The 57,671-nt window shown below is 33.1% G+C and carries 54 protein-coding genes, 1 tRNA gene and 1 pseudogene (1 of these 56 running past the window's edge); 28 read left to right on the forward strand and 28 right to left on the reverse strand.

All coding sequences use genetic code 11. The features are described from left to right. The 3 genes from HNP25_RS16105 to HNP25_RS16115 all read right to left on the reverse strand — a co-directional run. Positions 1-203, reverse strand: a 203-nt coding sequence (locus HNP25_RS16105) for a hypothetical protein (protein ID WP_184135760.1), incomplete at its 3' end; no start/stop codon positions are given. 196 nt (positions 204-399) lie between these two features. Next, positions 400-1,419, reverse strand: coding sequence for a DNA polymerase III subunit delta (holA, locus tag HNP25_RS16110; protein ID WP_184135762.1), 1,020 nt, complete (start codon positions 1,417-1,419; stop codon positions 400-402). Continuing rightward, on the reverse strand, positions 1,406-2,017 hold the full coding sequence (locus HNP25_RS16115; RefSeq protein WP_184135764.1) for an acyl carrier protein phosphodiesterase: 612 nt from the start codon (positions 2,015-2,017) through the stop codon (positions 1,406-1,408). The genes holA and HNP25_RS16115 overlap by 14 nt, the downstream gene beginning before the upstream one ends. Before the next feature lie 108 nt (positions 2,018-2,125). On the opposite strand from HNP25_RS16115, the gene HNP25_RS16120 reads away from it, so the two are divergent. After that, entirely contained in the window at positions 2,126-2,638 is a 513-nt protein-coding gene (locus HNP25_RS16120) for an FKBP-type peptidyl-prolyl cis-trans isomerase (RefSeq protein WP_184135765.1), read from the forward strand. 102 nt (positions 2,639-2,740) lie between these two features. After that, complete coding sequence (locus HNP25_RS16125; RefSeq protein ID WP_184135767.1) at positions 2,741-3,199, forward strand: deoxycytidylate deaminase; 459 nt, start codon at positions 2,741-2,743, stop codon at positions 3,197-3,199. A gap of 149 nt (positions 3,200-3,348) precedes the next feature. On the opposite strand, the gene HNP25_RS16130 is transcribed toward HNP25_RS16125, so the two are convergent. The 5 genes from HNP25_RS16130 to HNP25_RS16150 all read right to left on the reverse strand — a co-directional run bounded on the left by HNP25_RS16130 (position 3,349) and on the right by HNP25_RS16150 (position 9,056). Further along, positions 3,349-4,212: a sigma-70 family RNA polymerase sigma factor gene (locus tag HNP25_RS16130; RefSeq protein WP_109744482.1), complete on the reverse strand. Its 864-nt coding sequence runs from the start codon at positions 4,210-4,212 to the stop codon at positions 3,349-3,351. Between the two features lie 150 nt (positions 4,213-4,362). Continuing rightward, positions 4,363-6,492, reverse strand: coding sequence for a polyribonucleotide nucleotidyltransferase (gene pnp / locus HNP25_RS16135; RefSeq protein ID WP_184135769.1), 2,130 nt, complete (start codon positions 6,490-6,492; stop codon positions 4,363-4,365). A 220-nt stretch (positions 6,493-6,712) separates the two neighbouring features. After that, positions 6,713-6,988 carry a 30S ribosomal protein S15 gene (rpsO, locus tag HNP25_RS16140; protein ID WP_184135770.1) on the reverse strand — a complete coding sequence of 92 codons (276 nt, stop codon included), beginning with the start codon at positions 6,986-6,988 and terminating at the stop codon, positions 6,713-6,715. An 80-nt stretch (positions 6,989-7,068) separates the two neighbouring features. Next, complete coding sequence (locus HNP25_RS16145) at positions 7,069-8,550, reverse strand: LptF/LptG family permease (RefSeq protein WP_221432492.1); 1,482 nt, start codon at positions 8,548-8,550, stop codon at positions 7,069-7,071. A gap of 113 nt (positions 8,551-8,663) precedes the next feature. Next, entirely contained in the window at positions 8,664-9,056 is a 393-nt protein-coding gene (locus HNP25_RS16150) for an START-like domain-containing protein (protein WP_184135772.1), read from the reverse strand. A gap of 329 nt (positions 9,057-9,385) precedes the next feature. Here HNP25_RS16150 and HNP25_RS16155 point away from each other — a divergent pair. Next, a tRNA-Met gene (locus HNP25_RS16155) sits at positions 9,386-9,459 on the forward strand. Between the two features lie 89 nt (positions 9,460-9,548). After that, complete coding sequence (menD, locus tag HNP25_RS16160) at positions 9,549-11,267, forward strand: 2-succinyl-5-enolpyruvyl-6-hydroxy-3-cyclohexene-1-carboxylic-acid synthase (protein ID WP_184135774.1); 1,719 nt, start codon at positions 9,549-9,551, stop codon at positions 11,265-11,267. Between the two features lie 44 nt (positions 11,268-11,311). Here the strand turns inward: menD and HNP25_RS22005 are convergent, their stop codons facing one another. Then, the gene (locus HNP25_RS22005) at positions 11,312-12,214 is read right to left on the reverse strand and encodes a tetratricopeptide repeat protein (RefSeq protein WP_184135775.1); all 903 of its coding nucleotides are present in this window, start codon (positions 12,212-12,214) and stop codon (positions 11,312-11,314) included. Between the two features lie 235 nt (positions 12,215-12,449). Between HNP25_RS22005 and HNP25_RS16170 the strand changes: the two genes are divergently transcribed. Next, on the forward strand, positions 12,450-12,896 hold the full coding sequence (locus HNP25_RS16170; RefSeq protein ID WP_184135777.1) for a peptidylprolyl isomerase: 447 nt from the start codon (positions 12,450-12,452) through the stop codon (positions 12,894-12,896). Between the two features lie 25 nt (positions 12,897-12,921). After that, positions 12,922-13,164, forward strand: a complete 243-nt coding sequence (locus HNP25_RS16175; protein WP_184135779.1) for a hypothetical protein — start codon at positions 12,922-12,924, stop codon at positions 13,162-13,164. Positions 13,165-13,424: 260 nt separating this feature from the next. Here HNP25_RS16175 and HNP25_RS16180 read toward each other — a convergent pair whose 3' ends face one another. Beyond that, on the reverse strand, positions 13,425-13,841 hold the full coding sequence (locus HNP25_RS16180; RefSeq protein ID WP_184135780.1) for a hypothetical protein: 417 nt from the start codon (positions 13,839-13,841) through the stop codon (positions 13,425-13,427). Between the two features lie 105 nt (positions 13,842-13,946). Continuing rightward, entirely contained in the window at positions 13,947-15,758 is a 1,812-nt protein-coding gene (locus HNP25_RS16185) for a M61 family metallopeptidase (RefSeq protein ID WP_262887508.1), read from the reverse strand. Positions 15,759-15,983: 225 nt separating this feature from the next. On the opposite strand from HNP25_RS16185, the gene HNP25_RS16190 reads away from it, so the two are divergent. The 6 genes from HNP25_RS16190 (at position 15,984) to trmB (ending at position 24,999) form a co-directional block, all read left to right on the forward strand. Further along, positions 15,984-19,007, forward strand: a complete 3,024-nt coding sequence (locus tag HNP25_RS16190; protein ID WP_184135783.1) for a tetratricopeptide repeat protein — start codon at positions 15,984-15,986, stop codon at positions 19,005-19,007. Positions 19,008-19,059: 52 nt separating this feature from the next. Beyond that, the gene (locus HNP25_RS16195) at positions 19,060-20,751 is read left to right on the forward strand and encodes a TonB-dependent receptor (protein WP_184135785.1); all 1,692 of its coding nucleotides are present in this window, start codon (positions 19,060-19,062) and stop codon (positions 20,749-20,751) included. A 47-nt stretch (positions 20,752-20,798) separates the two neighbouring features. Further along, positions 20,799-21,860, forward strand: coding sequence for an HU domain-containing protein (locus HNP25_RS16200; protein WP_184135786.1), 1,062 nt, complete (start codon positions 20,799-20,801; stop codon positions 21,858-21,860). 30 nt (positions 21,861-21,890) lie between these two features. Further along, positions 21,891-22,865, forward strand: a complete 975-nt coding sequence (locus tag HNP25_RS16205) for an energy transducer TonB (protein WP_184135788.1) — start codon at positions 21,891-21,893, stop codon at positions 22,863-22,865. 150 nt (positions 22,866-23,015) lie between these two features. Continuing rightward, positions 23,016-24,308 (forward strand): bifunctional folylpolyglutamate synthase/dihydrofolate synthase, encoded by a 1,293-nt coding sequence (locus HNP25_RS16210; RefSeq protein ID WP_184135790.1) that lies wholly within the window; start codon positions 23,016-23,018, stop codon positions 24,306-24,308. Positions 24,309-24,342: 34 nt separating this feature from the next. Continuing rightward, positions 24,343-24,999: a tRNA (guanosine(46)-N7)-methyltransferase TrmB gene (gene trmB, locus HNP25_RS16215; RefSeq protein WP_184135791.1), complete on the forward strand. Its 657-nt coding sequence runs from the start codon at positions 24,343-24,345 to the stop codon at positions 24,997-24,999. An 80-nt stretch (positions 25,000-25,079) separates the two neighbouring features. Here trmB and gap read toward each other — a convergent pair whose 3' ends face one another. Further along, entirely contained in the window at positions 25,080-26,090 is a 1,011-nt protein-coding gene (gene gap / locus HNP25_RS16220; RefSeq protein ID WP_184135793.1) for a type I glyceraldehyde-3-phosphate dehydrogenase, read from the reverse strand. Positions 26,091-26,858: 768 nt separating this feature from the next. On the opposite strand from gap, the gene HNP25_RS16225 reads away from it, so the two are divergent. The 4 genes from HNP25_RS16225 to HNP25_RS16240 all read left to right on the forward strand — a co-directional run bounded on the left by HNP25_RS16225 (position 26,859) and on the right by HNP25_RS16240 (position 30,315). After that, the gene (locus HNP25_RS16225) at positions 26,859-27,677 is read left to right on the forward strand and encodes a 2,3,4,5-tetrahydropyridine-2,6-dicarboxylate N-succinyltransferase (RefSeq protein WP_184135795.1); all 819 of its coding nucleotides are present in this window, start codon (positions 26,859-26,861) and stop codon (positions 27,675-27,677) included. Positions 27,678-27,853: 176 nt separating this feature from the next. Continuing rightward, entirely contained in the window at positions 27,854-28,711 is an 858-nt protein-coding gene (locus HNP25_RS16230; protein WP_184135797.1) for a CvfB family protein, read from the forward strand. A gap of 87 nt (positions 28,712-28,798) precedes the next feature. Next, positions 28,799-29,266, forward strand: a complete 468-nt coding sequence (locus tag HNP25_RS16235) for a helix-turn-helix domain-containing protein (RefSeq protein WP_184135798.1) — start codon at positions 28,799-28,801, stop codon at positions 29,264-29,266. Positions 29,267-29,844: 578 nt separating this feature from the next. Further along, complete coding sequence (locus HNP25_RS16240; protein WP_184135800.1) at positions 29,845-30,315, forward strand: pyrophosphohydrolase domain-containing protein; 471 nt, start codon at positions 29,845-29,847, stop codon at positions 30,313-30,315. Positions 30,316-30,697: 382 nt separating this feature from the next. Here HNP25_RS16240 and HNP25_RS16245 read toward each other — a convergent pair whose 3' ends face one another. Together HNP25_RS16245 and gyrA are read right to left on the reverse strand one after the other, a co-directional pair. Further along, positions 30,698-32,170, reverse strand: a complete 1,473-nt coding sequence (locus tag HNP25_RS16245; protein WP_184135802.1) for a tetratricopeptide repeat protein — start codon at positions 32,168-32,170, stop codon at positions 30,698-30,700. 94 nt (positions 32,171-32,264) lie between these two features. Next, positions 32,265-34,808, reverse strand: a complete 2,544-nt coding sequence (gyrA, locus tag HNP25_RS16250; RefSeq protein ID WP_184135803.1) for a DNA gyrase subunit A — start codon at positions 34,806-34,808, stop codon at positions 32,265-32,267. A gap of 334 nt (positions 34,809-35,142) precedes the next feature. On the opposite strand from gyrA, the gene HNP25_RS16255 reads away from it, so the two are divergent. The 3 genes from HNP25_RS16255 to HNP25_RS16265 are packed head-to-tail and all read left to right on the forward strand — an operon-like array spanning position 35,143 to position 36,461. Beyond that, the gene (locus HNP25_RS16255) at positions 35,143-35,601 is read left to right on the forward strand and encodes a guanyl-specific ribonuclease (protein WP_184135805.1); all 459 of its coding nucleotides are present in this window, start codon (positions 35,143-35,145) and stop codon (positions 35,599-35,601) included. A gap of 4 nt (positions 35,602-35,605) precedes the next feature. Further along, a complete protein-coding gene (locus HNP25_RS16260; RefSeq protein WP_184135807.1) occupies positions 35,606-36,016 on the forward strand; it encodes a barstar family protein in 411 nt (136 codons plus the stop codon). Positions 36,017-36,044: 28 nt separating this feature from the next. After that, positions 36,045-36,461 carry an OsmC family peroxiredoxin gene (locus HNP25_RS16265; RefSeq protein ID WP_184135809.1) on the forward strand — a complete coding sequence of 139 codons (417 nt, stop codon included), beginning with the start codon at positions 36,045-36,047 and terminating at the stop codon, positions 36,459-36,461. A 55-nt stretch (positions 36,462-36,516) separates the two neighbouring features. Here HNP25_RS16265 and HNP25_RS16270 read toward each other — a convergent pair whose 3' ends face one another. The 4 genes from HNP25_RS16270 to HNP25_RS16285 are packed head-to-tail and all read right to left on the reverse strand — an operon-like array spanning position 36,517 to position 39,883. Further along, a complete protein-coding gene (locus HNP25_RS16270) occupies positions 36,517-37,539 on the reverse strand; it encodes a LacI family DNA-binding transcriptional regulator (RefSeq protein ID WP_184135811.1) in 1,023 nt (340 codons plus the stop codon). Between the two features lie 8 nt (positions 37,540-37,547). Continuing rightward, positions 37,548-37,898 carry a dihydroneopterin aldolase gene (gene folB / locus HNP25_RS16275; protein WP_184135812.1) on the reverse strand — a complete coding sequence of 117 codons (351 nt, stop codon included), beginning with the start codon at positions 37,896-37,898 and terminating at the stop codon, positions 37,548-37,550. A gap of 49 nt (positions 37,899-37,947) precedes the next feature. Then, on the reverse strand, positions 37,948-38,925 hold the full coding sequence (locus HNP25_RS16280) for a DivIVA domain-containing protein (RefSeq protein ID WP_184135814.1): 978 nt from the start codon (positions 38,923-38,925) through the stop codon (positions 37,948-37,950). A 55-nt stretch (positions 38,926-38,980) separates the two neighbouring features. Next, a complete protein-coding gene (locus tag HNP25_RS16285) occupies positions 38,981-39,883 on the reverse strand; it encodes a WD40 repeat domain-containing protein (protein ID WP_184135815.1) in 903 nt (300 codons plus the stop codon). A 125-nt stretch (positions 39,884-40,008) separates the two neighbouring features. Here HNP25_RS16285 and HNP25_RS16290 point away from each other — a divergent pair, with 125 nt between their 5' ends. Beyond that, positions 40,009-40,644: a 4'-phosphopantetheinyl transferase family protein gene (locus HNP25_RS16290; protein ID WP_184135817.1), complete on the forward strand. Its 636-nt coding sequence runs from the start codon at positions 40,009-40,011 to the stop codon at positions 40,642-40,644. Positions 40,645-40,705: 61 nt separating this feature from the next. Here the strand turns inward: HNP25_RS16290 and HNP25_RS16295 are convergent, their stop codons facing one another. Beyond that, positions 40,706-41,542, reverse strand: a complete 837-nt coding sequence (locus tag HNP25_RS16295) for a transglutaminase-like domain-containing protein (RefSeq protein WP_184135819.1) — start codon at positions 41,540-41,542, stop codon at positions 40,706-40,708. Positions 41,543-41,784: 242 nt separating this feature from the next. On the opposite strand from HNP25_RS16295, the gene galE reads away from it, so the two are divergent. From galE to rfbA, 5 genes are read left to right on the forward strand one after another with little or no spacing between them, the layout of a single operon-like run. Further along, positions 41,785-42,801 carry a UDP-glucose 4-epimerase GalE gene (galE, locus tag HNP25_RS16300; protein ID WP_184135820.1) on the forward strand — a complete coding sequence of 339 codons (1,017 nt, stop codon included), beginning with the start codon at positions 41,785-41,787 and terminating at the stop codon, positions 42,799-42,801. 33 nt (positions 42,802-42,834) lie between these two features. Further along, the gene (gene rfbB, locus HNP25_RS16305; protein ID WP_184135822.1) at positions 42,835-43,893 is read left to right on the forward strand and encodes a dTDP-glucose 4,6-dehydratase; all 1,059 of its coding nucleotides are present in this window, start codon (positions 42,835-42,837) and stop codon (positions 43,891-43,893) included. Between the two features lie 2 nt (positions 43,894-43,895). Next, entirely contained in the window at positions 43,896-44,963 is a 1,068-nt protein-coding gene (locus HNP25_RS16310) for an AAA family ATPase (RefSeq protein ID WP_184135824.1), read from the forward strand. Continuing rightward, a complete protein-coding gene (locus HNP25_RS16315) occupies positions 44,960-45,682 on the forward strand; it encodes a DUF4276 family protein (protein WP_184135825.1) in 723 nt (240 codons plus the stop codon). Before HNP25_RS16310 ends, HNP25_RS16315 begins: the two co-directional genes overlap by 4 nt. Positions 45,683-45,689: 7 nt before the next feature. After that, positions 45,690-46,550, forward strand: a complete 861-nt coding sequence (gene rfbA, locus HNP25_RS16320; protein WP_184135827.1) for a glucose-1-phosphate thymidylyltransferase RfbA — start codon at positions 45,690-45,692, stop codon at positions 46,548-46,550. Between the two features lie 46 nt (positions 46,551-46,596). Here rfbA and chrA read toward each other — a convergent pair whose 3' ends face one another. The 6 genes from chrA to HNP25_RS16350 form a co-directional block, all read right to left on the reverse strand. Continuing rightward, entirely contained in the window at positions 46,597-47,763 is a 1,167-nt protein-coding gene (gene chrA / locus HNP25_RS16325) for a chromate efflux transporter (protein ID WP_184135829.1), read from the reverse strand. An 84-nt stretch (positions 47,764-47,847) separates the two neighbouring features. After that, positions 47,848-48,825: an isopenicillin N synthase family dioxygenase gene (locus HNP25_RS16330; RefSeq protein WP_184135832.1), complete on the reverse strand. Its 978-nt coding sequence runs from the start codon at positions 48,823-48,825 to the stop codon at positions 47,848-47,850. A 107-nt stretch (positions 48,826-48,932) separates the two neighbouring features. Continuing rightward, positions 48,933-49,682 (reverse strand): superoxide dismutase, encoded by a 750-nt coding sequence (locus tag HNP25_RS16335; protein ID WP_184135834.1) that lies wholly within the window; start codon positions 49,680-49,682, stop codon positions 48,933-48,935. Positions 49,683-49,712: 30 nt separating this feature from the next. Then, on the reverse strand, positions 49,713-50,090 hold the full coding sequence (locus tag HNP25_RS16340) for a hypothetical protein (RefSeq protein ID WP_184135836.1): 378 nt from the start codon (positions 50,088-50,090) through the stop codon (positions 49,713-49,715). Between the two features lie 34 nt (positions 50,091-50,124). Next, complete coding sequence (gene recR, locus HNP25_RS16345) at positions 50,125-50,742, reverse strand: recombination mediator RecR (RefSeq protein ID WP_184135837.1); 618 nt, start codon at positions 50,740-50,742, stop codon at positions 50,125-50,127. Positions 50,743-50,798: 56 nt separating this feature from the next. After that, positions 50,799-51,080, reverse strand: a complete 282-nt coding sequence (locus HNP25_RS16350) for an ATP-dependent Clp protease adaptor ClpS (protein WP_184135839.1) — start codon at positions 51,078-51,080, stop codon at positions 50,799-50,801. Between the two features lie 87 nt (positions 51,081-51,167). On the opposite strand from HNP25_RS16350, the gene HNP25_RS16355 reads away from it, so the two are divergent. Then, positions 51,168-52,610, forward strand: a complete 1,443-nt coding sequence (locus HNP25_RS16355) for a sodium:solute symporter (protein WP_184135841.1) — start codon at positions 51,168-51,170, stop codon at positions 52,608-52,610. 54 nt (positions 52,611-52,664) lie between these two features. Here the strand turns inward: HNP25_RS16355 and HNP25_RS16360 are convergent, their stop codons facing one another. Further along, positions 52,665-53,492: a septal ring lytic transglycosylase RlpA family protein gene (locus tag HNP25_RS16360; protein WP_184135843.1), complete on the reverse strand. Its 828-nt coding sequence runs from the start codon at positions 53,490-53,492 to the stop codon at positions 52,665-52,667. Positions 53,493-53,747: 255 nt separating this feature from the next. On the opposite strand from HNP25_RS16360, the gene HNP25_RS16365 reads away from it, so the two are divergent. Next, a complete protein-coding gene (locus HNP25_RS16365) occupies positions 53,748-55,706 on the forward strand; it encodes an alpha-1,4-glucan--maltose-1-phosphate maltosyltransferase (RefSeq protein ID WP_184135844.1) in 1,959 nt (652 codons plus the stop codon). 57 nt (positions 55,707-55,763) lie between these two features. Beyond that, on the forward strand, positions 55,764-56,213 hold the full coding sequence (locus HNP25_RS16370) for a DinB family protein (RefSeq protein WP_184135846.1): 450 nt from the start codon (positions 55,764-55,766) through the stop codon (positions 56,211-56,213). A 2-nt stretch (positions 56,214-56,215) separates the two neighbouring features. On the opposite strand, the pseudogene HNP25_RS16375 reads toward HNP25_RS16370, so the two are convergent. Continuing rightward, positions 56,216-57,289 (reverse strand): annotated as a pseudogene (locus HNP25_RS16375) (4Fe-4S binding protein); the annotation flags it as partial. Positions 57,290-57,294: 5 nt separating this feature from the next. After that, on the reverse strand, positions 57,295-57,671 hold the 3' end of the coding sequence (locus tag HNP25_RS16380) for an NAD(P)/FAD-dependent oxidoreductase (RefSeq protein ID WP_184135850.1). The gene runs 964 nt beyond the window's last position; only the last 377 of its 1,341 coding nucleotides appear in the window; its start codon lies off the right edge, out of view; it ends in the stop codon at positions 57,295-57,297.

Here is a 57,671-nt window from a genome sequence, read left to right on the forward strand (position 1 = left end):
CGCCATTTATGAATTAAGGTATAACCATTATTAGGATGGAAATTGAAACGTTCGATCGCTTGAGCAGGCGTTAATCGCTGCTCCTCTATTTCTCGGACTAACCAGCGGCGAAAAGCCACTTCATAAGTGAAATCTTCATCCTTTTGCTCGAAAGACGAAGAAACTAAAGTTGTATTAAAAGAAGATTCGGTCGATAAGGACATCGCTGTAAAAGTTAACTAAAACTGTCAAGCTTTTTTAGGATGTGACACCGAGTAGTGATATTTCTTTTCCGAGTAGTGATATTTCTTTAACCCAAAGGAGTGTTTAAATTAAACCTATAAGGATTTTGATGATTACCAGTTGATGAAATCTTTTAAATGAAATCCTTATAGGCTTTACTATCAACTAATTAACTTCTTAATGCAAAATTCTAAAAGTCATTTCTCTTAAAGCTTCACCATCGCTCAAAGAACCACTTTCAACGCCTTTTGATTTTAAATCTAATTTCTTAATCTCATTAATAATCTGGATAACCTTTGAAAGATTGTAGTTTCTTACAGCTAAGGTATAATCTTTTGTAAAAAAAGGATTTACACCCAATACTGATGCTAGATTTTTCTCTGTTTTATCGGCTGTAACATGCGTTAATAATACTTTCGTAAAAAAGTTGAACAGCATCATCACGATAGGAGCAAGTGGATTATCCTTCGGATTCGAAGCAAAGAAATTGACAATTTGGTTGGCTTTCAGCACATCACGGTTAATCAATGCTTTCTGGAATTCAAAATAATTATATTCCTTACTAATACCCACAAATTTTTCAACCACATGTGCATTGATTTCTTCATCCACTCGTAGGTTCAACACAATTTTATTGATTTCAGAAGCCAAACGTTTCAAATCGTTTCCTACGTTTTCAATCAACATTTCAATAGCTTTCCTACTGATTTTCAAGCCTTGTTCATGGCAATACTCCAATATCCAATCTGGAATTTTATTATCATAAAGCTTTTTAGAAGGCATCAAAACGCCAGATTTATCAAAAGCTTTCACCCATGCTTTGCGTTCATCGACAGCATCTTTAAACATCAGTACCAAAATCGTGGAGGAAAGTGGATTTTTAGCATAGTTTTCAAGGGCTGTTTGCATATCTTTTTGCTCTAATCCTTGAATTCCATGTGCTTCTTTCACCAAAATAAGCTGTCTGTCGGACATCATTGGGAAGCTTTTAGCATAAGATAGCAAAGAAGGAACGCTCAAATCTTTGCCAAATAAAATATATTGGTTAAAGCTTTTATCGCCTGTACCTAAAGCATGTTCTTCTAAATAATCAGCTACTTTTTCGGTATAATAAGGCTCGTCACCATGCAATAAATACAGTGGTGCATATTGTTTTTTCTTTAATTCTTTTAAAACTTCAATACTAGATTTTGGCATTTTGTTGTTTTGCTAAAATGTCTTGGCAATAGGAAATGAGTTCAGGAAAGAAAATCCTAAATTCTTCCAAATATAAATCATAATCTCTTTTTAAATCTTCTGTGGCGTTTTCTATGCCCGATACAAAGCGTAATCTTTGTGAAATTCCTTTTAAAGACCATTCAATTCCTTGGGATGTAGCATAACCATTGAACCAATCACGGGTTACCATCGAATGAATGAGTCTTTCTATATTAACGGGCATCTCATTTTTTCGTTCTTGAATCAAACGATAAAAGCTTTGACTGTAAACAGGCAAGGAAATGAGAGAGTAATCAGAGAAATTTTTGGCAAGGAGATGGTCATAAAATACATCAACAATGATTCCTGCACATTTATGATACTTAGGTTGAAGTCGATGAATACTTTTTCGGACAACTGGGTGCATATCTGTGAAAGAATCTATCGCTCTGTGTAAAATAATCCCATTTATGATGCCTTTATTTATCAAAGAATTTTGTTCGTTATCAAGATTTCCTTTGATAAAATCACCCATCAAATTCCCGATTTTTATGTCATCATCATCGCCAGAAAGAAAAGTATGTGCTAAAAAATTCAACTTTTATGGTTTTTTTATTGTTCTGAGACCATAAAGTTAAGGAAAAACCCTTACGTTTGTGGCAAATACGGTTTCCTCAACGAAAACACTATCAAAAAACTTAGTACAATGCAAATTTCAAATGAAAAGGTTGTTACCTTAACATACGAGCTAACAGTAACGGATGCTGATGGCGTAAAAGATTTAATTGAAACCGTAGAACAAGAAGACCCGATGGTTTTTATTCAAGGTTTAAGTGGTTTACCAGAAGCTTTTGAAGAAAAAATTCAAGGACTTTCAGCAGGTGATACTTTTGAGTTTTCAATTCCTGCTGAAGAAGGTTACGGCGAATACGACCCATCGGCTGTGGTTGAATTACCCAAAGAAATTTTTAAAGTTGATGGCGAATATGTAGAGGAGATGTTAGAAGTTGGAAACTTTTTACCAATGACTGATGATGCTGGAAATCGTTTAAACGGAAAAATTATTGCTGTAGAAGATACCTTAGTGAGAATGGATTTTAATCACCCATTGGTTGATAAAGAAATGTTTTTCAAAGGAACTATCGTTGCGGTTAGAGAAGCTACGCAATCTGAATTAGACCACGGTCACGTTCATGGCGACGGCGGAGTACATCATTAATAGTTTATGAGTTTAAAGTGTATGAGTTTATGAGTAAAAAAACTACTCATAAACACATCAACTCATAAACTCATCAACTTTAAACTCATAAACTCAAAAAGAATGCAGAAACCTGCTTTTGATGATATTTTTATGGATTTGGCTGTTAATCTTGCCAAACGTTCACACTGTGTGAAAGCTCAAGTAGGAGCGGTACTTACAAAAGATACTAGGATTATTTCGATTGGTTATAACGGTCCACCCGCTGAAACACATAACTGTGATGTAGAATTTCCGGTTGAAGGCTGTGAGAGAGACTCAAAAGGAAGTTGTTCTTTAGCATTGCATGCAGAGCAAAATGCTATACTTTATGCAGTAAAAAATGGTTCAAGTATTGAAGGTTCAACTATTTATGTAACCCTTTCTCCTTGCATTGCTTGTGCAAGAGTAATTTTTACCATGAAAGTTGCCAAAGTTGTTTACCTAAATTCTTATGCTGAATACAAAGGAATTCCAAAAGACGAAGGAGTGGAGTTTCTAAAGAAATTTGGGGTTGAGGTGGTTAGGTATAAAAAAGACTAAAGGACTTAAAGACTGTAGGACTTGAAGATTGGAGGACTTAGTGACTTTAAGACTTGAAAAGACTTAAAAAACTAAAAGGACTTAATAACTCAAAGAATAAAATCTTAAAGTCATTAAGTCCTCCAGTCCTAAATCCAAAAGTGTAAAAACTACCCAAGATAAGTTTTCAACGCTTTACTTCTTGAAGTATGTCTCAAACGACGAATCGCTTTTTCTTTGATTTGACGAACACGTTCACGAGTCAAATTGAATTTTTCTCCAATTTCTTCTAATGTCATAGCGTGTTCTCCGTTCAATCCGAAATATAAAGTAACCACATCTGCTTCACGTTGTGTTAAAGTAGATAAAGCTCTTTGTACTTCACGACGAAGTGAATCATTAATTAATCCTGAATCTGGTTTGTCCTCACCGTCATTTTCCAAAACGTCCAACAATGAATTTTCTTCACCTTGTACGAATGGTGCATCCATCGAAACGTGACGACCCGAAATTTTTAATGTATCAACAACTTCACCAGTAGAGATTTCTAATACTTCTGCTAATTCTTCAGGAGTTGGCTCACGCTCGAACTTCTGCTCTAATTCAGAAAAAGTTTTAGAAATTTTATTTAATGAACCCACACGGTTCAAAGGTAAACGTACAATACGAGATTGCTCAGCTAAAGCTTGCAAAATAGATTGACGAATCCACCAAACAGCGTAAGAGATAAATTTAAAACCACGAGTTTCATCAAAACGTTGAGCAGCTTTAATCAAACCTAAATTACCTTCGTTAATTAAGTCGCCTAAGCTAAGCCCTTGATTTTGATATTGTTTTGCTACGGATACCACAAAACGAAGGTTTGCCTTCGTTAGTCTTTCTAATGAAAGTTGATCCCCGTCACGAATTTTCTGAGCTAAAATAACCTCCTCCTCTGGTGTCAATAAATCCACCTTACCAATCTCTTGTAAATATTTATCAAGTGATTGACTCTCTCTGTTAGTAATTTGCTTACTAATTTTTAGCTGTCTCATATTATACTTGTTATATTTTTAAAATGGTTAACAAATCCAAATGGTAAAAACCAAACAATTATATAAAGACGAAATCTTCAAAATATAATCGTTTGGTAAAATATATTTTTAATGCGTTATCAAGAGAACGTAATAAAATTCGGATTTGTTCTAATTCTTTTCTGGTTTTGGTAAAAGAGCTTTACGTGATAAACGGAACTTTCCAGTTTTCTTATCCACTTCAATCAATTTTACTTTTACTTGTTCGCCAATTTGTAATACACCTTCTACTGTTTCTAAACGTTCCCATTTAATTTCAGAGATGTGTAATAAACCATCTTTGCCAGGTAAGAATTCAACAAATGCACCAAATGGCATAATTGATTTTACAATACCATCGTAAACTTCTCCTTCTTCTGGAATCATTACAATTCCTTTAACCATTGCAACAGCTTTATCCATTGACTCTTTGTTGGCAGAGAAAATAGAAACATAACCACCGTCTGGTTTTTCTTCAATTGTAACAGTTGCTCCAGATTGTTTTTGAATATCTTGAACGATTTTACCTCCTGGCCCGATTACAGAACCAATTTGGTCTTTCAAGATTTTAATAACCATTGCTCTTGGAGTATGTGGTTTCATTTCAGCTCTCGTAGTTTCGATAGCTTCTTTCATTTTACCCAAAATGTGTAAACGACCACGTTTTGCTTGATCCAAAGCTTCTGCCAATACTTCATAAGAAAGTCCGTCAACTTTAATATCCATTTGACAAGCTGTGATACCATTTTCAGTACCAGTTACTTTGAAGTCCATATCTCCTAAATGATCTTCATCACCTAAAATATCAGAAAGGACTGCATATTTACCAGTTTTAGGGTCAGAAATCAAACCCATTGCAATACCAGAAACAGGTGCTTTGATTTTCACACCAGCATCCATCAAGGCTAAAGTGCCAGCACAAACAGTAGCCATTGACGAAGAACCATTTGATTCTAAAATATCAGAAACTACACGAATTGTATATGGATTATCAACATCAGCAGGTAAAACTTTTTTGATAGCACGCATCGCTAAGTTACCATGACCGATTTCACGACGACCTGGGCCTCTGTTTGGTCTAACTTCACCTGTAGAGAAACCTGGGAAGTTGTAGTGTAACATAAAACGGTTATACCCAGACGTCATCGCTTGATCAACGATTTGTTCATCTAATTTCGTTCCTAATGTTACTGTTGTAAGTGATTGAGTTTCACCACGAGTAAATACTGCTGAACCGTGTGGAGAAGGTAAATAGTCAACTTCGCAAGTAATTTGACGAATTTCGTCTAATTTACGACCATCTAAACGATAACGTTCGTTCAATACTAATTGACGAGCCGCCTCTTTTTCGATGTCGTGGAAATACCATTTTGCTAAAGTTTTATTAACAGTATTATCTTCTGGCAATGAAGTGAAATATTCTTCTTCAATTGCTTTGAATGATTCTTTTCTGCCATTTTTACTTGGGTTCGCTAATTTTACTGCATCATAAAATTTAGTAAAATAAGTATCCCAAAGGAATTTCTTCAATTCTTCATCATGTGTTTCGTGATTGTAAACACGCTTTTCTGTTTTACCAGTTTCAGCAGTTAATTCAATCAAAGCAGCACATTGAATTCTAATAGCATCATGGGCAATTTTCAAAGCCGCAAGCATATCAGTTTCAGAAATTTCATTTCCTTCACCTTCTACCATCAAAATATCGTTTACGTTTGCTGCAACTAATAATTCTAATTCAGCATTGGCGATTTGTGATGAAAGAGGGTTAACAATGAATTCTCCGTTGATTTTCGCTACACGTACTTCTGAAATTGGACCATTGAATGGAATATCTGATACTGCTAAACAAGCTGCTGCCGCCAAACCTGCAAAAGCATCAGGAGTGATTTCTGAATCAGCAGAAATCATCGTAATCATTACTTGTGTATCAGCGTGATAATCTGAAGGGAAAGTAGGGCGTAAAGCTCTATCTACTAAACGACTCACTAAAATTTCATAATCAGAAAGTCTAGATTCACGGCGTAAAAAACCTCCAGGGATTTTTCCAGCAGAGGCGAATTTTTCTTGGTAATCAACTGATAATGGTAAAAAATCAGTTCCTTCTTTGGCTGTTGGGCTTGATACCACAGTTGCCAAAAGCATCATGTTTCCGCTTCTCACGACCACAGACCCATCTGCCTGTTTTGCGAGTTTACCTGTTTCGATGGTAATTTCTTTGCCATCGGGCATTATTATTTTCTTCGTAATTACGTTAAAAGACATATATTTTGATTAATTACCTTGTTGGATTAACAGTTTAACGTATCGAACAAGGTTTTTGTTGGATGTTGATTCGCAAATTCTCTGTTCGTCAATGTTCAATTTATCGTTAAATTGTCTAGAGAAAATACTTTACTGACGAACCACAAAAAATTGACGAGTACCCAAAGAGAGGAAATGTAAGCAGGGAATCTTTGTTAAGATTCCCTGCTTTGAAAGAAAATTACTTTCTAATGCCTAGTTCAGCAATGATAGCACGGTAACGAGTAATATCTGTTTTGATTAAGTAATCTAACAAGCTTCTACGTTTACCAACCAACTTCAAAAGACCCATACGAGTAGAGTGATCCTTTTTGTTTTTCTTTAAGTGTTCTGTCAAATGAGAGATTCTGAAAGTAAACAAAGCGATTTGCGACTCTGCAGAACCAGTATCAATTTTTGACTTCTCATGTCCACGAGATTCGAAAATCCCCTGCTTTACTTCTGAAGTTAAATACATCTTCAACCAGTTTTAAATTGTTATATAATATGAAAACGTGCAAAATTAACGTTTTTTTTAGCTAATAGCAAATCTAAACCTTAATTATTAAAGAATCTCTTTGAAAACTTTAGTTTTTTGAAGCTTTCTTTGGCTTGATTGAAGTAAACAATGTAAGCATCGCTCTCAAAAAGGCGAGAATCGTTTTTAGCTTTGTTAAGAAAGTATAAACCTATAAGAAACAGTACCGTATTTGAAAGCCAAGCACCAATTTGTACAATTACTCTACTTTCTTTAGCTGCTTTATCTCCTTGCTGTGTCATTACATACATTAAAATAAAGAATACAATAGCAATAACTACAGGTAAACCGAAACCACCTTTTTTAATAATTCCGCCCAATGGAGCACCAATTAAAAACATCACAAAAACTGCAATAGCATTGGTGAATTTATGATGCCATTCAAGATTAGTCTTTCTGAGATCTTCATCTTTTGACTTTAAGGAAGAGACGTTACTTTCAGCAAAACTTAATACATTATTAGTTTGGGAAATCGCAAAATCTAGTACTTGATATGGATTGGCAGTTCTATTATCTCTTTTTTTAATAAGTGAATCCAAACTACTCATCTTCATTTTTTTCAGTTTCTTTTGCTCAGGCGTTAGTGGAAGTGGTAATTTATTCATTTCAAAAAGATAATATGAACGAGCATTATCATAGAAATTATCTTTGATTCTATTATAATCTCTTTTGAGTGAATCAGCATCTTTGGCTAATTCATCATAACTCCTCATCATTTGGTAATGCTTAAATTGTTCTTCCTCGGTTTTGTGCATGTCAAAGGCAGCTAAACTCATCACAACTTTACTTTTTGTAAAAGCATGAGCTACCATATCCGTCTGGTCAGTATTACTCGTTTTGTCTGCATCTTCTACATAATCATTACCATTAAAAAGTTCGAAAATTAAGTATTGTTTATCCATGATGGTGTACATCAATGCAGAATCTGCCAAGGTTAGATGTTTGTTGCCATCATTTTTCGTGTGGTCGAAGATGACAATATTTTTTAAGGTTTTATTATCAGCATATTTTTTTGAAACTTTAATACTGTATCCAGGCAAATCATTATAAAAAATACCTTCTTTGATATTTAATGTAGTTTTTGTGGTTTTGATGTCATAGAGTAATCTGTAACCTTTTAGATTTGCCCAAGGTAAAGCCACATTATTAAACCAAAATGCAAAAAGGCTAATGAATACAGCAATGACAAACATGGGTTGCATGGCACGAGTAATGGAAATGCCAGCACTTTTGATTGCTGTTAGTTCAAAAAATTCACCAAGTTTTCCATAAGTCATCAATGTAGAAAGCAGCATTGCCAAGGGTAAAGCGATGGGAATTGTGATGAGACTAAAGTAGAAAAAAAGCTCGAAATATACCTCAACACCTAAATCTTTACCGAAAAGGTCAGCGAAATACACTAAGATAAGCCTCATCAAAAAAATGAAAATGACAACAGCTAATGTTAAAATAAAAGGTTGCCAGAAGGCTTTTATAATAAGTTTATCAAGTTTCTTAATCATATTCTATAATTAAAACGCTCGTATTTCATCAAATGAAACACGAGCGTTGTGTGCGTCTGTTCAAAGAAACGCAAAATTAAATATTTTTGAGTTGAAACGCTTGTTAAATAAGCTTAATTGCCAACAATTTCTTTGAGCTTATAGATTAAATCTTCCCATAACTCAGTTAATTCATTCTCATCAAAATTGTCAGAGTAATCAACAATTTTTAAGTAAGTAGAGCCTGTTAAATCACTTACATCCATCTTGAATTCGATATAATTATGGTCTTTGTCTTCAGGACTGCTAGGTAAAAAATCAAATTTTGCTGATTTATTTAACCTCAGTTGCGAAAGCTTTGCAATATGGCTATCTCCATCCCAAGAGAAATCGAAAGTTGAACTGTCTTTCAATGTGACTTTCTCTGCAAACCACTGTTGTAAGCCAGATGCCGAGCTGATGTAAGGAAAAAGTACCTTAGGAGAGGCTCTCAATTCAAATTCTACAATAAATTTATGTTTGCTCATAATCCTAACATTTAAAGGTATTGAAATCACTAAATTACTCGTCTCCATAATTTAAGGAGATAGGGGTCGAGTAATTGACTACCGAAACTCTGTTTTGGCAAAGGTATAAATGTTAGAGAAATACGCAAGCTTTTTTTTTAATTTCAAAAAATTTACTTTTTTTTTGTTTAAAATAGCGTTTGCTTTCCTTATTGATATTCAATTATTTATAATGAATATTGATTGATAAATGATTAAAAGAAAAAAATATTTTCAATAAAAAATGAAAGTATTTGTCAAATCACTTTGCATTTGAATACAAAAGTGCTAATTTTGCACCACAATACGACAGCGGGATAGCTCAGATGGTTAGAGCGTAGGATTCATAACCCTAAGGTCGGCAGTTCGATCCTGCTTCCCGCTACATATTTAAAGCGTAATTAATTGAAATTCAATTGGTTACGCTTTTTTCTTTTTTTGTCTTTTTGAGTGTTTACCAATCTGTAAATATCTATGCTTTTACAACCCATAGTAAATCTTGTAGAAATTCTTTCGAGAAAAGGTGTTAATCATGCCATCATTTCACCCGGTTCACGAAATGCTCCGTTGACGATTGCTTTTGTTCGTCATCCAGATATTAAAACACTATCAATTTCTGACGAACGTTCGGCCGCTTTCATTGCCATGGGAATGGCACAAAACCTTAAAAAGCCTGTTTCAATTTGTTGTACTTCTGGTTCGGCAGCTTATAATTATGCTCCAGCCGTTGCAGAAGCTTTTTTCCAAGAAATCCCACTAATTATTCTTACTGCGGATAGACCCAAAGAGTGGATTCATCAACATGATGGACAAACGATTTATCAAACAGATATTTTTGGAAAACATGTAAAACAAAGTTTTGAATTAGGAGCTGACTATAGTCATCCTGATGCAATTTGGCATATTGAACGTACTGTAAATCATGCTATTAATTTGGCGGATACTTTCCCGAAAGGTCCAGTTCATATTAATATTCCGCTCAGAGAACCTTTTTATCCTGCTGAAAATGAGCAAATTAATTTTGATAAAAACGTCAGAGTTATTGAAAGATTAAATACAGAAAATACGCTTTCAAAAGAAATTTGGGCTACTCTTTTACAAAATATTGAACAATACGAAAAAGTACTAATTGCTGGAGGACAACATGAATATGACCCAGCTTTAACAGCCGTTTTACAGAAACTACAAGAGGAATTTAATTTCCCCGTACTAGGTGATGCAATCGCTAATTTAAAGTTTGATTCAATTTCTCATCACGATATTTTTCTCAATCAAGATATTGAAAACTTAAAACCAGAACTCTTAATTACTTTTGGGAAATCCTTTATTTCAAAAAGCTTCAAAACATTTTTGAGGAAAAATAAAGCTATTGAGCATTGGCATTTAAGTCTTGATAATCACTTGATTGATACTTTTCAATCTTTGACGAAAGTAATTCCTGTGCAGCCTCAGTACTTTTTTGAAAAATTACTTGAGGATGTAGATTTTGAACAATTTAGAAACGGAGATGATGAGGAAAGAGATGGGAGCTATTTAGAGGAATGGAAAAAGAATAATATGAAAGCTAAAAGTTATCTTGAACATTTCTTTTTAGCTGATTTTCATAAAAAGCAACTCAATGAGTTTTATGCGATTAAGAAATTATTTGATGCCTTGCCAGCCGATAGTCAATTGCATTTAGCGAACTCTATGTCGGTACGTTATGCAAATTATATTGGAACAGATTATAATAAAAAGATAGAAGTATTTGCTAATAGAGGAACAAGTGGAATAGATGGTTGTGTAAGTACTGCTTTGGGTGCTGCTTTGAGTACAGATAAATTAGTTTATTTATTAATTGGAGACTTAGCTTTCTTTTACGACAGAAATGCTCTTTGGAATCGTTATGTTCCTAATAATCTGCGTATTATTTTAATCAACAATCATGGTGGTGGAATTTTTAGAATGATAGATGGACCAAGTAAACAAGCTGAATTAGCTGATTATTTTGAAACGGTTCAATCTTATAATGCTGAAAAAACTGCTATTGAAGCTGACATAGATTATTTTAATGCAAAAACAGTAGATGAATTTCATACCTTTTCAACAGTTTTTCTTGAACCTAACGGTAAAGCGAAAATTTTTGAGATTGAAACCAATAGCGTTTACAACACAGAAATATTCAAACAATTTAAGGCTGGTTTTTCTGATTAATGTATAACAAAAAAGACTTTACGCACATCATAAAGTCTTTTTTGTTATTTAATTTCTATACTGTTGTCAAGCTTTTTGGCTTCGGAGAATTTGGCTTGAGCTTCGGTTTCTTTCCCAATTTTTCTAAAATAATATCCTAAATTCCTCAGTGTATAAGCGTTTTCGGGGTTAATCCTCAACGAGCGTTCCAAGGTTTCTTTTGCTTGTTCTAATTTCCCTAGTTGTAATAAAATATTGCCATAGTTATTCAAATAAATGGCATCTGTTGGTTTTTGGGCAATAGCTTGTTCTGAATAAACCTTTGCTTCTTGAAACTTTTGTTCTTCAGAAAGTATAAAAGCAAGATTATTTAAAGCAAAATCTTGTTTTGGATTAATTGCGATTGCCTGTTGAAAATCTTTCTTCGCTAAATCATACTGCTTATTTTCAAAGTAAATAAAACCATGATTTGAATATGCTTCAGCATTTTTAGGATTGATTCTTAATGCTTTCTCATAATCTGCTGTTGCACCTGATGAGTTGTTTAGTTGTACTTTTACGTTTCCTAAACTCACAAAGTAAAAAGAGGAATCTTTAAAGGGAACAGCTATTTTCTCTAAATCTACCAAGCTGTTTTGAAAATCGCCTTTCTGAAAAAATATTTCTGAACGATTATAATAAGCTTCCCAGTACTTTTTATCAAGTTCAATGGCTTTATCTAAATCTGCCAAAGCTTCGTCTAGTTTATCTAATTTCTGATAAGCCAAAGCTCTGTTATTAAAAGCATCTGCAAAATCTGGATTTTGAATAATGGCTTCATCGAACCAATGAATGGCTTCTTGATACTCTTTATCTTTTAATTTATAATTCCCTCTTTGAAAGAATTTGATGGCTTCTTCTTTTTTATCAGCTCCGCAAGATAAAAAAATCACGCAAGAGAGTATGAATAGGATTATTTTATTTTTCACTAATATTTATGTGTTTGTTTTGACAAGAGTATATTTAATTGTTGAATTGCATTTTTTACATTCAATTTCGGTTTCAAAATTACTACAAATTGTTGAGAACGACTCATGCTAATTATTTTCAATTGTTTTTTGAAAAATTTGGAAGACTGATTTTGAAACTATGACTTTAACGCTTTTGTTTCTAATTTTGTGGGGGCAGTTCTCTGCCTTTATTTTAACTTAAAAAAATATTACAATGATTAAAGCTGAAATGCTAACCGACAAAGGTTTAATGGTGATAGAATTTTACGAGCAAGATGCTCCAATTCATGTTAAAAACTTTGTTGATTTATCAAAAAGTGGATTTTACGATGGCGTAACATTTCATAGAGTTTTACCTGATTTCGTTATTCAAGGTGGAGACCCAACTGGTACTGGTGGCGGTGGCCCTGGTTATACTATTCCTTGTGAATTAACTGGAAATAATCAATACCATGACCGTGGCATTTTATCGATGGCTCACCGTGGAAGAAATACTGGTGGTTCTCAGTTTTTTATCTGCCATAGCCGTAAAAATACTGCTCACCTAGACCGTAATCATACTTGTTTTGGTAAAGTAGTTGAAGGTTTAGACGTAATAGATTCAATTCGTCAAGGTGATACAATTCAAAAAATTACAATTATTGAAGACGTAGTAGCTTAATTCACACAATTTAAATTTATCTGATATGTACTTTATTGGCGAGTTGAAAGGTTCTAGTCCTGATTTGAAAATTTCATTATACAAATGGAATTCAAAGTTTTTTGTAAAATTTGAAACTCCAGATTTGGAACAAGTCTATAAAATTTCAGAAATGGATGTTTCAGAAGACGAAATTCGGGAAATGGTGAACGAAGAATTTATCGAAAAAATAATTACTCGTTTTAAAGAAATGTATCAAGATTTAGGTGAATTGATGGGTGATTACTGAGAAATTCTCAGGATAGCGAAATAGATTTTTATTGCCAAACATGAGTCATTCCTAATTTTAAAATCACAAAAAAGCGGTCAAAAAACTAATTTCGACCGCTTTTTTATGATTGATGGGCAACGAATTCCTACTGTTTGAGCGAAGCGAGTTTAGGAATTCTTGAATTTCTTTTGTTACTTTTCTTGTTTCAAGACAAGAAAAGTAAGGATTGTACAATAATAAATAAAAAAACCTCTAAAATCGTCCTAAACCTCACTATTCTAAGAAAAAATTCGGGATGACTCATGTTTTGATTTTAACGGAGAGATATTTAGTGATTCCGAAGAGATATAAATTGTCATCGGAGACATAATTTGTGATTCGGAAGAGATAAAAAGTGTCATCGGAGACATAATTTGTGATTCGGAAGAGATAAAAAGTGTCATCGAAGACATAATTTGTGATTCGGAAGAGATATAAAGTGTCATCGAAGACCTATTTTGTGATTCTGAAGAGATAAAAAGTGTCATCGAAGACCTATTTTGTGATTCTGAAGAGATAAAAAGTGTCATCGAAGACATAATTTGTGATTCCGAAGAGATGAAAAGTGTCATCGAAGACATAATTTGTGATTCGGAAGAGATGTAAAGTGTCATCGAAGACCTATTTTGTGATTCTGAAGAGATAAAAAGTGTCATCAATGACATATTTTGTGATTCGGGAATCTCAAATGATTTTTCCACAAAAAAGGCTTCCTGTTTTGAACAAGAAGCCTTTTTTTGTGGAAATACTATTAAATTATCTTATAAAAATAACCATTTTTTATAAAGTGCTTGTTGGGCTGGGCTTTGATTTGCCAAAGGTTCAATCACGAAATTTTTGTTAGGATTTCTCAGAATGGTAATCGGATATGTTTTTTCTAAACCATCACGTTTTACTTTAACGGTCAATACTTCTCCAATTTTTTTGTTACTCACTGCTTTCAAAACATCCTCATTTTTAGTAACAGCTTGTCCGTCGATTTGAAGAATGTCATCACCCACGTTCAATCCATTGATATAAGCTGGAGAATCTTTGATTACACCTGTAATTTTTAAATTGGCAGTTCTGCTAAATTCTGCACCTAGAAAAGGCTCGTTTTTATCAGTGTTTTTATCCACTAAATTCATTCCAACTGCTTCTAAGTAAGTATTATATGGAATTGTTTCCGTTCCGAAAATATATTTTTGAAAGAAATCATTCATACTTTTTCCAGCAATTGTTTCAACTGTTTTCTGGAATTCTTCATCAGTAAAACCTCTACCTTGTTTTTTGTAATATTCATTGTACAAAGCTCTCATTACATCATCAAGATTTTTGGCACCTTTAGTCGATTGTAAAATAATAAGGTTCAATACTCCGCCCAATACAGCACCTTTGTCATAATATGAAACAGTACTGTTTTTTGAATTTTCGTTCGGGCGATAATATTTTATCCAAGCATCCCAACTAGATTCTGTTACAGATTGTACTTTGTTGCCAGGCTGATTTTCAATCGTGTTAATTTCAGCCGCATAAGTATTAATATAATCTTCTACACTTTGAATATTCGCTCTACGCAAAATATAACTTTGGTAGAAACTTGTACAACCTTCCGAGAACCACAACATGTGTGTATAGTTCTCGTTCTCGTAGTCGAATGGACCAAGTGCTTTTGGACGAATACGTTTTACATTCCATAAGTGGAAATATTCATGAGCTACCAAACTCAATAAACTTTGGTAACGTTTTGGGTCAGCATAACTACTTCTTGAAGTTTGGCAAGTGGTTGAGTTTAAGTGTTCTAATCCACCGCCACCTGCAGTTAAATTGTGAATCAAGAAAGTATAATCTTTACATGGATGTTCGCCTACTACTGACAAAGCAGCCTCGCATACTTTTTTGAAATCAGCAGTTACTTTGGCATCATCAAATTTAGCTTCACCATACATTGCAATTTTATGAGGAACTCCATTCAAATCAAATGAAAGTACTTTTTGTGTTCCAATTTCGATAGGAGAATCAATCAAAATATCAAGATTTTCAGCTTGATAAGTAAAAGTACCAATGTTTTTTAAGCCAGTAGAAACGGTATTCCAGCCTTGAAAAGGCTTAATTATGAGCGTTGAAGGAACTTGTTTCCAAGCATTAACGTATAAGAATACACTTGCAGGGTTCAAATAACCATGAGTATCATCTAAGAAAGATGTTCTAACTGATAACTCATAAGCATATACTTTATAGGAAATATTTACCTCATTAGTGTTTTTATCGATTTGAACTCGCCAAGTATTTTTATTGATTTTATCTAATTTTAAAGCATTCGTTTTGTTAGAAGCTTTTACAGTTTCTACGTTTTTGGCATACTCACGAACAAGGTATGAACCGGGTGTCCAAACAGCCATTTTGAAATCAATATAACCTTGAGTTTTTGTTTTGATGTCAAGATTAGACACTTTCAGGTTTACATCAAAGTAATGCGTTTGAGGTTGTTCCATGGAAAGTGTGTACTCAATTTTAGGCTGACTTATGGGGTTCTGAGCCCTCAGAAATTGGCAAATGAGTAGAAATACGGCTAATATTGATTTTTTTTTCATAATTTAATGTTTGTTATGAACGTTTTAAAATTAAATAATACTTTGCTGTGAAAAATGCTTGGTGACTTTCTAAATTTGCTTTCCAATTCAGTATAAGCAAGCATTAAAGACTTTTCACAAATGTCAAAAGTAATAATCCATAGCTTGTTTAACAAATTATTTTCTATCTAAAAATAATCACATTTACATTTTCTGATAGATTAAACACCCTAAAAATCATCTCTAATGAAAAGATTAACTTCGTTAGTAATCTCAACACTTCTTACTTCAACAATTGCTTTCCAGACAACAACTTTGGCACAAAGCACTTTAAGCTATTCAGATATTTCTGTACATTTTAGAAATGGACGAGAACATTTTGAATCGAAGAATTATGAAGCCTGTAGAGCAGAACTAGCACAATACCTTGAAGCAGACAGAACCTTTTTGGAAAAAGAAGATGCCAACAAAGTGTGGGCAGAATATTATTTAGTGAAATGCAGTTTGTATTTGAATTATTCGGATACTGAATTATTAGCCAGCAGATTTGTTAGAAATTACCCTGAACATCCTATTGCGGCAACGCTTTTTACCGAGATTGGAAATTACTTTTATGACCAAGGCGATTATGCACGTGCAGTAGATTACTTATCGAAAAGTCCGAGATCAAACGAAGAAGCTCAGTATCGTTTAGGAATTTCACATTTTACGCTTCAAAATTACAGAGAAGCATTAAATATTTTTAGTGCCATCAAAGGCGGACAAGGTGCTTATGCTTCCTCAGCTTCTTATTATTCAGGAATTATCAATTTCCGTGATAAAAAATATGAAGAAGCCATTTTTGATTTTAAACAAGCAGAACTTTCTACGGCGTACTTCTCAGAAATTCCAAGTTGGTTGGCTCATAGTTATTACCGCCAAGGAAAATATACAGAAATGTTGGCTTATACTGAGCCTTTGTTAAGAGAGAAAAATTCAGGAAAGAAATTAGACGATGTAGCTTTATTAAGTGCAGAAGTATATTTTCAACAAGCTAACTACGTAAAAGCTGAAAATTATTATACCATTTATAAAAACTATAAGTCGCAAGGAATGCCTCCAACCATTGCCTATCGTTATGGTTATAGTTTATATAAAACAGACCAATTTGCACTCGCCAGTGAACAATTAAAAAATGTAGCAGCCAAAGGAGATACGCTAGGACAGTACGCCGCTTATATTTTAGGAATTAGTTATTTGAAAGCCAATAATCCAAATTATGCTTTAGGGGCATTCGATCAAGCTAGAAAAACAAGTTTCAATAAAACCGTTACCGAAGATGCAGATTTCAATTATGCCAAAGTGTTATTGGATTTGCAAAGAGGAGCGGAGTCTATCAAAGCTTTTGAAGGTTTTCTTGCAAAGTATCCCAATTCAAAATATGAAGATGAAGCCAATGAATTGGTGAGCGAAGCGTATTTATATTCTAATAATTATCAAGCAGCGTTAGCTTACATTGAAGGTTTAAGAAAACGTACGCCAAGAACCAATGGTGCTTATCAAAGAATTTCGTTTAACCAAGCAGTGAAATTCTATAACGATGAGCGTTACATTGATGCTCTTCCTTACTTTGAGAAATCTTTATTAACCCCAGAAAGTGCTGAAACTAAATACGCTGCTATTTTCTGGAAAGCAGAAGCTTTATCAGCAGAGAAACGTTATGCAGAAGCAATTCCTTTGTATCAATTGCTCATTGGAACTTCAGACCCATCTGTAAGTACTTTGGCTGAACTGCAAGGAAAAAGCAGATATTCTTTAGCGTATTGCTATTACAATAATAAGGAATACGATAAAGCGAATCGAATTTTCAAAGAGTATGCAGATTTGACGAAATCTTCTGGAGATTCTCAAGCATTTCAAGATGCTTTGGTTCGTTTAGGAGATACTTATTTTGCATCTAAAAATTACGACCAAGCGATTTCTTATTACGACCAAGCCATTGCTGGCAATCGTTCTGACCGTGATTATGCTACTTTCCAAAAAGGTTTGGTTTTAGCATTGAAAGGAAATGAAGCTGGTGCAAAAGCAGCTTTCCAAAAAGTACAATCAGATTTTCCACAATCATTATATTTTGAAAATGCACTTTATCAAGAAGCAAATCTTGAATTTGTAGCTGGTAGATACATTCCCGCTATTACAAGATTTACACAGTTGATTAACAATAAACCGCAAAGTAGATTGATTCCTAATGCTTTATTGAAAAGAGCTGCGGCTTTCTCGAATACTGCGAATCATGAAGCGGCCATTTTAGATTATAAAAATATATTGAAGAACTTCCCAACGCTTCCGCAAAGTAAAGATGCTTTGACTGGCGTTCAAGAAGCATTGAACGAAGTTAATCGTCCAGATGATTTTTCAATGATTTTAATGGAGTATCAAAGAACGAACCCAACTGATAACTCAGTCGTTGGGTTGGAATATGAAACGGCTAAACGTCTTTTCTATGCAGATAGGTTTGATAGAGCCATTCCTGCTTTAACAGAATACATTCGTAAAAATCCAACAAGTGTCGAATCGTATGAAGCGAAATACTTGATTGCAGAATCTTACAATAAGTTGAATGATAGAAATCAAGCATTGAATTATTATTATCAAGTAATTGCTGATAATAAATATAAATCAGTCAATAAAGCCTTGGTAAAAGCTGCTGAGATTGAATTTAATGCCAACAATTTCAATAGAGCGATTACGAATTACAGAAGCATTTTAAGATTAGTAGCTGATAAAAAAGACCAACAATCAGCATTAATAGGTTTGATGGAATCTTATTATAAAATATCAAGAACAGATTCTACCATTTATTATGCCAATGAAGTAGCCAATACTCCTGATTTAGTATTAGGGGCAAAAAGTAAAGCTAAACTTTACACTGGTAAAATTTATTTGGATAGAAATGATTTTGTAAAAGCTACCGATTTCTTTAACCAAACCATTGCGATTGCCAAAGATAATTATGGAGCAGAAGCACAGTATTTAATTGCGAAAATGCTATATACTCAGAGAAAATATAAAGAGTCCTCTGATATGATTATCAGTAAATTTAGATCAGATTTTGTAGATGCGGCTGATTCAATTGTTGGAAAAGCTTATTTATTGCTGTCTGATGATTTTCTAGGGATGGATAATATCGTTCAAGCTCGTGCTACACTAAACTCTATTATTGAAAATCTTCCAGATCAAGAAATTGTCGCTGAAGCAAAAGCAAAATTAAAGGCTATCGAAAGAAGATAGTATTGTATCAAACAGACAGAAAATTGATTAGGTCATTAAAACCTTTCTTAAAATGCAAAATAGCTCATTCAATACCATATATACCAGAATTCCTCTTTTAATCATCGTACTTGGTTTTTCACTAAAAATGAATGCCCAGAAAAAAGAAGGAGAAGTAAAAACAGATGAAATTGAAGTTTGGAAAGAAGCAAAAGTAAATTTGCCGCAAGCCAACAGAATTTTTGAAAAGATTTCAACGGCAAAAATTGATAATAGTAAAAAGCCAATTCGATATGAATTTACCGAAAGAAGGTTACCTGTAGAAACACCAGAATTCAGTCCAGTTGTTACCATGCCCGATAAAGGAAGTACCAAAGAAGATGAAAATGCTGAAAGATATAATAATATCATTAGAGCAGGTATTGGTAATTATGGACATACTTTTTTAGAAGGGCACGCTGGGATTTCTACAGGTGAAGATAATTATCATGGAATTTATCTAAAACATAATGCCTTCAGACTTGGGCCGATTGGGGCAAATTACTCTGGTCAATCTCAAAATTTAATCAAAGTACATAGCCGTACTTCATTGAGTGCACTAAAATTAGCAGGTTCGTTAGGTTGGGAAAGAAGAGGTTTTGATTTTTACGCTTACAATAGTCAAGTAAACTTCAATTTTCCAGAATCTCAAATTTTTAATTCATGGAATAAATTTAATTTCACAGGAGCAATCAGTAATAATAAAAAAGATGCAAAAGTAGATTATGTATTTAATTCAAATCTCTCTTATTTATTCACTCATCTGAAAGCCAATGAATTAGTTTGGAACGCAAGTATGAAAGGTGTTTATCCATTAACAGAAGAATTGTCCGCTTTAATGGAGGGAAATGTTGTAATAGCTCAACGACAAGATTCACTTACTTTATACCGTAATCTTTACAAGCTAAAACCTACTTTTCAATACAAAAATGATTTATTTTCAATTTCAGCAGGTTTAAATATTATCAATGACCGTGAAAAAAATACTTTCAATCGCAGTTATTTGTATCCAGTTATCAAGCTTGATGTTCAGCCCTTGGAAGGTATAAAAGTATTTGCAGGTTATGAAGGAGATGTTTATGCCAATAATCTATCTTCTTTATTGACAGAAAATCAATGGCTAGGTCGATTTACTCAATTGAGAAATACAAGAAAAACGGCTGATTACTTCGTTGGAGGAAAAGCTACTTTATCTAATGGACTTTCGGTAGAAGCCAAAGTAAGTTATGCTCGTTATAAAGATTTCTATGTATTTAATAGTAATTCTACAGATAGTTCACGTTTTGAGGTAATGTATTCAAATGATACAACTACTGTAAAAGTAACTACTTTTTCGGGTCAGGTAGGTTACCAAATTCAAGATATTTGGCAATCAAATTTTAAATTTGATGTAAATGTTTACAGTGGTTTAGGTAATCTTGAAGGTGCATGGCATCGTCCAGCTTTCAATGCAATTTGGACGAATACCTTTACTGTTAAAGACAAGTTATTATTAGCTTCTGATTTTTATATGATGACTGGATTGAAAGGTAAAAATTACGTTACAGACCGTGAAGTAAAGCTTAAATCAATCATTGACTTAAATTTCAAAGCTACTTATTTACTTTCTGATCATTTGAATTTGTTTATTTCAGTAAATAATATTTTGAATAAAAGCTATCAACGTTACTTATATTATCCAACACAAGGGGTAAATTTTCTTGGTGGTCTGTCATATTCTTTCTAAATTCGTAAACAGAACATAAAACAATTATTTGAATTATTTTAAAATTTATGACAACGGTACAAAATCATATTAGAGAATTACTCTTTGAACAAGATTGTGTTGTAATCCCAGATTTCGGTGGATTCGTTACCAATTTTGATTGTGCTAAGGTTGATAAAGCTGAAGAATATATCAAGCCTGCTCAAAAATGGTTGGCCTTCAATGGTTTACTTAAAAATGATGATGGTTTGTTGAGTAACTATATTGCCAAGAACGAAGGAGTTAGTAGAGATGTAGCTAATCTCAAAATCAAATTATTTGTAGAAACTGCCAAAAAAGGAATTCGTTTCGATCAACGATTTGATATTGCTGGGGTTGGTACTTTTACTGAAAATGAAGAAGGTAAGATACAATTTAATCCTTCTGAAAACAGTAATTTTCTTGGTGAAAGCTTCGGATTGGAAAAAATAGTAATTAAGAAATCTACTTTTATTCAACCAATTATTCAAGTAGAATCAATTAATACTAAGGTTTCTCAGAAAACTATACAGCAAGTTTTTGCAAGTAATGATCGTGAAACTTCAGCACAAGAGATTAAGGTCGTTGGTACACATAAAGTAAGTCTTAGAAAAAATAGAAAAGGAACTGTTGTGTTGAAATTTTTATTAGGAATGTTTTCAGCGGTTCTATTTGTTTCAGCAATCTATTTATACGATAACGAGAAAAACAGTTTAAGCTCATTTAATCCTTTTCATTTTTCACAAAAACAAGTTAAGGAAGCCTACGCAGAGCCAGTAGAAAAAGTAATTCCAAAAGTTGAACCAGCTAAATTAACTCCTGTATTAATTGATAAAGATACCTTAGTGAAGGTTTCAACGCCTATAATAAATGATACGGAAAATCGTTTCTTTGTAATAACAGGCAGTTTTGGAGAAACAGAAAATGCAGAGAATCAATTGAACGTTTTAAAAAGTAAAGGTTTTTCCAAAGCTTCTATTTTAAAGCCTGGTAAAAAAGGTAGATTAATCAAAGTTTCTGCTGGAGGTTTTACAGACGAAGAAAGTGCAAATGAAGAAGCTGTTAAAGTTGCTAAAGCAATCAATCAAAATGCTTGGATTTTTAAGAAATAATTTGCGTGAATCTATAAATACTTTATTAATATGAACTCCTATCATCTCGAACAAGAAGAAAGTAAGAATAGGCAAAGAGCACTAATTATTACTGTTATCCTCAATGCAATCATGTTCTACTTGTTTTGGTACATTACAGTATGGACAGGCGAGGAGAATAAAAAAGAAGAGTTAGCTGGTGGTGGTGGTTTTGTACTAAATTTTGGAACGGATAAATCAGGAAGTGGTAATGTTTATACTAGAAATAAAGCCAGTGATTTGAAAGAAGCAAATGAATCCAAACCTGCTCCAGAAGAAAAGAAAGTAGAAAAGGTAATTACTAAGCCAGCTCTAGTTGCTCCAGAAGTAGAAAAAATAAAAAAAGTTGTAAAATCACCGAAGGAAGCACCATTAGTAAGTAGTAAACTTAGCAGTCCAGTTAAAGTAAAAGAGAGTTTAGTTACTAAAGTTGACAAAAAGGTTTTATCAGCCAAACCAGCAGAAGTAAAACCAACACCAACTCCTGCCAAACCCGTTGAGAAAATCAATAACTCAGCTTTGTTACCAACAAAAAAAGGAAGTTCATCTTCAAATGGAACTACAGGTTCTGATTCAAGAGCTGGTGGTGCGTCAGATGGAAATACTAGTGGGAAAGGTAATCAAGGTCAGCCAAACGGACAATTAGTTCAAGGAGGAGAATATTCTAAAAAGCCACTCGGAGATGGCGGTGGTGGAACAGGAGGGAATACTGGTAGTGGAAGTTCATTAAGCTTAACAGGTTGGACATGGTTTAGCAAACCCGTTGTAGATGATGATTCAAACGATACAGGTATCATTCGCTTTAAAATCAAAGTTGATTCTGATGGAGATGTTGTTGATATAAGTGTTTTAGAAAGTACTGTTAGCCCAACGGTGATGCAGAAGTACAAAAGAACAGTTCAAAGAACTAAATTTAGACCAACAAGTGATGGCGATAAGCCAGAGTACTCATCTGGAACAGTAACATTCAAATTGAGTCCACGATAATTATAAAGTATGATTTTTAGAAAGTGTAAGTCGAAAGATTTACACTTTTTTTCTTTTAAGGAAGTTCATCAATTATCTTTGTTCATCATTCAATAAAGATAAATAATCGGGATTATTCTCCAGTATGGTTTACTTCCGATTTTTGAAAAAATGACTTACCAAGAAACAATCAATTATTTATATCAGCAATTACCAGTATTTCATCGAATAGGTAAAAAAGCTTTCAAGGCAAATCTTGATAATACACTTACTATTTGTAATCATTTAGGAAATCCGCAGGAAAAATTTAAGTCTATCCATATTGCTGGAACGAATGGAAAAGGAAGTACTTCTCATTTTTTGGCAGCAATTCTACAATCTGCGGGATACAAAACGGGTTTATATACTTCCCCACATTTAAAATCCTTTACTGAACGGATTCGTATTAACGGACAGCCAATTCCTGAAGAAGAGGTTATTTCTTATGTTGCTGATAATCAAGTTTTTTTAGAAGATTTAAAGCCTTCATTTTTTGAAATGAGTGTAGGTATGGCTTTTGAATACTTTGCCAAACAGCAAGTAGATATTGCCGTAATTGAAGTTGGTTTGGGTGGACGCTTAGACTCTACCAATGTCATTAATCCTGAATTATCAGTTATTACTAATATTAGTTTTGATCATACCGATATTTTGGGCGATACTCTTCCACAAATTGCGGGTGAAAAAGCTGGAATTATTAAAAAAAATACGCCTGTTGTCATCAGCGAGTTTCAAGAAGAAACAAAAGATGTCTTTATACGAAAAGCTCAAGAAGAAAAAGCAAAGATTTATTTTGCAGAAGATGATTTTGAAATCAAATCGTATAAGAATAAAGGGACTTTTTTAGAATTAGAAATTTCAAATAGAAAAACTGATTCAATAAAATCATTTGTCTCTCAACTAACTGGAAGCTATCAATTAAAAAATATTCTTGGTGTATTAAAATCTGTAGAAATATTAAATGAACAAGGCTTTAATATTTCAGAAGAAGCTGTTTATCAAGGAATTGAAAAAGTTGTATCAATTACTGGCTTAAAAGGTCGTTGGCAAGTGTTATCAGAAAAACCTTTGATGATTTGCGATACAGCTCATAATTTAAGTGGAATTACTGAAATCCTATCAAGTATTACTAAGGTTAAATATAAGCAGCTTTGGATGATTCTCGGATTTGTTTCTGATAAGGATATTGATGGAATTCTAGCATTGCTTCCCAAAGAAGCAAATTATGTTTTTTGCCAAGCCAATGTTCCTCGTGCCCTAGAAGCCAAATTATTACAAGAAAAAGGAGAAAGCCATGCTTTAAAAGGAGAAGTTATTGAGGAAGTGAATAAAGCAATTGCATTTGTAAAAGCTAAATGTTCAGAAGACGATTTGATTTATGTTGGCGGAAGTACTTTTGTTGTGGCAGATATTGATGAATTATAGTTTTTAGATTGATAAGTAAAATAATGAATATTAAATGGGAAGACAAAAAGCAATAAGATTTGAAAGTAATATTACTCAAGAAAATGTTATACAAGAAGGTAAGCCACTTTTTGAAAAAGTAAAAGGAGAGTGGAATAAAGAAGTTTTTAAAAATCCTAATCCAATTGTACTTGAATTAGGTTGTGGAAAAGGAGAATATACAGTGGGACTTGCTAAATTATTCCCAGACAAAAATTTTATTGGAATAGATATTAAAGGCGATAGGATAGCAGTGGGAAGTATAAAGGCTACAGAAGCGAATTTGAACAATGTTGCTTTTCTTAGAACGAAAGTACATGAATTAGAATCATTTTTTAATGAAAACGAAGTCGCTGAGATTTGGATAACTTTTCCTGACCCGCAAGTATTACAGAGTGGCGAAAGGAGAAGGCTTACAAATCCTCGTTTTTTGGAGATTTATGCTAAGATTTTAGCCTCTGGAGGCTGTTTACATTTAAAAACTGACTCTGAATCGTTCTTTAAATACTCTGTATCAACGCTTCAAAACTTTGGAGTAAATGAATTAACCAAAACCGAAGACCTTTATAATTCAGATTTGAATGTAAAACATTACAATATTAAAACGAGATTTGAGGAGATTTTTACGGCTAAAGGATTCAATATTAACTATTTGTATTGTTATTTCTCGTAAAATAATTTAGTAAACAAAGCAAATAAAAAAGGTGACTCTATGGATAGAATCACCTTTTTTATTTTACAAAACTGATTAAATTATTTAATCAATTGAGCGAAATAGTTTACAGTACGTACTAATTGAGAAACGTAAGACATTTCGTTATCGTACCAAGATACAGTTCTAACAATTTGAGAATCACCTACGTTTTGTACTTTAGTTTGAGTTGCATCAAATAATGAACCGAAAGAAGTACCAATTACATCGCTACTTACAATTTCATCTTCTGTGTAACCAAAGCTTTCGTTTGATGCCGCTTTCATTGCTTCATTGATTTCGCTTGCTGTAACTTTTTTAGCTAAAATTACAGTAAGTTCAGTTAATGAGCCAGTGATAGTTGGAACTCTTTGTGCGGAACCATCCAATTTACCTTTCAAAGAAGGAAGTACTAAACCTATTGCTTTAGCAGCTCCAGTAGAGTTTGGAACGATGTTTTCAGCAGCAGCTCTTGCTCTTCTTAAATCACCTTTTGGATGTGGAGCATCTAAAGTATTTTGGTCATTTGTATAAGCATGAACTGTAGTCATCAAGCCATTTACAATACCAAATTGTTCTTCTAACACTTTTGCCATTGGAGCTAAACAGTTAGTTGTACATGAAGCACCACTAATTACTGTTTCAGAACCATCTAAAATATCGTGATTTACGTTGAATACGATTGTTTTTGCATCACCAGTAGCAGGAGCAGAGATTACTACTTTCTTAGCACCAGCAGTGATATGAGCAGAAGCTTTTTCTTTGTCAGTAAAGAATCCTGTACATTCTAATACAACATCAACTTCGTGTTTACCCCAAGGAATAAGTGCTGGATCTCTCTGTGCATAAATCGTTACTTCTTCACCATTTACAGTTATTGTATTTTCGGTAGAAGTAACTTCTGCATTGAAACGTCCTTGAGCTGAGTCATATTTCAATAAATGAGCTAATACTTTAGGACTAGTTAGGTCATTGATTGCTACAATATCAATACCTTCCATGTTATAAATTTGACGATAGACTAAGCGTCCTATGCGTCCAAAACCGTTGATTGCAACTTTTACCTTTGCCATTTTAAATAAGGGATAATGATTAAATCTACAGTACAAAAGTAGAGTTTTAAGAAGAATAATACAAGTGTTTTCTTTTAGATAAACAAAGTAACATGTTTAGTATTCAATAGTAATAAAATTAGTAATTACACTAAAAATATAGTAGATTACTAAAATTAATAGTTATTGAATCTAGTTTTACTAATCACTACACTCACTCCCTATAGCTTCTTACTTAAGAGACTTCTTACAAAATACCCTTGAAAAATATAGCTTTAGACAGCGATTATAAAAGCTACACAAGGCAATCAATCGAAATAAAAGGGTAGGAGAAGGCTCTCTCTTTAATAACCATTAGCAGTCAAGTAATAGGAAGAAACTCTTTATTGATATTAATTTCAATTCTATAACCGAGACAAAAGTGATGTAGCTCAAGTACTATTTCGAACAAATAATAAATAAGTTCATCTATCACTAATAATGAACATGATTTCAATTCTATGACAGTTTGTCACATAATTGAACAACAATCTTACCAAATATTATTTTGACAATCACATTTAAGTAAGAAATTATAATATATAAAAGGCTCAAAATCATATATTTATATACAGCTATGTAAAGTATAAAATAAGATTAAATATAAAGATTTTAGTCTTACGAATTCACTCAATGATTAAATATTCTATCTAAAATATTCATCCTAAAATGTAGAAATTTACTGACTTTGCATAAAAACAGTTTATCTTTGCACACTAAATTATAAGTAACGATATTCAAAATATTTCAATGGAAAATTTAAAACAAATTATTGAAAACGCTTGGGAAAACCCTAGTCTAAGGTCTTCTGATGAAACAAAAAAAGCTATTGAAACGATAGTTGATAAAGTAGATAAAGGTGAACTTAGAACGGCTAATCCAAACGAAGATGGTACTTGGACAGTTAATGAATGGGTAAAGAAAGCGATAGTAATGTATTTCCCAATTCGCCAAATGGAGGTTCAAGAAGTTGGCATATTTGAATTTCATGACAAAATGAAATTAAAAAACAATTATGCTAATTTAGGCGTTCGAGTGGTACCACCAGCGGTAGCAAGATATGGAGCATTTTTAGCAAAAGGAGTTATCATGATGCCATCTTATGTAAATATTGGTGCTTATGTAGATTCTGGAACTATGGTTGATACTTGGGCTACAGTGGGTAGTTGTGCTCAAATAGGTAAAGATGTTCACTTGAGTGGTGGTGTTGGAATAGGAGGCGTTTTAGAGCCACCTCAAGCGTCTCCAGTAATTATTGAAGATGGTGCATTCATTGGCTCACGTTGTATCGTTGTAGAGGGTGCAAGAATTGGCAAACGTGCTGTATTAGGTGCAGGAGTAACCATCACAGGAAGCTCTAAAATTATAGATGTAACAGGTACTGAACCTGTTGAATATGTTGGTTTCGTTCCTGAAAATAGTGTGGTAATTCCTGGAAGTGTTACTAAGACATTTGCTGCTGGTGAATACAATGTCCCTTGTGCACTTATCATTGGTAAGCGTAAAGAAAGTACAGACCTTAAAACGTCTTTAAATCAAGCTTTAAGAGAAAATAATGTAGTTGTATAAGTAATTCGTTTTACTAATAAGCAAAAAAGTCGTGATAACTCACGACTTTTTTGCTTATATCAATCTACGTTAGATGAAATCAAAATATATACTTATATTTCATTTGGGTTGTTTTAAACAGAAGTGTCAATACAAACTGAACATTCATTCTAATTTAATACATAAATAAAAATAACATGATTAATGATATAGCTCCTTTACAATTAGGGAAATATAATAGACTCCAAGTAATTAAAGAATTAGACTTTGGCTTATACTTAGATGGCTTTGAAGGAGAAGAAATTTTAATCCCTAGAGTTTATGTTCCAGAAGGCACAGAAATAGGACAATTCTTAGATGTATTCATTTACAGAGATTCAGAAGATAGGCTTATCGCTACCACATTAAAGCCTTTGGCAACTGTGGGAGAATTTGCTTATTTGAAAGTAAAAGATGTGAGTAAATTAGGTGTGTTTCTTGATTGGGGATTGATGAAAGACTTATTCGTTCCATTCGGTGAGCAACTTTCAAAAATGGCTGTAGGAAGATCTTATTTGATATATATATATATTGATGAAGAGACGCAGAGAATCGTGGCATCTGCTAAAATTGATAAGTTCCTTCCAGAAGTTGGCCAAGTATTTGCAGAAAAGGATGAAGTAGAGTTATTACCATATGAATATACTGACCTTGGAATAAAAGCACTTGTCAACAAATGTAAAATAGGTATAATTTACAAAAACGAAATATTTAAGATTGTAAATCTAGGGGAGTTTACAATTGGATATATCAAAAAAATAAGAGAGGATGGGAAGCTCGATTTAACATTGGAAAAAATCGGATTTGACAGGATTGACAATGTTAAACAATCCATCTTATCCCTTCTAATAGCTCAAAATGGCTTTTTACCATATACCGACAAAACGGATGCAGGGGTAATCTACGCCAATTTACAAATGTCAAAAAAGGATTTCAAGAAAGCTATCGGTGGTCTATACAAAGAAAAAAGAATCTTTATAAAAGAAGATGGTGTTTACATAATTCAATCCGAATAATTTTAGCTATAATTTACATTTGTTTATATCAAGTCTGCATTGTAAATTTACATAAATAAACACAATTGTAAACTTCACACATGTAACATGGATTTAAATAAAAAAATAGAACAGATAATAATTGATAAAGGTTTGTCGCCAAGTTATTTTGCAGATGCTATCGGTATTCAAAGAAGTAGTATTTCTCATATTCTTTCTGGCAGAAACAAACCAAGTTTAGACATTGTACAAAGGATTTTGAAGGTATTTCCTGATATTGACAGAGATTGGCTACTTTTTGATAATGATTCTCCTAATGTAATTATGGCACAGAATAGTAATCAAATAGCTAATTCTCAGCCTAATAGACAGTATTCAAATAGAGAGATAAAGTCATCAGAATCGATTAAAAATGTTACTCCTGAGCAATTATATGTACAAACGCCTGCTAATGCCTTACAAAGGCGTAAAACAGAGCGTCCTGAGATTGAAGCACCAGCACCTTCTGGAAAGCAAATCGAAAGGATAGTAATCTTTTATACTGATGGAACTTTCATGGAAAGTAAGCCTGTTTGAGATAGGAGATAATTGTACTTTTTGAAGATATGTAAAAAGTGTCTTTCCAAAAAATAGGAGGTAGATAACTTTTTATGAAATACTATTATGAAAAAATATGGTAGGATAGAGCCTTCTAATAACCTTTATAATATCCTATTTTTTTAAAATCAGGATATAGTTTGCCATAAAAGGAATATGCTCTTAAAATTGAAAAATAATATTAAAAAAGGTTCATGAAAATTATTTAAAAAAATAGAACACGATTTTTTTAAATAATCAAACATAAAAATCAGATTTTAAATTATATTTTTCTATCAGACTTTAACATTTTTGCTATAATCCATAAGATATTACTCCTGATATTACAGATATTTATTCAATTCTTATCTATTATTTATAGTAATTCGTTTCACGATTATGCAAAACAATTATTGTATGTATCTGATTATCAGCTACATAAGAGTAAGTGTTCCACGTGAATTTATAAGTAATTGAATATTAAGCACTTATAAATTCCTTAGTAAAACTAAACAGTAATTGCTCATGTTTCTGTTTAACTTCAATTCATTTTTTAATAAAACAATATTTTTAAAAACATGCAAAGTATAGATTCTCTTAATCAAGTCGCTGAATTTCATCGTACATTCAAAGCCCCAATTCTTGATACTCCACAAATTCCTTCTAAAGAACGATGTAATTTAAGAGTAAGCCTTATCGCTGAGGAACTAAAAGAATTGCAAGAAGCAATTGAAGCAAATGATATTATAGAAATCGCTGATGCTCTTTGTGATATACAATATGTTCTTTCTGGAGCAGTTTTAGAATTCGGTCTCGGCAATAAATTTGTTGAATTATTCAATGAAGTACAACGATCAAATATGTCTAAGGCTTGTAATACTTATAAAGAAGCTGAGGATACAGTAAAATTCTATTTTGAAAAAGATGGCACTTTAGCTGAGATTGTAAAAGATGGAGATAAATTTTTAGTATATAGAATTTCAGATAACAAAGTACTTAAATCTGTAAAATATTCTCCGGCTGATTTAAAAAGCATTATCACAGCATAAATATAATTTCTGTCTTGAATATTTAGTCGCTTTAGAATTAAATATTCAAGACAGAAGTAATCGCTATGATTTCTATTGGATTCTCAGCGATTAACAAAAAGTGCTTACAAATATAATATTAAGCATAACGTGTTCATTATCAATACAAAAGAAAAGCCACTTATTTCGTAAATCATTCTATTACACCTTATTTATAAGCTTAAATTAATAAAAATTAAATGCTTCATAATTTACATTATGTTAAATAAAACAAAATTAAAAGTAGAACACCATGAAATTGAAAGATTCTAGGTTTAATAACGTATTTTAAAATAAAGTAATGACAAAATAGAAGACCTCAGGTTTCTGAGGTCTTCTATTCATTTAAACAAGTTGCTTAGAATTATTCTCCTAAAGCTTTAAGTTTATCTTCCATTTTCAAAATTTGATATAAACTTCTCAAACTTGACTTCAAATCATCTTCTTGCTTAATTGAGTATGCTTTTTCAAAATATGGTAAAGCTTCTCTAAATTTCTTATCTGCTTGCTCTTCGATTTTTTTACCTTCAATCTTGTAAGCAGCCATATCTAATAAATCTACCTTTTTCTTAATCTCAACTGCCTCATTGAAGCTCATTACTCCTAAGTTAAAGTTAACGTCGTAATTATTAGGATCAAGCTCTAAAGATTTCTTATAGAAATTCAAAGCAGATTCTTTAGCTTCTTTTTGTTTTGCTTCTAAATCAGCCAATTTTTTAGTTACTTCTTCTACATTAACGCCACTTGAAGCTTGTTTTGCAGCCTCTTCATTAAGCTTAGTCAATTCAGCTTTTTGTTCATTTTGCATTTCTTTTACAGATGCAATTTGTTTTTTTGAAGCTGCTGCACTCTTTGGATCTTTCTTGATTTTATCAGTTAAACGCTTAATTTCTTCATCATAAGCTCCTACTTTATCTTTTTGTGCTTGAATTTTTTTCTTTAGAGCATCTGCATTATTATCAGATAAAGTTTCTTTTAAAGAGCGAATTTCAGGAGCAAATTCTTGTGCTTTGTTTTCATAAAGAATCCCTAAGTTTAATACTTCTTGTGGATTACTATTGCCTTTAGCGACTGAACTTTCAAGTTCTTTAATAGCTAAATCAATCTTTTTGAAAGATAAAAGTAAATTGATTTTTTCTGACTTTAAATCTTTGTTATTTGGATGAAGAGCAATGCCTTTCTCTAATGTTGAAATTGCTTTTTCTTCATTTTTTTCGTTTCTATAAATCTGAGCTAAAGCATAAATCATCGCAGGATCCTTCCCTCCTAAGTCTAGGAACTTTTCAAATCCAGCTTTTGCAGCTGCATCATCTTTCGCCATTTGACCAATCACACCAGTGTACATTGCTGCTGTTGTATCTTTTGGGCTAATTTCAGATGCCATTTGCAAATCTTTTACTGCACCAGTAAAGTTTTTAGCTTGATATTTAGCAATACCACCATTCATGAAAGCACTAAATGTTTTTTGTCCTTCAGCTTCTGGCTTTCCATCTTTTGCATAAGTAAGTAAAAGATATTTTTTTGCTGCAACACCAGATGGGCCATCTTTTTCTAGTGTAATCGCTTTTTTGAAGTACTCTACCGCTTTGTAAGCTGCTAAAGGCTCCCCTTTTGTCAATACTGAATCCTGAGAATTAGCAAGGTCTAAATATGCTTCTCCACGAGTCAACCAAGTTTTAGCTTTTGCCGAATCTTTCTTCGTAACTGCTGCATCAGCTTTCTTTACTGCATCGGAAATAGTTTTACGATTAGCCTCAACCATAAGTTTGTCCATTTGAGCAGAGGCTGCTCCTGCTGTCATCAGTATTGCAAAAAGAGCAAGTGTGATTTTTTTCATTGTTCTGTTTGGAAATGGTTTCTATTTATTAAATTATTGAAAAAGTAAAATCGCATTTTACTGCGATTTTACAAAGGGTACTCTCTTAAAATAACTATTCAGATTCAGGAGTTACTTCACCTTCATTAGATGCTGAGTCAACATCTTCTTCAGGAATAATATCCGTGATTATTTCTTCTTCAGGTTCTTTAACAATTTTTGTTACAGAAGAAATTTCATCTGATTCATTTTTCAAACGAATCAATTTAACACCTTGGGTATTTCTGCCCATTACACGTAAATCGGCAACTGCAATACGGATTAAAATACCTGATTTTGTAATAATCATTAAATCATTACTATCTGTTACTTCCTTGATTGCTACCAAGTTACCAGTTTTATCTGTTAAATTAAGAGCCTTCACTCCTTTTCCACCACGGTTTGTTAAACGATAATCTTCAACATCCGAACGTTTACCAAAACCTTTTTCAGAAACAACTAATAACTGTTGTGTTTCTGGGTCTTCGATACATACCATTCCGATTGCTTTTTCGTCAAGCTTATCTTCGTCTAACCAAATACCTTTTACACCAGCTGCTGAACGACCCATCGGGCGAACACGTGATTCTTCAAAACGAACCGAACGACCAGTATTGGTTGCTATGATAATATGATTATTCCCGTTCGTTAACGATACATCTAATAATCTATCGTTTTCTCTAATCGTAATAGCAATGATACCATTCTGACGTGGACGAGAGTAAGCTTCCAAGGTAGTTTTCTTAATCGTTCCATCCTCAGTACACATCACAATAAAATTATTATTGATGTAATCTGGATCAGTAAGCGATTTTACATTGATTACTGCACGGATTGAATCACCACTTTCAATATTCATTAAATTTTGAACTGGTCTTCCTTTTGCAGTTTTTTGTCCTTCAGGAACAGCATATACTCTTAACCAGAAACATTTTCCACTTTCAGTAAAGAAAAGTAACCAATTGTGCATGGTTGCAGTAAATAGATGTTCTGTGTAATCGCTATCTTTTGTAGCTACTGCACGAGAACCTACTCCTCCCCTTCCTTGCGCTTTGTATTCGCTGATTGGAGTACGCTTAATATATCCTTGATTCGAAACAGTGATTAACATTTCTTCATCAGCAATCATATCTTCAATCGAGAATTCATCATCCGTCATGTTGATTTGTGTACGACGAGCATCACCATAACGTTCTTTAATCTCAATCAATTCATCCTTGATGATTTGCAACTGACGTTCTGGTCTATCCAAAATATCTTGCAAATCTTCCATCAAGCGTTTAATTTCTTCGTATTCAGCCAAAATCTTGTCACGCTCCATACCAGTAAGGCGTTGAAGACGCATTTCAAGAATTGCTTTTGATTGAATCTCTGAAAGATTAAACTGTTCCATCAAACCAACTTGAGCGGTATGAGGATCACGAGATTCACGAATTAGTTTGATTACAGCATCTAAATTATCAAGAGCAATGATAAAGCCTTCTAAAATATGTGCTCTTTTTTGGGCTTCACGTAAATCGTATTGAGTACGACGAATTACTACTTCGTTTCTATGTTCAACGAAATAATGAATCAAGTCTTTTAATGTAAGTGTATAAGGACGACCTTTTACCAAACAAACATTATTTACCGAAAAAGAAGATTGTAATGCCGTTTGTTTGTAAAGATTGTTCAAAATTACATTTGGAACAGCATCTCTTTTCAAATCAAACACGATACGCATACCGTCACGGTCAGACTCATCTCTGATTTCAGAAATTCCTTCAATTTTCTTTTCATTCACCAAATCAGCACATTGTTTAATCAATGAAGCTTTATTGACCATGTAAGGAATTTCAGAAACAATAATTTGTTCTTTACCTGTTTTTGATGTTTCAAAAGTAGCATTTCCACGCACTACAATTCTACCTCTACCCGTAGCAAAAGCATTTTTGATACCCGAAACACCATAAATAGTACCTCCAGTTGGAAAATCTGGAGCTTTGATATACTGCATCAAGCCTTCAATGGTAATATCTCTATCATCAATGTAGGCAATAATTCCTTCAACTACTTCTGTTAAGTTATGAGGTGCCATGTTGGTGGCCATCCCTACAGCAATACCAGAAGTACCGTTTAATAATAAATTGGGGATTTTTGAAGGAAGTACTGTTGGTTCTTGAAGAGAATCATCGAAGTTATTTTGGAAATCGACTGTATCTTTATTAAGGTCTCCTAAAAGCTCTTCAGCGATTCTTTTTAATCTAGCTTCTGTATAACGCATCGCAGCAGGTGAATCACCATCAACAGAACCAAAGTTCCCCTGACCATCAACGAGTGGATACCTTAACGACCATTCCTGAGCCATTCTCACCATGGTGTCATATACTGAGGAGTCACCATGTGGGTGAAATTTCCCCATTACTTCACCTACAATACGAGCAGACTTTTTATAAGCTTTGTTGTAATTCACGCCTAATTCATCCATACCAAAAAGTACTCGGCGGTGAACAGGTTTTAATCCATCACGGACATCTGGTAAGGCACGAGAAACGATAACCGACATTGAATAATCAATGTAAGCACCACGCATTTCGTCCTCAATGTTAATCGAAATAATGTTACTATGTTGTTCTGACATATAAATAAGGTTTGGTTGAAGGGACTTACGTACCTTTTTTGATTTTTCTCAATAACAAAATCAATAGGTATAATTTTAAGTACCCTTAAAATGCCATTTTATACAAATTTCGTGAAATTTTAATGGTTTTGCAAATTTGAGAGGAACGAGAATACAAGCTTTCTGAGAAGATTATCCAAACTTGATTGAATTATAATTCACGGCTAATTGATTCTATCAAAAACATGACTAAGTTGGCAGTAAAACATATTTATGATGATTTTTTTATTAAAAAAAATATTGTCAAATAAAATTCAAAACTTCTTTTGTAGTTTTACCAAAACTATCCTCAACTATGAAAAATCTATTACTTCGCTCTATCTCATTTTTAGCACTTTGTTACATTACTTGTTTTTCAGCAAACTGTTTTTCTACTGAAAATGTGCTTATCCACAATCACAATTCCACTGTTGAAACGAGTGAAAAAACTTATTATTATGAAGTACTTACTCAAAGTACACCAACAAATAACAGTAATCAGCATGTAATTCCCCAACAAGCAATCGTAGTATTGAATTATGTTCGAAAAAATGGACGTCCAATTAATGGCTATGTAGGAGGCAGAAAATTTGGAAACTACGAAGGTTTTCTTCCTAAAAAAGACAAGTACAATCAAAATATTAATTATAAAGAATGGGATATTTACCCAAAAATTGAAGGTAAAAATAGAGGTGCTGAAAGGTTAGTTACGGGTTCCGACAAAAAAGCCTATTATACCAAAAATCATTATCAATCATTTGTTGAAATAAAATAATACAATGGCAAATTATTACATTTTAAAAGAAGAATATACTCAAATATCTCAAAACAAAATTTTAGCAGCCGTAATAGATGGTGAAAAAGCCGATACAGCAGAGGCTTTCTATAAAATTCTGGGAGAAGCTCTTCGTTTTCCTGATTATTTTAATCATAATATGGATTCGTTTGATGAGCTGATTAATGATTTAGATTGGTTAGAAGAAAATGATATTCGCATTATTTTCAAAAATTATGACAATTTTCTAGAAGAAGAGAATGATGAGATTAGAGAAATTATCTTGACAGTGCTGGATGATGCTGCCGAGGAATGGAAACGAAATGATAATACAAAACTTTTAAATATTTATATTGAACCTTCTGAATTAGCTGAAGACGATTTAGAAACTTTAGGTATTAGCTATATTGACTAAAGACATTAAAACTTAACAACATAACACAATGCAAATTAAAAGAAATGCTACTGCCCAATGGATTGGAGCAGGCAAAGACGGAAAAGGAACATTAACAAGTCCAAGTGGAGTTTTGAATAACACACAATACTCTTTCAATACTCGTTTTGAAGATGGTATCGGTACAAATCCAGAAGAATTGGTTGCGGCTGCTCATGCAGGTTGTTTTTCGATGCAATTAGCATTTAATTTACAAGGTGCTGGCTTTGTGGCTGATGTTATTGATACAAACTCACAAGTAATTTTAGAAAATGGTGCAATCAACGAAATCAAATTAACAACTTCTGTAAAAGCAGCAGGCTTGACACAGGATAAATTTGAAGAATTGGTGAATCATGCAAAAGTAAATTGCCCAATTTCAAAACTTTTTAACGCAACTATCAGCTTAGATGCTACTTTGCTTTAGAATAACAAAGCCCGAAGAAACATATTGATTTCTTCGGGCTTTGTTATTTCCTATATTATTTTAATCGTTGTGAAGATTCTCTGACAATTAACTGGGTTTTCAAAATTTGAATTTCAGGTTTAAAAGTACCTGCAGTATCTTCTATTTCATTAATCAACAAAGCTGTTGCATTTCTTCCAATATCCAAAGTAGGCTGTGCAACACTAGACAAAGTTGGTGTAATAACAGTACAAATTGGCTCGTCATTAAAACTTACCACAGCTACTTCCTCGGGGATTTTGATATTTCTTGCTTTTAATGCAGAGATTGCACCAACAGCTAAACGGTCGCTTACAACAATTAGTCCGTCTGGTCTATTTTCAAGATTCAATAAATGGTGTGTAATTTCTACTGCTTTTGACAGAGCATACTCTCCGTGAACAATCAGTGATTCTTCAATTAAGATTCCATGATCTTTTAAAGCATTTCCGTAACCTTCCAATCTTTGATTACTCACCGTAACACTTTGTGGACCAGCTAAAAAAGCAATTCTTTTACAACCATTATCAATTAAATGTTTGGTGGCTTCATAAGCAGCACCCACATTATCAACCATTACTTTAGAAACATCAAGTTCCTCAGCATCTCTATCAAAAAAAACGAGAGGAATACCTTTTCGCTGTAGCCGTTTCAGATGGTCTAAATCTACCGTTTCTTGAGAAAGTGAAACAACAAAACCTTCTACTTGACCTCTTGATAAATTTTGGACATTGATTAATTCTCGTTCGTACAACTCACTGGTTTGGGTTAACAATAAACTATAACCACGAGCAAATGCTTCTTCTTCAATTCCTTTAATAACTGATGCAAAAAAATGGTAGGCCAAATCTGGCACAATTACACCAATCGTCTTTGTTCTACTCTTCACCAAACTTGTTGCCAAAATGTTTGGTTGATAGTCCCACTCCTTTGCTAATTGTAAAACGGCCTGACGAGTTTCTGGTTTTATTTCTGGCATGTCACGCAAAGCACGAGAAATTGTTGCCACTGAAACATTCAAATGGCGAGCTAAATCTTTAATCGTTACTTGATGTGCCATAAATTTATTTATCCTTTCAGGGTTACTTTTGCTCTTGTACAAACACCTCCGATAGGTGGATTAAATTTGGATACTGAAACTTCTATTAATTCTACTTTTGGATAGCGATTCCGAACACTTTTGATAATCAGCTGAGCAATGTGTTCTAATAATTTTGCTTTTATTTTCATCACACCAGAAATGATTTCATACACATCTCCATAATTTACCGTATCGCTAAGTTTATCATTTTCAGCAGCTTCAGAGAAATCAGTTGTAATAGCAATATCTATTTGGTAACGATTTCCAATTTTTTGTTCTTCAGCATATACTCCGTGATATGCAAAAAACTCAATGCCTTCAAGGGCAATTATTCCCATTGTTTTTATTTCAGAATACTTTCTAACTATTCTATTTAATTTCAAAAATCTATAAATCATCAAAAAAAGAACCGCCACCGTTTGAGATTCCACTTGAATTATCTTTTCCAAATTCTTCCATGACTGATGAAACCGTTGGGAGTCCATCATCTTTGCCTGGTTTTCTTGGTTTTACTTTTATGGTTCTCATTTCTCTTACCAATTCGTCTGCTTTGGCATTAAAAACAACTTGTTCTTGCTTTTCTAATATTTTATGTACTTCTGGCAATTCTTCGTTTTCATCATCAAAACCATTGGCAGGTTCAAAAAGAATTTCTGTTTCATTTTTAGATTCTTCACTTTTAGCGAATAAAGGTGCATTTTCTACAAAAACTTCTTCTTTAACTGGAATTGTTGGTGTTTGTTTTGCTGGTTCTTCTAAAACCGTAACTTTTACTTCGTTTGGAGGCAAAATAGTAGAAACGGATTTCTCAACAACATTTTCAATTTTCTGAAACGTAGTTCTTGTACTTAAATTATCTTCAAATTTGGCAACTTTTTCTAAAGTATCATTAGCAAAGCGTTTGAGTTCAACAACCAAAAACTCTTTGTATTTTTCCATTGCTTTGAAGTCACGTTCATAATTTTTCAAATCATTTACGGCTTCCTCAACCAAGAATTTAGCTTTGTTTTCTGCATCCGAAACAATCATTTTAGCACTTTTACGAGCTTCATTCAATATTTCTTCCGCTTCTATTCTAGCATTTTCTTTTAGTTGTTCTACTTCACTTTGAGCTTTGATATTAATTTGGTCTTGAGCTTCCTCAGCAGCTTTCAGTGTTTTGAAGAGACTATTTTCAATCTCTTTCATTCTAACAATTTCACGTTCAGCTACTTCTAGTTTTTGTTTTGATTGACGCATGTCATCACCAACACGTTCCCATTCTTGCGAAAGCGAAAGTAAAAAAGCTTCAACTGATTCTGTATCGTAACCTCTAAAGCTTTTATCAAAAGTATGTTTTTTTATTTCTAATGGAGTAATTCTCATTTTCTTAATTGTTTAATTTGGTCGCAAAATGCTTGGCTTCTAAAAAAGACTCATTCTAGCTTTTCAATCCCCAAACAGCAATTTGCTTGTCGTCGGAGGCAGAAATCAACTGATTCTCGTAAGTACTCCAAAAAAGTTTATTTACCGATGTTCCATGTCCAGCATGTCTGGCTCTATCAATTACTTTCAATAATTTAAAAGTATTGGCATCCCAAATCTTGATGGATTTATCCATACTACAAGTTGCAAAAAAATCACCAGTTGGGTGGTAGGTAATATGGTTAATCGCAAAAAGATGTGCTACTATATTCTCTTTTAATTGATAATTTAAAGAAACATCCCAAACCTTTAAATGGGCATCTCTACCTGTTGTCAGTAAATATTTTTTATCTGGTGAATAACAAACGGAAAAGATTGAATTTGAATGTTCATTTATCACTAATTTCAATGAAAAATCCTGTAAATCAAAGATTTTTACAGAAAAATCACTGTATCCTACTGCAAATTCATTTGTCTTTTCATTTATATCAATACTTCTAACACTTTTTTCAGAAGCTTTTATATGCTTTTTAACGCTAAAAGTATCCACATCCATTACAACGATAATGCCATCTGACAAACCTACTAAAGCAATGTTTTCGTGTATTTTTATATCGAATATGGAAGCTGAAGTAATTTTTAAAGATTTAATTTCTTTTTTAAGTACAACATCAATAAGATGAATTCCGTCAAAATTTTGTCCTACCCAAAGCTGATTTCGCTGTTTATCCAAACAAATTGCATAAACAGAGGCAGGAACTTGTGCGATTAATTCTCCTAAATCTGGCTTTTGCAAATTCCATCTTACCACAAGTCCATCGCCACCTGCTGAAAAAAACTGAGTAGCATCTGCACTAGCTTCAAGTGTATAAACACAGTCACGATGACCAGAAAATGTATCTATTCTATCAACTTGCATAAGTAGCGTTTAAAATTTTAAATCTTTATTTAAGCAAAAATAGTTTATTTTGCGTCCAATGACAACAATCAAAGGTGTTCAAGCTCTTCAAGAGTTTGTATTGCTTTGAATTACAGGATAGTTAAATGGCAATAATTTTTTGTAAAAATATTTCTGAAAAAAGTATCTTAACTCTTTGGAAAATTGAGGAGACAGTATCATTCTATTTGGAGTATCTTGGTATTAATGAAAAAGACTTGATTAGTCTTTCAAATGTGAGCCATCCCACCAAACAGTTAGAATGGCTAGCCAGTAGAACTTGTGCAAAACACACAATGAATTTGTTTGATTTAAACTATCATGGCATTGGTAAAGATTCATTTAAAAACCCGTATCTGATTAATAATCACACCGCCTACATTTCGTTAACACATACCAATGAGTATGCTGCTGTGGTAATTAGTTTAGACGAAGAAGTAGGAATTGATTTAGAAAGAATCTCTGATAAATTAAGTAGAGTTGCACACAAGTTTTTGAGAACATCTGAACTTGAGCATTCAGAAAATGACTTGTTGAATCTTTGTATATACTGGTGTGCCAAAGAAAGTTTATATAAATGGTATGGTAAAAAGAATTTATCCTTCAAAGAAAATATTTATATCGAGCCATTTGAAGAAAAGCCAAGTAGATTAAGAGGCGAAATATTTATTGAAGACAAACTGAAAACCGAACACGAGCTTTTCGTGATTTACTTTGATGATTATGTTTTGACAGTTACTTAAAGAATGATTAATTGTGAATTGTGAATTTGTTGCTAAAAACCTGTATTTGAGCAACAAATTTTTACTTCATCATCTCTTTCAGAGCTTTTTCGATTTCTTGTACTTTATCGTCATCCCCTACTTTTTCAAAAGCTAAAGTCAGATTTCTGAGTACTCGTCTGATAATATCCAAATTGCTACAAGGCTGATAAAAAATATCATTTTGAGCTATATTTAACTGAGAAATATAATTATCGATATCCACTCTACTAAAAACTAATCCTCTATTAAAAACATTGACATAAAATTGCATTTGTTCAGATTTATAAGTCAAAATAAACAAATTAGGAAGATTTACTCCCCAAACAGGCAATTTCAGTTTTTGGGCAATCAATAAATAAATCACACATAGTGAAATAGGATTTCCCTTTTTTGATTCCATCACTACATTCAGCATTGAATTAGAAGCTGAGTGAAAATGTTTGGTATTAGCCCCAAATTTTAACTTTCCAAAAATCACAGAATTCAACGTTTTGATTTGATCCATCGGGTGCATATTATCTCGAATTTCTAACCAAACTTCATAATAAATCTGTTGTAAATCTTGGCGAAGTTTTTCGATAGAAAGCTCAGGATATTGATAAGTAGCAATTGCCCACATACCTTCTAATAAATCTTCTGCACCATTTTCTTTCCAAGTAACTAATCTTGAAAAAAAGGCTTCATATTGTAAATCATGAATCAAATCTTCAATTTTTTTCTGGGTATAAGGACTCAAAGAGGATTCCTCCCAACGGTCTTCTAAAAATGGAATTACCGTCCCACCCAAAGATCTAATTTTATTTTCTACAAGATTTAATACTTCGTTATCATCGTCCTCTAGTAAGGAAACTAAAGCCTTAATTTCTGATTGCTTCATATTGTCACGTTTAAATTGATTAAAAATACCATTTCTTATTGAAAAGTGCAAATTTGTATCTTAGGTTCTTTTTTAATGCTAATTCATATTGAAAAAGCAATTATATATTTTTTGTTTTAGAATGGCTTTATGCTAAATTTGTTTTTCACAACCTCATGCTTATTATCAATTGGTGCAGAATATTTTGTACAAGCGATAATAACTTGACTTAACTCTTCCTTTTTTCTGGATTCACTTAAAATATGAAAATTTTAGTAACAGGTGGTGCAGGCTTTATTGGGTCTCACACAGTAGTTGAACTTCACAATGCTGGATACGAAACAGTCCTCGTTGACAATTTTTCAAACTCTGAAAAAAGTGCTATCACTGGCATAGAAACTATCATCGGACAATCAGTTACTTTGTATGAAGGAGATATTTCTGAGGCAGCTACATGGGATACGCTTTTCACAGAACAAAAAATTGATGGTATTATTCACTTTGCTGCCAATAAAGCAGTTGGTGAATCAGTAGTAAACCCTTTGAAATATTATAAAAACAATATTTCAGCAACAGTATTGATGCTTCAAAAAATGTTGGAATATGGTGTACAAAACTTGGTTTTTTCTTCATCATGTACAGTTTATGGACAACCAGACACTCTACCAGTAACAGAAAACTCAGCAGTACAGCCAGCAATGTCTCCTTACGGAAACACTAAACAAGTTTGTGAGGAAATCATTAAAGATACTGTGAATAGCGAAAAGGACTTTCATGCTATTTCATTGAGATATTTTAATCCAATTGGTGCTCATGAAAGTGTATTGATTGGCGAATTGCCACTCGGTGTGCCAGCCAATTTAGTTCCTTTCCTTACACAAAGTGTCGCAGGATTGAGAGGATCATTAGCAGTATTTGGTGATGATTACCCAACACCAGATGGAACCGCTGTTCGTGACTATATTCACGTAGTTGATTTAGCAAAAGCACACGTTTCGGCACTCGATTTATTGTTGAAACAAGGCGAAGGACAATATTATGATTTCTTCAATATTGGAACAGGAACAGGTAGTTCGGTTCTGGATGTAATTAACGCTTTTGAAGCTGCAACTGGGCTAAAAGTTGATTACACGATTAAACCAAGACGTGATGGCGATGTTGTAGCTGTATATGCAGATTGTACAAAATCTAACGAAATCTTAGGTTGGAAAACGGAAAAAACCTTAACAGATGCCTTAGGCGACGCTTGGAACTGGCAGAAAAAGTTAATTGAAAAATAAGGAATTAGCCATTTACTTACAAAATACTTGTTTATGAAGAAACTATTAATCACTGGCGGAGCAGGATTCATTGGCTCACATGTTGTCAGACTATTTGTTACGAAATACCCCGATTATCAAATTTTCAATTTGGATAAATTGACTTATGCTGGTAATTTGGAGAATTTGAGAGACATTGAAAATCAACCTAATTATACTTTTGTAAAAGGTGATATTGTTGATGCTAGTTTCATCGACGCTTTATTTGCTGAACATCAGTTTGATGGGGTTATTCACTTAGCTGCTGAATCTCATGTTGATCGTTCTATTTCTGAACCAATGGCTTTTGTCATGACCAATGTTGTAGGTACTTGTAATTTGTTGAACGCTGCTAAAAATACTTGGAAGGCATCTGGTTATGAAGGTAAGCGTTTTTATCATGTTTCTACGGATGAAGTGTATGGAGAATTACATAATCCAGAAGATTTCTTTACAGAAACAACTCCTTATGACCCTCGTTCTCCTTATTCTGCTTCAAAGGCTTCTTCTGACCACTTTGTAAGAGCTTATGGTAATACTTATAAATTGCCAGTTGTGATTACGAATTGCTCTAATAACTACGGACCAAATCATTTCCCTGAGAAATTATTGCCATTAATGATTCACAATATCTTGAACAACAAACCTCTTCCTGTTTATGGAAAAGGTGAAAATGTAAGAGATTGGTTATTTGTTGTTGACCATGCTAGAGCCATTGATACAGTTTTTCATGAAGGAGTACTGGGAGAAACTTATAATATTGGTGGCTTCAACGAATGGAAAAATATTGACATCGTTAAATTAGTTTGTAAAACGATGGACAGCAAACTTGGAAGACCAGAAGGTACTTCAGAGCAATTAATCACTTATGTAACTGACCGTGCTGGACATGATTTGAGATACGCTATCGACGCTACAAAAATTATGAACGAATTAGGCTGGAAACCATCTTTACAATTTGAAGAAGGGCTTGAAAAAACAGTAGATTGGTTTTTGAACAACCAAGAATGGCTTGATAATGTTACTTCGGGAAATTATCAAAAGTATTACGATTCAATGTACACAAACCGATAGAAATGAGAATTAAAAGTTTTTCATATAAGGAAGATTCTTGGGAAATCAAAGACCTTAATCTTGAAGCAATTAATTTATTAGTTGGTCAGAATGGTACTGGTAAATCAAGAACTATTTCTAAAATTGATAGATTCGTTAAGATACTTACTCAGCAAGAAAAAAGGTTTGAATCAGAAGAATGGTCAATTGAGTTTATGACCATTGAAAATGAAATCTTACGTTATGAATTAAAAACATTAAAGACTAAGAATGAAGTTGTTAAAGAGATATTATTTTACAATAATGATATTATATTAGAAAGAAAAAGAGGAGAATCAACATTTAAGATTAGGAAAGATTCGAAATCTAAATGGGATACATATTCTCCACCATCCCAGAAATTAGCAATTTATTCTATAAATGATATTCTTAAATACCCTCAAACTGCACAGATTCTAAATTGGGCCGAAAACTCATATGGCTTTGAATTTAGTTTTGCGACTAAATTTGCCTTCCTAAGAGGGGAGTTTTTAAATGTTACTGGAGATATTCCTGACTTGTTTGATTTACTATCAAAAAAACAAAGGAATACTGTCATCGAAAATCTAAATGTTATTGGATTTAAAATTGATGATATTGAGGTTAAAAATCTACCATCATCTGATAAAAACTTTTTATTGATTAATGAAAAAGACTTAAAGTACTTAATTTATCATGATGACTTATCACAGGGGATGTCTCGGGCTCTATCTTTAATTATTTATATTGAGTATTTGATAAGTCGTAAAAACCCTGCGACAATAGTTATTGATGACTTTGGAGAAGGTCTAGATTACATTAGAGCAAAAGAACTTGGAAAGCTTGCTTTTCAAAGATGTTTAAAAAAGAATGTTCAGCTCATTGCAACAACAAATGATAGTTTTTTAATTGATGTCATCAAAATTGACTATTTGAATATCTTAAAAAGAGATGGTAAAATTGTAACATCATTCAATAAAACTAACAATCCAAAATTATTTCAAGAGTTTAAATATACTGGTCTTTCTAACTTTGATTTCTTCTCATCTGATTACATTGATAGCCATCTATGAAAAAAGTAGCAATATTTGTTGAAGGACATTCAGAGTTGATTTTTGTAAGAGAATACTTATTAAAGAAGTTTGAATATCAAAATATTGATTTAGAATGTAGAACACTTTTTAGTGATAATAAATTATTAAAGACTGACTATGATGTTCCCAATACTGATGCAACTCATCATTTTCAAATTATAAATGTGGGCAGTGATTCAACTGTGATTACAAGAATTCTTAAAAGAGAACATCTACTTTGGAACGCTGGATATGATAGGATTGTTGGGCTACGTGATATGTACTCAGATGAATATAAAGAAGCAATGGGGCAACCTCGTGAAATAAAACCATTGATAAATGAAAAATTTATCAATGGTTTTAATCAAACTATAAAAACGAGAGCAATCAAACCTAACAATATTTACTTTTGCTTTGCAATCATGGAATTAGAAGCATGGTTATTAGGTATTCCTAAACTCTGGAAAAATAAAGGTATAACCAGAGCTATAATTCTTGAAAAATTAAATATCGACTTCTTTAATACCGACCCAGAGACTATCTTCCTCCATCCTACGGAAATTATAAAAAGTATTTTAGCCTTAATTGGTGAACAATATGATAAACATGGGCATGAGGTAAATTCTTTTTTAAGCTACATTCAAAAGGAGGATTTTGAAGATTTAGAAAATAGTCAAAAATGTAATTCATTCAAATGCTTTGCAAAAGCTATAAATTAAAAATACAATGAAAGGAATTATTTTAGCAGGTGGTTCGGGGACTCGTCTTCATCCATTAACCTTGGCAGTAAGTAAACAATTAATGCCTGTTTACGATAAACCGATGATTTACTATCCACTTTCAATTCTGATGTTGGCGGGTATTAAAGAAATCTTAATTATTTCAACTCCTCACGATTTACCACATTTCAAAAAGCTTTTGGGAGATGGTTCACAAGTGGGTTGTAGATTTGAATATGCAGAACAACCTTTACCAAACGGATTAGCTCAGGCTTTTGTAATTGGAGAAGAGTTTATCGGTGATGATAAAGTAGCCTTAGTTTTAGGAGATAATATTTTCTACGGAAGTGGATTAAGTAAATTACTTCAATCTAATAATGACCCAGAAGGTGGTGTAGTATATGCCTACCAAGTTCATGACCCAGAAAGATATGGCGTAGTAGAATTCGATGATGATTTCAATGTACTTTCTATTGAAGAAAAGCCTTTGAAGCCAAAATCAAATTATGCAGTTCCAGGTTTGTATTTTTATGATAACTCAGTGGTTGAAATTGCTAAAAATATCGCACCTTCACCAAGAGGAGAATATGAAATTACGGACGTAAACAAAGAGTACTTGAAACAAGGAAAATTGAAAGTTGGTGTATTGAACAGAGGAACTGCTTGGTTAGATACTGGAACTTTTGTTTCGTTAATGCAAGCAGGACAATTTGTACAAGTCATCGAAGAAAGACAAGGATTAAAAGTAGGTTGTATTGAAGAAGTAGCTTATAGAATGGGATTCATTGACGAAGAACAACTCAGAAAAGTAGCGGAACCACTAGTTAAAAGTGGTTATGGGAAATATCTTTTGGGGTTGCTGAAATAAAAATAAGAAAAGCCATTTTGGAGTAACATCTAAAATGGCTTTTCTTTTAAAAGATAAAACCCAATATTAAGCCTCCCAAGAAAATAAAAAAGCTTGGAATCTTGGTAAATTGTAAAATTAAAAATGTAGCAATTACGGTTATCAAACCAACAATATCTACTTGTTTTACCATAGGAACAATAAAAGTAATGGCAGCCGCCAAAGTCAATCCGATTGAAGTAGCATTTATTCCGTCCAAAGAGGCTCTAATTCCTCTGTATTGTTTTAATTGTCCCCAGATTCTGTAAACAAAAAATATCAAAAAAGTACCCGGCAAAAAAATACCAGCCGCTCCAACTGCACTTCCTAATAATTGTTCCCACCAAGTGCCTTCTTTCATTACTAAAGTTCCTAAATAAGAAGTAAATGCAAAAACTGGTCCGGGCAAAGCTTGGGAAAGTGCCATCCCAGTTAAAAAATCATCCGCTCTTACTAATTCTTTAAATTCTACAAATTCAGTATAAAGAATTGGTGCAAGTACTTGTCCTCCGCCAAAAACTAAACTTCCATTTCGATAAAAATTTTCAAATAATCGAATAGGTTCATAATCTGTGAAATGACCTAGCACCGCTAAAAACAATAGAAAAATCCAAAACAAATTAAAATTAGCCCAAGGAATAACCATCTTATGTTTTGTTTGATGGGGATAGTCTTTGTAGTTGAATGCTGTAAATGTTCCTCCAATTATCAATGAAATAGGAAAAACCCATGGCGATTGAAAATAAAATGCAAAGCCAGCAGCAAGTATCATTAAAATTATTCCAGAAACATTTTTAATGACTTTATTACCTAAAACAAAACCCGCATGAATAATGAAGGCTACTCCTATTGGCTGTATAAACCTAATAATATCTCGATTTTTAAGATAGGTCATCCCGAAAGCAGCAGCAGTCATAATTGTTACTGCAGGAGTAATCCATACAAGTAATGTTAAATATGCTAAATTTGGTCCACCAATTTTATAACCTAAAGCTGTAATCGTTTGAGTTGAAGTTGGGCCAGGAAGGAATCCACATAAAGCTTGAAGTTCAAGCAATTCTGCTTCTGTGAGATAATTTCTTTTCTTTACAAAACGGTCAATAAACATTGCCAAATGTACTTGTGGCCCCCCAAAAGAAGTACAAGCAAGAATCAGAACGTCTTGGAGAAAGATAAGTCTTCTGATTTTTTTCATTTGGAGTATAAATAGCTTTTGTAAATTAAAAAATAAATCCATGAGATATTCTATAATCTCATGGATTCTAAATAAATAATAAAATTACTTCTTCAAGCCTAATTCAATTAGTCTTTCATTTAAAAACTCACCTGCTGTCATATCAACATACATTTTTGGATGATTGGCATCAACACAAGATTCCAAACAAGTCAAATTCATTTCTGAACGTGGGTGCATAAAGAAAGGAATTGAAAAACGTGAAGTACCAAGCTTTTCTTTGGGTGGATTTACCACACGATGAATCGTTGATTTCAACTTATGGTTTGTAAGCCTATCTAACATATCACCCACATTTACCACAACATAATCTGGCAAAGAAGTAATCGGAATCCAAACCCCATCAGCTCTTAAAACTTCTAGCCCCTCCGCTGAAGCCCCCATCAATAAAGTAATCAAATTAATATCTCCATGAGCTGCGGCTCTCACTGCTCCTTCAGGTAATGCTTCTGGATTAAGAATTGGGAAATAATGAATGGCTCTTAAAATAGAATTTCCATGCTTTACTTTCTCTTCAAAATAATCTTCTGGTAATTCTAAATATAAAGCAATTGCTTTTAATAAAGTTTTACCCGCAGTTTCTAAGGTTTTGTAGGTATGAAGTGTATATTGTTCAAAATCTGGTTGTTCTTTTGGAAAAACATTATCTGGATATTCTTCCCAAATTGGGTCGCCATCATTAACTTTGGGCTGACCAACGTGATAAAATTCTTTTAAATCTGGTACTTTAAAACCTTTTGCAGTTTCTTTCCCTTTTGTGATGTAACCTCTTTGTCCTGCAATTCCTTCGATGGCATATTGCAATTTTAATTCATCTGGAGAAAAGAAAAACTGCTGAACATTATCATAAAGCTTTTCTGTATCATCATTGGTTAAACCATGATTTTTAATGGCTACAAAACCAATATTATTAAAAGCAGCTCCTAAATCTTGTACAAATTTTTCTTTAAGTGTTGGATTACCCGAAAGAAAATCTGCTAAATCAAGTGATGGAATTGTGTCGAGAAGTGTTTCAGAATTCATATTAGTAAATGTTATTTATCAAATTTCACAATGGTTTTAAAAATGATAAACGTTTTCAAGCTTTCAAATTTGGTTCTGTACACAAAGTATGTACAGAACCAATTATATTATTTTGTGATGTTTTCAAAATTCTTTGAAACTGCATCCCAATTTACAACATTCCAAAATGCAGTAATATAATCTGCACGTTTGTTTTGATATTTTAAGTAGTATGCGTGTTCCCAAACATCTAATCCTAATATTGGAGTACCTTTCTTCTCGGCTACATCCATCAAAGGATTATCTTGATTAGGCGTTGAAGTAATGACTAGCTTTTTATCTTGAACAATTAACCAAGCCCATCCCGAACCAAAACGAGTAGTTCCTGCTTTTGCAAATTCTTCTTTGAATTTATCAAATGAACCAAAAGCTTTGTTGATTTCTTCCAACAGTTCTCCTTTAGGAGTACCTCCGCCTTTAGGTGACATTACATTCCAGAAAAAAGTATGATTCCAATGACCGCCAGCATTATTTCTGATAGCTGCTGGTGCTTTTCCAGCTTCTTTCAGAATATCCCACAAAGTTAGTTTTTCATAAGGAGTTCCAACAATTGCTTTATTAAGGTTATCTACATACGCCTTGTGATGACGACCATGATGAATTTCCATCGTCAATTTATCAATACTTGGCTCTAAGCTTTCAGGAGCATAAGGCAAAGCAGCTAATGAAAAAGGAGCTGACTCTAAAACAACTTCATCCAAAGTAAGCTTTGGTAATTTATCATTATAACTTCTTCTTAATGAAAAACTAAATGAATTTAAACCAGACAATGCAAAAGCTGATGCTAAAGTTGTCTTTAAGAAATTTTTACGGTTCATTGGAGATTTTGTTTGAAATGTTAATGAAATCTAATTTCCCTTTTTTAATAATGCTGAATTATTATCAGGAGTAATTCGATTCGGTTCTTTTGGAGAAATAATTACTAAATGATGATAAGTATCTGTCGGTGGTTGCACAACTGGCATTTTTGACATTTGTGCTAAATCAGGTTTTACAATAATTAAGTTATCAATATTTTCTACTGATTTTTTAATTTCTGATAAACCAATCGGCTTTTGGGGAAATTTTTTGATGTTGTTCTTCTGCTGATAGGAAAGTAAATAATCTTTCATCATAGGAGATAACAACGATGAAGCAGATGAATCTGGTTGAGCTTTTAATAAAATTTGGCTTTTAACAAGCGTTGGAATGATAGCTAAAAGCAGAATAATTGAGATTTTTTTCATGACTAACAGGTTTTACAAATTTTATCATTAAGGTTTACTCATATACAATTCTGCTTACTATACTTCTACCAAGTGTAATCTCATCTGCATACTCTAAATCTCCACCAATTGGTATCCCTCTGGCAATTGTAGTAATTTTTACATTAAGCGGTTTAAGTCTCTTTGTAAGATAGAACGCCGTAGTGTCTCCTTCCATTGTAGGACTAAGCCCTAAAATAATTTCTTTTATTGCAGAATCACTATTTTGTTTCTCTGCGATACGATTAAGTAAAGAATCAATATTCAAATCTCCTGGACCAATTCCTTCTAATGGTGAAATGATTCCTCCTAAAACATGATAGAGTCCACGGAACTGAGAAGTGTTTTCAATTGCTAGTACATCTCTGGTATCCTCAACTACACAAAGTACAGATTCATCTCTTTTCGGATTTGTACAAATTCCACATAAAATATCATCTGAAATATTATGACATTGGCGACAATACTGTGTTTTTGTTCTCATAGCCGTTAAGGCTTCAGACAGATTAAGTGTCTGCTTTTCATCTCTTTTTAATAGATGTAAAGCCATTCTCAATGCTGTCTTTTTTCCAATACCTGGTAATTTAGAGATTTCTTCAACAGCATTTTCTATGAGTTTGGATGGATAATTCAAGAGTTTGGGGAATGTTGATTATGAAGTAATTGAAAAATTAAACTGAAAAGAAGCACTTATTGAACCTCGGCTGCAATTCCACGACGACAAATATCATTTCTCATCGGAGCGAGTTCTTCGAAAGTACCTTTTTTTACAGCACATTTACCCTTGAAATGAATTAATAATGTACATTGTTCTGCTTGTTCAGCCGAATGTCCACAAACATCTATCAGTGTTTCAATCACAAACTCAAATGTATTTACTTCGTCATTAAACACAATGAGATCGCATTGATCTACGCCAACAACTTCTTCTAATACATCAACTTCTTCTTCGAATTGTTCAAATGGTCGCATTTGTAAAAATATTTATCTTTTAAAATGATAGCAAATTTAACAAAAAATATCAAATTTGATGTTCACAAAACTGAATACCAAAAATTTATGACTACAGGATTAGCTTTCGGGATTTTAGCCGTTTACTTTCTAATGCTTATAATTGTTGCTCATTATACTTCTAAAGGAGCCGACACTAATACTTTTTTTACAGCAAATAAACAATCTCCTTGGTGGCTTGTAGCTTTCGGTATGATTGGAACGTCAATTTCTGGGGTTACGTTCATTTCAGTGCCGGGTGATGTTGGTAAAGTATCGCTTTCATATTATCAAATTATATTAGGCAATTTAGTCGGTTATTTTGTAATTGCAACGGTTTTACTTCCTTTATATTACCGGCTGAATTTAATTTCTATTTATACGTATTTAGATAAACGATTAGGGAAGATGTCCTATAAGACTGGTTCTTCTTTTTTCTTGTTAGCACGAACTTTGGGGTCGGCCGCCCGCTTATTCTTGGCTGTTCAAGTACTTCAATTAGCGATTTTTGATGCTTGGAACATTCCTTTTTGGATTTCAGCTTTGGTGACTATTGCACTCATTTGGGTTTACACTTATCGTGGTGGCGTAAAAACAATTATCGTTACAGATACTCTACAGACATTCTTCCTCTTAACAGCATTGGTATTAACAATTTTCTTGATTGCCAACAAACTAGATTTAGGTGTTGGCGGATTAATTTCTACCATTCAAGAAAGTAAATACTCCAAAATGTTTTTCTTTGATGATTTCTCTTACAAACATCATTTCAGCAAAGATTTTATCGCAGGTATATTTATTGCTATTGTAATGACTGGACTGGACCAAGATTTAATGCAAAAAAACCTTACTTGTAAAAACATCGGCGAAGCACAAAAGAATATGTTTTGGTTTTGCTGTACTTTCGCTGTAACTACTTTGCTATTTGTTTGTTTGGGAGCTTTACTTTATATCTATGCCGACAAAATTGGTTTCCCAATTCCAGAAAGAACAGATTTATTATATCCAAAATTAGCTTTAGGTGGAGAATTTGGTGTTTTGGCTGCTGTTACTTTCTTATTAGGCATTACAGCTGCTACTTATGCAAGTTCTGATTCTGCTTTAACAGCACTGACTACTGCTTTTTGTATTGACTTTATGCACATTGAGAAATATGAGGAAAAACAAAGAAACAATATCAAGCATTATACTCATATTGGTTTCTCTGCTCTTTTCTTTATTATCATTTTGATATTCAATGCAATAAGTAGTCAATCAATTATTTCAACGGTATTCAATATTGCTGGTTATACTTATGGACCACTTTTAGGTTTATTTTCTTTTGGTCTTTTCACTAAAATGCCAATTAAAGACAAACTTGTACCTTATGTTTGTGTCGCCGCTCCTATCCTAACTTATGTAATCGACGTAAATTCAAAGGAATGGCTAAATGGTTATCAGTTCGGATTCGAAAAATTACTGGTGAATGGAGCAATTACTTTTATCGGGTTACTCATAATTAAAACAAAATAAAATTCTTGGTCTTCACAAAAAAGGGATGTCAACATTTGATTGACATCCCTTTTTTTATAGATTATAATGAGAACGAACAACGCCCGTATAACCTTGTTGTGAAAGCCAAGCCGTTTTTTCGTTCGCTAACTCTTTTGAATAATATTCCCCAAATAGTAATCTGTACAACTTGCCATTTTCTTTAAGAGCAACTTGTATAAAAATCTCTTCTTTGGGTATTCCCATTTTTAGCAACTCATCATACAAATCTCTTATAAATCCTAAATTTGACAATGCCGTAACCTGAACTGCATAACCTTTTGGAAATTTCTCAATCCCATCAATATCATAGGTTCTTTCTGGCGAAAATGGAACATTTGAGGAAACCGATTTTATTTGTATGTTATCGTAACTTTTAATATTATCCCTTGAGAACACCTCTCTCCTCTCAGGCATAATACTTTCAGCAATTCTCTCTGAAGGTCTTTTGTAAACATTTGAAGTCAGGGTACTAGTACTTAGCGAAATTACTTCAATGCGAACTCTAGCTTTTCCACTTGCCATCATACCAAGCCTTGATGCAGCCTCTCTTGATAGATTAATAATCTTGTCTTCCTTTTCACATTCACAATAATCATTAACCCTTACCTCCACAGAATGATTATTTTCTAAATTAGTAACCTTTAGATAAGTATTCAAAGGATACCTTGAATGAGAGGCGGTTAATTGTGTATCGTCATATTTCTCGCCAAAAGAGGTATATTTACCCTTGAGATTGGCTGCATAATAACGGGCAATCCCTTCTTCGGCAAAGCTTTTTGTGGGGATTTCTTTAATGATTGAGGCAAAAGACATAACTTTTACCAATAAAAATAGGGTTGAGTAAGCGATGATCTTTTTCACAGCGTTTTTTATTTTATAAATTTAAAGCTAACTATACACTACTTAAAAATCTTAATTAAGTACAATTTTTACATTGTATAGTAAAAAAATTATACTTATATCTTATAAAATCAGGCAATCATGTGAAATTAATGACTTTTTAGTATTATTTCGTACTATTTTAACAATTTCAACGCCATTTTTTTAGTCTATTTTTAAAAAATTGTACTGCTAAGTACTTTATAATTAATTTTTTAACCATTTTGATATACAAATATGATTTCAAAAACAATTCAAGGACAGCAAAGGATTATTATCGAAAATCTAAGCCCTCAGCTTGATGCTGGACGCTTTGCTGTAAAAGCATTTGTCGGCGATACCATAAAAGTTGAAGCCGATATTTTCTTAGATGGACATGATCAACTTGCTGCAAGATTACGCTATAAGTTTTCAACAGATGAAACTTGGACAGAGAAAAAAATGACTTTTGTGAATAATGACCGCTACGAAACTTCTTTTGAAGTTTCAAAAAATGGTTTTTATACTTATACTATTGAGGCATGGGTTGACCACGCTGCAACTTGGGAGCATGAAATTGATATGAAAATCAAGGATGGTCAACAAGTGAATGTAGAGCTTTTGATGGGTGCTAACATTCTTGATAAAATGTCTAAAATAGCGTCAAAGGAAGATAAAACTGAATTAAAAGCTACAGCTAAAATTTTCAGAGATAACAATACTTATAATGAAGCCATCGCATTTACGCATAGTGAAAAAATGCACAACTGGATTGAACAATATCCAGATAAACAGTTTACCACTACTCATAAAGAATTAAAGCTTTGGGTTGATAGAGAAAAAGCAGCGTTTTCATCTTGGTACTCAATGTTCCCTCGTTCGGCCTCCTCAAAAAAAGGACAACATGGGACATTTAAAGATGTTGAAGAAAATGTACTTCCACGTTTAAAATCTTTAGGTTTTGATGTTTTATACATCCCACCAATCCATCCAATTGGGACACAGTTTAGAAAAGGTAAAAATAATAGTACAACTTATTTAGAAGGCGAACCGGGAGTTCCTTATGCCATTGGCTCTGAATTAGGTGGACATACTGATATTTTACCAGAACTCGGAACTTTAGATGATTTAAAACATTTGATAGCTACTTGTCAGGATATGGGAATTGAATTAGCAATGGATTTAGCCATTCAATGCTCTCCAGATCATCCTTGGGCAAAAGAACATCCCGAATGGTTTAAAATCCGTCCTGATGGAACGATTCAATACGCAGAAAATCCTCCGAAAAAGTACCAAGACATTTACCCAATCAATTTTGAGTCTGAAAATTGGCAAGGACTTTGGGAGGAATTGAAAACTGTAATTATGACTTGGGCTGAATGGGGTGTGAGAATCATCCGAGTTGATAACCCACACACTAAAGCTTTTGGCTTTTGGGAATGGATCATTGCCGAAGTACAAGCTGTTTATCCTGATATGATTTTCTTGGCTGAGGCATTTACAAAGCCAAAAGTAATGGCTCAATTAGCAAAATTGGGTTATACACATTCATATACTTATTACACTTGGCGAAATACAAAAGCTGAATTAATAGGTTACATGAATGAATTAACTAAAACTGAACAAGCTTTATACATGCGTCCAAACTTCTGGGCAAATACGCATGATATTCTTCCTTGGTGCTTACAAACTGGTCTTGAACCAATGTTTATCATTCGTTATTTCATGGCGGCTACGCTTTCGGCCAATTATGGAATTTTCGGGCCAGTTTACGAATACATGTTTAACGAAGGAAATCCGAACAAAGAAGAATATAAAAATTCTGAAAAATACGAAATCAAATATTGGGATTGGCAAATGGAAAACAAACTAACCCATGTTATCCGTAAAACCAACGAAGCAAGAATTGAAAACTCTGCTTTGCAAAGAACAAATAATATTACTTTCTGTGATATTCAGAATGACCAAGTATTGGCTTATTTGAAAACGCATCCGAACGGAAATAAGATTTTATCAGTCGTAAATCTTGACCCATACAATCGTCAAGGAGGAAATGTGAGAATTCCATTGAATCTTATTCATAAACACCCTGACCAAGAGTATATCGTTCATGATTTGATTACTGGTGCGAAGTACGTTTGGCGTGGCGAATACAATTTTATTGATTTAGACCCGCACATTATGCCAATGCACTTATTTAGAATTGAAGATATTTAGAAAAACTAAAGAGCTTTTCTCCAGAAATGAGAAAAGCTCTTTTAAAATCATCTCAACATGAAAGAAGCAATATTAACACTATTCCAAAGAGATTTAAAAGTTCTTCTCAAAGAAATAGAACAGTATCCTGACGAAAATCTTATCTGGCAAACGGTAAAAGGGACAAGTAATTCTGGTGGTAATTTAGCTTTGCACTTAGTAGGAAACTTGAAGACTTATATCGGGAAAAATTTAGGAAACATCGATTATCTCAGGAATCGTGAACTTGAATTTTCGGCAAAGAATATTCCACGACAAGAAGTACTCCAAGCTATCAGTGAAACATTTGAAGCTGTAACTATTACGCTCACACAGTTAAGTCAGGAAGAATTTTCAAATACTTATCCAGAAAATGTCTTGGGTTACGAAATGAGTACTGAGTATTTTCTGATTCATTTACACGGACATCTTACTTATCATCTCGGACAAATCAATTATCATAGAAGAATCAGCAGTGAAATGTCATAAAATTATTTTGATGAAATATTTTCTAAATTAAGTACTCCACGAGGACAAACCTCTGAGCAAATGCCACAACCAACACAGGAAGCACGTACGATGTCTTGTCCTTTTTGTGCATAAGCTCTTACATCAATGCCCATTTCACAAAAAGTAGAGCAATTTCCGCAAGAAATACATTGACCAGCATTGACGCTAATTCTATATCTTGATTTATATCGCTGAACAATTCCTAAATAAGCTGCCAAAGGGCAACCAAATCGACACCAAACACGGTTGCCCATTAATGGATAAAAGCCCGTTCCGACCACTCCTGCAAAAATACTTCCTATCAAAAAGCCATAAATGTATCGGATAAAATTAGTGTCGATAATTCCGAATAGCTTACTTTCTTTGGTGAAAAAAGTATAAAGTACTCCACCAGTCATTATTAAAGAGAAAGCAAGTATTCCATAAATTGAATAGCGTTCAATTTTCCACGCCTTCAAAGATTTATCTGATAATTGTCTGAATGGGTCTCCTACTGTTTCAGCTAATCCTCCGCAACCGCAAACCCAAGAACAATACCAGCGTTTTCCAAAAAAGTATGTCATTACAGGAACGCCAACAACAAACAAAAAAACGCCCCAAGCCAACATAAAGTAACCAATTGTACCAGCAGCTATTTTCTTTTCGATGTTATAATCAAAAAAGAAAGCATAATCTAACGGAAAAATATTTTTAAAATCTTGATAAGGTAAATTCAAACGAGCAAGTAATTCTGGAATTAAAAAAGCAAAACAGGTTTGAAAGAACATCACTGAAATCGTTCTTACTTTCTGATAATTGTTGTGGCGATATTTACTAATCATTCTGATTCCCATTCCTAAAATGGCAATCGTATAAATAAAACCATAAAAAAACCATTGGTCAGCTACTTTCCCTTTAATGAATAAACTTATTGGGTCTGTCAAGGAAATAAGCCATTGAATGGATGTTGGGAACCAATAAAGAAGTATGTAAAAAATAATCAGCAAGCTCCCAATTAGCATTCCAAGCCATCCTCTGTTTGTTGCTGGGTTTTGAAAAATATAATTATTATTCATTGCGTCTAATTAAAAATCTTTGAAATAAGATTTGTGATACTTTTCTTCTTTTTTATCAAGATGGGATTTTCAGGATACTCTTGATTATACTTTTCAAGCATAGCGTTGATAAAAGGTTTTGAAAACTCTGGATTAAAATTGGCTTCTTCTAAATGTTCTAGTACATATTGAATTGTACATTTGTCCCGAATCCATTTTTCACATATTGCTTGTCTTAAACGAATGCCCAAAGCATGAATTCCAATGATACTGTTACTTTCAGCTTCATAATTAATTCTTAGACATTTGTTATTTTCAGTATTTTTCCAATAGAATGTTTGTTCATTCGCAGATAAATTCTGTGTTATTTTACCATAAACTTGATATTCTATCTCAAAAAACT

This window comes from Arcicella rosea, assembly GCF_014204325.1.
Classification (GTDB): Bacteria; Bacteroidota; Bacteroidia; order Cytophagales; family Spirosomataceae; genus Arcicella; species Arcicella rosea_A.

Coding starts and splice junctions, on each gene's coding strand:
- HNP25_RS16175 (WP_184135779.1), top strand. CDS start 12,922: ATGTACTTTATTGGCGAGTTGAAAGGTTCTAGTCCTGATTTGAAAATT.
- galE (WP_184135820.1), top strand. CDS start 41,785: ATGAAAATTTTAGTAACAGGTGGTGCAGGCTTTATTGGGTCTCACACA.
- HNP25_RS16355 (WP_184135841.1), top strand. CDS start 51,168: ATGACTACAGGATTAGCTTTCGGGATTTTAGCCGTTTACTTTCTAATG.
- HNP25_RS16370 (WP_184135846.1), top strand. CDS start 55,764: ATGAAAGAAGCAATATTAACACTATTCCAAAGAGATTTAAAAGTTCTT.
- HNP25_RS16185 (WP_262887508.1), bottom strand. CDS start 15,758: ATGAAAAAAAAATCAATATTAGCCGTATTTCTACTCATTTGCCAATTT.
- HNP25_RS16315 (WP_184135825.1), top strand. CDS start 44,960: ATGAAAAAAGTAGCAATATTTGTTGAAGGACATTCAGAGTTGATTTTT.
- rfbB (WP_184135822.1), top strand. CDS start 42,835: ATGAAGAAACTATTAATCACTGGCGGAGCAGGATTCATTGGCTCACAT.
- HNP25_RS16200 (WP_184135786.1), top strand. CDS start 20,799: ATGACAACGGTACAAAATCATATTAGAGAATTACTCTTTGAACAAGAT.
- HNP25_RS16330 (WP_184135832.1), bottom strand. CDS start 48,825: ATGAATTCTGAAACACTTCTCGACACAATTCCATCACTTGATTTAGCA.
- HNP25_RS16340 (WP_184135836.1), bottom strand. CDS start 50,090: ATGAAAAAAATCTCAATTATTCTGCTTTTAGCTATCATTCCAACGCTT.
- chrA (WP_184135829.1), bottom strand. CDS start 47,763: ATGAAAAAAATCAGAAGACTTATCTTTCTCCAAGACGTTCTGATTCTT.
- pnp (WP_184135769.1), bottom strand. CDS start 6,492: ATGTCTTTTAACGTAATTACGAAGAAAATAATAATGCCCGATGGCAAA.
- folB (WP_184135812.1), bottom strand. CDS start 37,898: ATGGGAATAATTGCCCTTGAAGGCATTGAGTTTTTTGCATATCACGGA.
- HNP25_RS16190 (WP_184135783.1), top strand. CDS start 15,984: ATGAAAAGATTAACTTCGTTAGTAATCTCAACACTTCTTACTTCAACA.
- HNP25_RS16240 (WP_184135800.1), top strand. CDS start 29,845: ATGCAAAGTATAGATTCTCTTAATCAAGTCGCTGAATTTCATCGTACA.
- HNP25_RS16170 (WP_184135777.1), top strand. CDS start 12,450: ATGATTAAAGCTGAAATGCTAACCGACAAAGGTTTAATGGTGATAGAA.
- rfbA (WP_184135827.1), top strand. CDS start 45,690: ATGAAAGGAATTATTTTAGCAGGTGGTTCGGGGACTCGTCTTCATCCA.
- HNP25_RS16365 (WP_184135844.1), top strand. CDS start 53,748: ATGATTTCAAAAACAATTCAAGGACAGCAAAGGATTATTATCGAAAAT.
- HNP25_RS16245 (WP_184135802.1), bottom strand. CDS start 32,170: ATGAAAAAAATCACACTTGCTCTTTTTGCAATACTGATGACAGCAGGA.
- HNP25_RS16230 (WP_184135797.1), top strand. CDS start 27,854: ATGATTAATGATATAGCTCCTTTACAATTAGGGAAATATAATAGACTC.
- HNP25_RS16125 (WP_184135767.1), top strand. CDS start 2,741: ATGCAGAAACCTGCTTTTGATGATATTTTTATGGATTTGGCTGTTAAT.
- HNP25_RS16145 (WP_221432492.1), bottom strand. CDS start 8,550: ATGATTAAGAAACTTGATAAACTTATTATAAAAGCCTTCTGGCAACCT.
- HNP25_RS16295 (WP_184135819.1), bottom strand. CDS start 41,542: ATGAAGCAATCAGAAATTAAGGCTTTAGTTTCCTTACTAGAGGACGAT.
- HNP25_RS16195 (WP_184135785.1), top strand. CDS start 19,060: ATGCAAAATAGCTCATTCAATACCATATATACCAGAATTCCTCTTTTA.
- HNP25_RS16150 (WP_184135772.1), bottom strand. CDS start 9,056: ATGAGCAAACATAAATTTATTGTAGAATTTGAATTGAGAGCCTCTCCT.
- HNP25_RS16265 (WP_184135809.1), top strand. CDS start 36,045: ATGCAAATTAAAAGAAATGCTACTGCCCAATGGATTGGAGCAGGCAAA.
- HNP25_RS16290 (WP_184135817.1), top strand. CDS start 40,009: ATGGCAATAATTTTTTGTAAAAATATTTCTGAAAAAAGTATCTTAACT.
- HNP25_RS16285 (WP_184135815.1), bottom strand. CDS start 39,883: ATGCAAGTTGATAGAATAGATACATTTTCTGGTCATCGTGACTGTGTT.
- HNP25_RS16130 (WP_109744482.1), bottom strand. CDS start 4,212: ATGAGACAGCTAAAAATTAGTAAGCAAATTACTAACAGAGAGAGTCAA.
- HNP25_RS16120 (WP_184135765.1), top strand. CDS start 2,126: ATGCAAATTTCAAATGAAAAGGTTGTTACCTTAACATACGAGCTAACA.
- HNP25_RS16180 (WP_184135780.1), bottom strand. CDS start 13,841: ATGACACTTTTTATCTCTTCAGAATCACAAAATAGGTCTTCGATGACA.
- HNP25_RS16260 (WP_184135807.1), top strand. CDS start 35,606: ATGGCAAATTATTACATTTTAAAAGAAGAATATACTCAAATATCTCAA.
- HNP25_RS16205 (WP_184135788.1), top strand. CDS start 21,891: ATGAACTCCTATCATCTCGAACAAGAAGAAAGTAAGAATAGGCAAAGA.
- rpsO (WP_184135770.1), bottom strand. CDS start 6,988: ATGTATTTAACTTCAGAAGTAAAGCAGGGGATTTTCGAATCTCGTGGA.
- HNP25_RS16310 (WP_184135824.1), top strand. CDS start 43,896: ATGAGAATTAAAAGTTTTTCATATAAGGAAGATTCTTGGGAAATCAAA.
- HNP25_RS16280 (WP_184135814.1), bottom strand. CDS start 38,925: ATGAGAATTACTCCATTAGAAATAAAAAAACATACTTTTGATAAAAGC.
- HNP25_RS16335 (WP_184135834.1), bottom strand. CDS start 49,682: ATGAACCGTAAAAATTTCTTAAAGACAACTTTAGCATCAGCTTTTGCA.
- HNP25_RS16210 (WP_184135790.1), top strand. CDS start 23,016: ATGACTTACCAAGAAACAATCAATTATTTATATCAGCAATTACCAGTA.
- gap (WP_184135793.1), bottom strand. CDS start 26,090: ATGGCAAAGGTAAAAGTTGCAATCAACGGTTTTGGACGCATAGGACGC.
- HNP25_RS16255 (WP_184135805.1), top strand. CDS start 35,143: ATGAAAAATCTATTACTTCGCTCTATCTCATTTTTAGCACTTTGTTAC.
- trmB (WP_184135791.1), top strand. CDS start 24,343: ATGGGAAGACAAAAAGCAATAAGATTTGAAAGTAATATTACTCAAGAA.
- HNP25_RS16270 (WP_184135811.1), bottom strand. CDS start 37,539: ATGGCACATCAAGTAACGATTAAAGATTTAGCTCGCCATTTGAATGTT.
- HNP25_RS16350 (WP_184135839.1), bottom strand. CDS start 51,080: ATGCGACCATTTGAACAATTCGAAGAAGAAGTTGATGTATTAGAAGAA.
- HNP25_RS16235 (WP_184135798.1), top strand. CDS start 28,799: ATGGATTTAAATAAAAAAATAGAACAGATAATAATTGATAAAGGTTTG.
- holA (WP_184135762.1), bottom strand. CDS start 1,419: ATGCCAAAATCTAGTATTGAAGTTTTAAAAGAATTAAAGAAAAAACAA.
- gyrA (WP_184135803.1), bottom strand. CDS start 34,808: ATGTCAGAACAACATAGTAACATTATTTCGATTAACATTGAGGACGAA.
- menD (WP_184135774.1), top strand. CDS start 9,549: ATGCTTTTACAACCCATAGTAAATCTTGTAGAAATTCTTTCGAGAAAA.
- HNP25_RS16225 (WP_184135795.1), top strand. CDS start 26,859: ATGGAAAATTTAAAACAAATTATTGAAAACGCTTGGGAAAACCCTAGT.